Raw genomic sequence first — 55,605 nt, forward strand, 5'->3', positions numbered from 1 at the left:
TCTCGCACTCCACGAGCCAGTAGCCGGCCAGCACTTCCTTGGTCTCGCCGTAGGGCCCGTCGGTGATCACCGGCGCGCCGTCCTTGCCGGCGGCGACCAGCCGGGTCCGGGCCGGTTCGGCGAGCCCCTGGGCGTCGAGGAGTTCACCGGACTCGGAGAGGTCGTCGCTGACCGCGCCCATGTACGCGTACATGGCCTGGATCTCCTGCTCGCTCCAGGCCGGGGAAGTGTCGGAGGGCTTGCCCTGCATCGCCTCGTAGTCGGCCTGGGTGCCCTGCACCATCACCAGGTACTTCATGACTCGGCTCCTTCGTCTCCCGGTCCAGGCCGCCCGGGTGCGGGGCGGCTCTCACAGGGGACGTCGGGGCCGGGTCCGGTTTCTCGACACGGCCGCGCGCCTGTTTCTCAGGACGTGTCGGACACGGGCCGGGCCGGTGCCTCCCGGTGCCCCTCCTCGGACTCGCCGGAGTGCGACGCGCACTCCGGGTTCCGGCAGGGACCGGCCACCCAGGTGGGGACCCAGGCGCCCAGGGTCTTGTGGCGTTTGACGACCGTGGCGACCGGCTGCCCGCAGACGGAACAGACATGCTCTTCGGTGCCCATGCTTCAAGGGTAGGCCGAAAGGGGGACCCGCGCTCCTTGCCGTACGTCCCCGCCGCGAGGCCGTTCACGGGCGGGCGCGGGCCGGGTCGCCGCAGGCGAGTCCGGGGCCCTTCCGGTGGCCGTCAGCTCTGCGGATCCCGCCACATCGGCCACATGAGCGGGCCGTCCGGCAGCTCGACCGCGCGGCCGGTGAAGGCGAAGCCCAGCCGCTCGTAGAGCGCGCGGCTGCGGGCGCTGCTCGCCTCCAGATAGGCGGGCAGACCTTCCCGGTCGCAGCGGTCGAGGACCGGCTGCATCAGCGCGGAACCGAGGCCCTCGCCCTGCCGGCCCGGTTCCACGGCGATCATCCACAGGTACGCGTGGGCGCGGTCGGTGGGGTGCGCCGCGTTCGTCAGGCGGCCGACCAGTTCGACGCGTTCGTTGCCCGGGTCGACCGCCTCGCGCAGCAGTGCGGCGTCGTCGTCCTCGCCCTCGTGCCCCGCTCCGGCCGGCACCGACAGCCACAGCGCGCAGGCGGTGCCGTCCTCGGTGACGTCGACCCAGCCCTCGGCGAGCACGATGTCGAGGAAGGCCGCCATCAGCTTGGGATGCGTGCCGCGGCGGTACGTCTCGTCGGGGAAGATCCAGCCGCTCACCGGGTCGTCACGGAACGCCTCGTCGAGCAGCCGCACGATCAGTTCGCGGTCTCCCCTGCCGGCCGCCCTGATGGCCACGCCCATGTCCCGCCCCTTCGCCTCAACAGCCGTCCAGCGTACGGCGGTTCAGCCTAGTGGGTGGCAGTGCCCGGGCCTCGGGCACCCGGGTGCACGGGGTTCGCACCGGCCGGGATCCAGGCCGGCGGGTCTCGGTCTGGGCCCCGGGCCCGTACGGAGGTCAGGTGCCGTACGGGCCCGGAGGTTCTGGGGGGCCGGTCCCCGGGGCGCCGCCCGTCACGGCGGACGACGGTCCCGGGTGTCCGCCGCCGGGGCGGTGGACGACGGTCCCGGGTGTCCGCCACCGCGGCGGCGGACGGGCCCTCAGGTGGTGCGGCGGGTCACGAACTCGGCCAGGGCGAGCAGGCCGCCCGCCGCCTCCGGCTCCGGGACCGCCCGGGACAGCTCGTGCATCGCCCGGGCCATCCGGTCGGCCGCCTGGGCCTGCGCCCAGTCGCGGCCCCCGGCCCGCTCGACGGCCAGCACGGTGCGCTCCAGATCCCCTTCCGTGTAGGGAGCCGTGTACAGCTCGGCCAGTTCGGCCGCCGCCGGGGTGCCCGAGGCGAGCGCCGCGACCACGGGCAGGGACTTCTTGCGGGCGACGAGGTCCGCCCCGGCCGGCTTGCCGGTGCGGCCCGGGTCCCCCCAGATCCCGATGACGTCGTCGATCAGCTGGAAGGCGAGCCCGGCCTGCCGGCCGAACGCGTCCAGTGCCTCGACGTCCTCCTCGTCCGCGCCCGCGTACAGCCCGCCGAGTGCGCACGCGCAACCGAGCAGCGCGCCCGTCTTGGCCTCCGCCATGGCCAGGCACTCCTCCAAGGTGACCTCCCCCGGAGCGCGTCTCTCCATGGCCGTGTCGGTGTGCTGCCCCTCGCACAGTTCGATCACGCAGTCCGCGAGCCGGGTGGCGGCCGCCGAGGACGCCGGGTGCGGATCCTCGGCGAGCAGGCGCAGGGCGAGTGCCTGGAGCGCGTCCCCGGCGAGGATCGCGTCGGCGTCCCCGAACACCGTCCAGGCCGTCGGCCGGTGCCGGCGGGTCGTGTCCCGGTCCATGACGTCGTCGTGCAGTAGCGAGAAGTTGTGGACCAACTCCACCGCCGCGGCCGCCCGTACGGCCGCCGTGTCCCGCCCGCCGAGGGCCCGGGCCGCGGTCAGCACGAGCGCGGGCCGGATGGCCTTGCCCGCGTTGCCCGCGGCCGGGGTGCCGTCCGCGTGCTGCCAGCCGAAGTGGTAGAGCGCGGTCCTGCGCATCGCGCCGGGCAGCGACTCGACGGCCCGGCGCAGCTCGGGGTCGACGGACGTCCGGGCGCGCTCCAGGATCGCCGCCGCCTCCTGCCCGTCGGACGCACCCGGTGGGTGCTGCCTCCCGACGGAAGCGGTGGAGGGCGGCCCTTGCCTGTCGATGGGGCGGTGCCTTTCGAGTGTCTCGGTCGGACTCTGCTTCGTCTCCGTCATGAACTCACCCATGGGATCGCCTCGGAGAGCCGGCGGACGGTGGCTGTTCCGGCGCGCACTGGGCGCGTACCCCCGGGGTGTACCCGCCCGGCGGGGCGGGGACACGGCGTCCAGTGCGCTCCGGGGTCACCGCCAGCGGCCGATCTCGACGTTCTCCAGGATGCCGAGCGCGTCGGGCACGAGGACGGCCGCGGAGTAGTAGGCGGTCACCAGGTAGGAGATGATCGCCTGTTCGTTGATGCCCATGAAGCGCACCGACAGGCTCGGCTCGATCTCGTCCGGGATGCCCGACTGCTGGAGTCCGATGACGCCCTGTTCGGCCTCGCCGGTTCGCATGGCGATGATCGAGGTCGTACGGGCGTCGCTGACCGGGATCTTGTTGCACGGGAAGATCGGGACTCCGCGCCAGGTCGGGATGCGGTTGCCCGCCATCTCGACGGTCTCAGGGACGAGTCCGCGCTTGTTGAGTTCGCGGCCGATCGCGGAGATCGCGCGCGGGTGGGCGAGGAGCATCTTGGTGCCGCGCCGGCGGCTGAGCAGTTCGTCGAGGTCGTCGGGGCTGGGGACGCCGTCGTGCGGCTGGAGCCGCTGGTCGTACTCGCAGTTGTTGAGGAGGCCGAACTCGCGGTTGTTGATGAGCTCGTGCTCCTGGCGCTCCTTCAACGCCTCGACCGTGAGCCTGAGTTGCTGCTCGGTCTGGTTCATCGGCTGGTTGTAGAGGTCGGCGACGCGCGAGTGCAGGCGCAGCACGGTCTGGGCGATGCTGAGTTCGTACTCGCGGGGGGCGGACTCGTAGTCCACGAAGGTGCCCGGGATCTCCGGCTCCCCGGTGTGGCCGGCCGCGAGGTCGATCTCCTTCTCGCCGTACTTGTTCGTCCGCTGGTGGGGGATGGAGCGCATCTCCCGGAGGTGACCGCTCAGCGACTCGGAGCGCTCCGCGACCTGTTCGAGGTCCTGGCGGGGCAGGAAGAGCACGGTGCAGGCGGTGACCGCGCGCGCCGTGTACTCCCAGATGGCGTCCGGGTCGATCAGGGCCTGCTCGCCGAAGTACGCGCCGTCCGCGAGGTTCCCCAGGACGGCGTCGTCGCCGTACGGCCCGGTGCCGACCTTCTCGACCCGGCCGTGCGCGAGGAGGAAGACACCCTCGGCCGGACTGCCGAACTCGGTGAGGACCGCGCCCGGTTCGAACTCCCGCTGCCGGCAGCGGGCGGCGAGCTCACCGAGGACCTCCTCGTCCTCGAACGTCCGCAGGATCGGCAGCTCGCCGAGCTCCGCGGGGATGACCCGCACCTGGTCACCGGTCTTCACGAACGTCACGCGGCCGTCGCCCACCGAGTAGCTGAGCCGCCGGTTCACCCGGTACGTACCACCCTGCACGTTCACCCAGGGCAGCATGCGCAGCAGCCAGCGCGAGCTGATCTCCTGCATCTGCGGCGCGGACTTGGTCGTGGTGGCCAGGTTCCGCGCGGCCGTTGTGCCGAGACTCTGCTGCGGCCTGTCCTGACCCGCGCGGACCTCTTCGCCTACCGACATGAAAATTGCCCTCCTGGTCGTGCACTGATCTGCGAGGACAAGCCTTCCATCACGCAGCGTGTTGGTGCTATTACACGAATGAGCGGGAATGGACTCTGCGACGGCTGGGCATGGGGTGCGGCACGTGACCCGGGGAACTCCGAGATCCAGCCAACCGTTTGATCTCCCGACCACACCCTCGACGGACGACCAAGGACGGGAAAGGGCCATGGCGGGCTTTCTGGACCGCGCGAAGGAGCAGGCGCAGCGCGGCCTGACGCAGGGCAGGCAGAAGATCGACGACGTGCAGGCGCAGCGCGCGGGCGGCGATCTGCTGAAGAGACTGGGCGCCGCGTACTACGCGGAGCGGCGCGGCAGCGGTTCCCCCGAGGCGACGCGCCAGGCGCTCCAGGCGCTGGAGAGTCACATCGCGTCAAACGGGGACGCTTTCCTGCGTAGTTGATCGCCCGTCGATCGATCCGGGACAGGGTCGATCATCGCTGGTCATCGCCGTCGCGCCCCGCTGACCGGTTCGGCTCGCACGCTGTGCGAACGGCTGGTCCCGGCCATCTCGTCACGGGTACAAGCACCGTACGAGGCGGTCGCGACGGGCGGTCGTCGCGCAGCGAAGGGGGCAGTCGTGGCCCCACCCATGTCCGCCCGGCGTTTCCTGGACCGGCTCAGAGCGGAAGGCGTCACCGTCGTCGAGGTCGGCGACTGGGAGCACCACAACCGCAATCACAAGGGCCCCTGGGGGCCGGTGCACGGCGTCATGATCCATCACACCGTGACCTCGGGTGCCGCGCGCACGGTCGAGATGTGCCGCGTCGGCCACCCGGATCTGCCGGGGCCCCTGTGCCACGGCGTGATCACCAAGGACGGCGTCGTCCACCTCGTCGGCTACGGGCGCGCCAACCACGCAGGTCTCGGGGACGACGACGTCCTGCGCGCGGTGATCGCCGAGAAGGCGCTCCCGCCGGACAACGAGGCGAACACCGACGGCAACCGCCACTTCTACGGCTTCGAGTGCGAGAACCTGGGCGACGGCGAGGACCCGTGGCCGGCGGAGCAGCTCGACGCCGTCGAGCGGGTCTCGGCCGCCATCTGCCGTCACCACGGCTGGACCGAGCGCTCCGTCGTCGGTCATCTGGAGTGGCAGCCCGGCAAGGTGGATCCGCGGGGGTTCAAGATGGCCTCCCTGCGCGAGCGCGTCCGCGACCGCCTGAAGTGACCTGACCCGGTCGCCGGCGGCGGGGTCCGCCCGCGAGCCCGCTGCCGTACAGATGTCCGACAATGGCGGGGTGACCAGCTCCGACCGCCCCGAGGCGCTCTCCCCCGCCGGACTGCGCCCGCGGCTGCCGTCGCCGCTCCAGGAGGCCGCGGACGCGCGGCTGGCGCGGCACGGCGTGCGGCTGCTGCTCAAGCGGGACGACCTGATCCACCCGGAGCTGATCGGCAACAAGTGGCGCAAGCTCGTGCCGAACCTGACGGCGGCGGCGGGCCGCACGCTGCTCACCTTCGGCGGCGCGTACTCGAACCACCTGCGGGCGACGGCCGCGGCCGGCCGTCTCCTGGGCCTGCCCACCGTCGGTGTGGTCCGCGGCGACGAGCTGGCCGGACGTCCCCTCAACCCCTCGCTCGCCCGGTGTGCCGCGGACGGCATGCGGCTGCACTTCGTCGACAGGCCGACGTACCGCCGCAAGAGCGAGCCGGAGACGCTGGCCGCTCTCCTGCGCGCGGCCGGCGCCGAGGACGCGTACGTGGTGCCGGAGGGCGGCAGCAACTCCCTCGCCGTACGCGGCTGCCGGGCGCTCGGCGAGGAGCTGGACGCCCACGCCGACGTGGTCGCCGTCGCCTGCGGCACCGGCGGCACGCTGGCCGGCCTCGCCGCGGGGCTCGCGCCGGGCTGCCGCGCCCTGGGGATACCGGTCCTGAGAGGCGGCTTCCTCGGCGGTGACGTGCGGGCCCTCCAGCGGGAGGCCTTCGGCGGCCCCCGGGGCGACTGGTCCCTGGACGACCGCTTCCACTGCGGCGGCTACGCGCGTACGACTCCGGAACTCGACCGCTTCGCCGCGGACTTCGAGCAGCGCCACGGACTGGCCGTCGAGCGTCTCTATGTCGCCAAGACGCTCTACGGACTTGTCGCCCTGGCGGACGAGGGCGCCTTCCCGCGCGGGACGACGGTGGCCGCCGTGATCACCGGCACACCGCTCGCCTGAACCGCCCGCGCGGCACATCTCACTGCGTCTCCCGGAAGGCCGCCGCCTCCTCCAGGTCCAGCCGCCGCAGCAGGCTCCGCAGCATCTCGTCGTCGATGTAGCGCAGGTCGCGCAGCTTCACGAAGACCTCGCGCTCGGCGCTGATCATCTCCCGCGAGAGCCGGCGGTAGGTGTCGTCCTGGGTCTCCCCGGTGGTCGGGTTGACCGCCCCGAGCCGTTCCCAGACGGCGTTGCGGCGCCGCTCCAGGACGCTGCGCAGCCGGTCGGCGAGCGGTCCGGGGAGGGCGTTGCGCTCGTCGACGAGAAGTTCGTCGAGCCGCTTCTCGGCCGCCCGGGACGCCTGGGCCTGCGCGTTGGCCTCCGCGAGCGTCTCGGCCTGCTGGTCCCGGCCCGGGAGCTTCAGCAGCCGGATCAGCGGCGGCAGGGTGAGCCCCTGGACGACCAGCGTCCCGATGACCGTGGTGAAGGTCAGGAAGAGGATGAGGTTGCGCCCGGGGAACCCGCCGCCGTCGTGCATGGTCAGCGGGATCGAGAAGGCGATGGCGAGGGACACCACGCCCCGCATCCCGGCCCAGGAGATCACGAACGGCGCCTTCCAGGTGGGGTCCGCCTCACGGCCCCGGACGCGCGCGGAGATCATCCGGGGCACGTACGTCGCCGGGTACACCCACACGAACCTGGTGGCGACCACCACGAGGAACAGCGCCACCGCGTACCAGGCGGCCCGGCCCCCCTCGTACGCCCCGAGCCCCTTCAGCACCACGGGCAGCTGGAGTCCGATGAGGGCGAACACGGCCGACTCCAGGATGAAGGCGACCATCTTCCACACGGCCTCCTCCTGGAGGCGGGTGGCGAAGTCGACCTCCCAGGAGCGGTGGCCGAGGTACAGGGCGACGACGACCACGGCGAGCACCCCGGAGGCGTGCACCTGCTCGGCGACCCCGTACGCGACGAAGGGGATCAGCAGCGAGAGCGTGTTCTGGAGCAGCGCCTCCCCGAGGTGCGTGCGCAGCCAGTGCAGAGGCACCATCAGCACGAGTCCGACGACCACGCCGCCGACGGCTGCCACCAGGAACTCGCGCAGGCCGCCCGCCCAGGTCGCGCCCTCGCCGACCGCGGCCGCGAGGGCCACCTTGAAGGCGGTGATCGCGGTGGCGTCGTTCACCAGGGACTCGCCCTGAAGGATCGTGGTGATCCGCGACGGCAGCCCCACCCGGCGTGCCACCGCCGTCGCCGCGACGGCGTCCGGCGGCGCCACCACCGCGCCGAGCACCAGCGCGGCCGTCAGCGGCAGGCCCGGCACGATCAGGTACGCGGCGTACCCCACGACGACGGTCGCGAAGAGGACGTAGCCGACCGACAGCAGGGCGACCGGCCGCATCTGCGCCCGCAGGTCGAGATAGGAGCTGTCCGCCGCCGCCGTGTACAGGAGCGGCGGCAGCAGCAGCGGCAGCACCACGTCGGGTTCGAGCGTGTAGTCGGGCACCCCGGGGACGTAGGAGATCAGCAGTGCGGCCGCGACCAGCAGCAGCGGGGCGGGCACCGGCGTACGCCGGGCGGCCCCCGCGACCGCCGCACTGCCCGCCACCAGCATCAGCAGTGGCAAAACATCCATCGTCCTCAGCCCGCCCTCGGATTCCGCGCGGCTTCCCGCACACCCGTCGTAACCTGGCAATCATGAAACAGTGCACGCACTCCGACGCGCTGCCGCACCCCGAGCCCGCGGCCCTGAGCGAGACCTGTCTCGAGTGCCTGGCCGCCGGTACGCATCCGGTGCAGCTGCGCCAGTGCCTGAGCTGCGGCCATGTGGGCTGCTGCGACTCCTCGCCGCTCCGGCACGCCGACGGGCATTTCCAGGAGACCGGCCACCCGGTGATGCGTACGCTCGAACCCGGCGAGAGCTGGCGTTGGTGCTTCGTGGACCACGTACTCGTGTGACCCTGGACCGGAACGGTTCGACGGTCTGAGGCCTGGGTACGTCAACCCGGCGCGCGCTCTTCCTATTTGGGGCCGCAGACCCCTAGCCACTGTCCGTACTCATAGGCTTACTATGAGTGACAGCACGGGGGCGGGGTCCCCGGGACAAGGGACTTGGGAGCGCGATAGCGTCACCGCTGAACCACGTATCGGTCATCGCGTTACCCCGGGGGGTCACACCCTCGGCCCCTGAAAGAGCTTGTACCACCTTGGAGGTGAGGGTGTCCCAGATCGCAGGCGAGCCCGCGACCCAGGACTTCGTCGAAGTCCGGCTGCCGGCTGCGGGTGCCTACCTGTCGGTGCTGCGTACGGCCACGGCCGGACTCGCGGCGCGTTTGGACTTCACCCTCGACGAGATCGAGGACCTGCGCATCGCGGTCGACGAGGCCTGCGCGATCCTGCTGCAGCAGGCCGTCCCCGGCTCCGTGCTGAGCTGTGTCTTCCGACTCGTCGACGACTCACTGGAGGTCACCGTCTCGGCGCCGACCACGGACGGTCACGCCCCTTCGCGGGACACCTTCGCCTGGACCGTCCTCTCGGCCCTCGCGGGCCAGGTCGACTCCTCCGTCGCCGAAGACAAGACCGTTTCGATCAGTCTCTACAAGAAGCGCGGCGCGGGACCCGGGCCGGCGTGAGGAACGGGGACGGGCCGGTGCGGGACGACAAGCGCGGCACACGGGAACTTCCCGCCGAGGGCATCGGTGGCCCCGGCGGGCCGCGGCCTCTGGCGGCCGGCGTCGACGGCATCCCCGAGCAGGCCCGGCCGCATCCGGAGGACGACACCCTCCCGGCGGTGCCCCAGGCGTCCCGGCCCGGGGGGCCACCCGGCTCCGGCGCGGCCGCGACCTTGGGGGAAGAGCCGGGAGCTCGGGGAATGGTGACGGGCGGGACTATGAGCGAGCACGAGCGAGACGCGGAGCAGAGCGTGCAGGGCGCGCAGCACGGGCCGAGCGCCCAGCACACGCGGCACGACCCCCAGGACCGCAGCGGGGCGCGGCTGATGTTCATCGAGCTGCGCAAGCTGAGCGACAGCAGTGCCGAGTACGCGGAGCTGCGCAACCAACTGGTCCGCATGCATCTGCCGCTCGTCGAGCACCTGGCCCGCCGCTTCCGCAACCGCGGCGAGCCGCTGGACGACCTGACCCAGGTCGCCACGATCGGCCTGATCAAGTCGGTGGACCGCTTCGACCCCGAGCGCGGCGTCGAGTTCTCCACGTACGCGACACCGACGGTCGTGGGCGAGATCAAGCGCCACTTCCGCGACAAGGGCTGGGCGGTGCGGGTGCCGCGGCGCCTTCAGGAGCTGCGCCTCGCGCTGACCACGGCGACCGCGGAGCTCTCGCAGCAGCACGGCCGCTCCCCCACGGTGCACGAGCTGGCCGAGAAGCTGGCCATCTCGGAGGAGGAGGTCCTGGAGGGCCTGGAGTCCGCCAACGCGTACTCCACGCTGTCCCTGGACGTTCCCGACACGGACGACGAGTCCCCGGCCGTCGCGGACACGCTCGGCGCCGAGGACGAGGCGCTGGAGGGTGTGGAGTACCGCGAGTCCCTCAAGCCGCTGCTGGAGGACCTCCCGCCCCGGGAGAAGCGGATTCTGCTCCTCCGCTTCTTCGGCAACATGACCCAGTCCCAGATCGCGCAGGAGGTCGGCATCTCGCAGATGCACGTCTCGCGCCTGCTGGCCCGCACCCTGGCCCAGCTCCGGGAGAAGCTCCTCGTCGAGGAGTAGGCCGGTCCGCTCCGACAGGAGTGGACCGAGGAGCGGTGGGCGGGGCTCAGCGGCAGCCGGCCGGGGCGCTCACTTCTCGTCCCGCGAGCCGCCCGGCCCCCGGATGCCGAGCGCGCGGGTCGTCGCGGGGTTCAGCAGCAGCACCAGCGCCACGACCGCGACGACGGCGAGCACGATCCCGGCGGGGATGGCCATACTGTCGGCCTGGAGCAGGCTGTAGGCCACCGGCAGGGCCATGACCTGCGTGATCACCGCCGGGCCCCGGCTCCAGCCGCGGCGCAGCAGCAGACCGCGCGCGGCCAGCAGCGGCAGCAGCGCGAGGGCGATCAGGGTGATGCCGCCGGTGACGGCCTGTCGGCGGTCGTCCGTGTCCCCGGTGAGGCCCAGTACGACGATGTAGACGCCCCCCGCCACCAGGGCCAGACCCTCCAGAGCGGCCAGCGCCGCCGCGGCGGTCAGCCGTCCCGGACGGGGTTCGGCGGTGGAGAGGTCGGGGGCGGTGTTCTGCTCAGGACTCACCCCTGAAGAGTAGCCCGGGGCCACCGGCCGCCGAGGGGCCCGGGTGCCCGCTCCGCGCCCCGGCGCACGGCTCCCCTGGCCCGCCCCGGGTACACGCCGTCGTCCCGATCTTTCACCGGATCCGCACCTCGGTCTGGGTCGGGTACCACCCAGTAGGTACGCTGCATCGCATGCGTGCACTTCTCGTGGTCAATCCGGCGGCAACCACCACGAGTGCGCGTACGCGCGACGTGCTCATCCACGCACTGGCCAGTGAGATGAAGCTGGACGCGGTCACCACCGAGTACCGCGGGCACGCCCGGGACCTCGGGCGGCAGGCCGCGGAGAGCAAGGACATCGAGCTGGTCGTGGCCCTCGGCGGCGACGGCACGGTCAACGAGGTCGTGAACGGTCTGCTCCACCACGGCCCCGACCCGGACCGCCTCCCCCTCCTCGCGGTGGTCCCGGGCGGCTCCACCAACGTCTTCGCCCGCGCCCTCGGCCTGCCGAACGACGCGGTCGAGGCGACCGGAGCCCTGCTGGACGCCCTGCGGGAGAAACGGGAACGCACGGTCGGGCTCGGTCTGGCCGCCGGCACCCCGGGCACGGAGGACGAGGCGGCACCGGCGCGCTGGTTCACGTTCTGCGCGGGGCTCGGCTTCGACGCGGGTGTGGTCGGACGGGTCGAGCAGCAGCGCGAGCGCGGCAGGCGCTCCACTCATGCGCTGTATCTGCGCCAGGTGCTACGGCAATTTCTGGACGAACCTCACCGCAGACACGGGACGATCACACTGGAGCGCCCCGGGCAGGACCCGGTCACCGATCTGGTGCTGTCCATCATCTGCAACACCTCGCCGTGGACGTTTCTCGGCAATCGTCCGGTGTACGCGTCACCTAAGGCCTCGTTCGATACCGGTCTCGACGTACTGGGCCTCAGTCGCATGTCCACGGCCTCGGTTGCCCGGTATGCCACCCAGTTGCTCACTTCGTCCCCCGAGCGGGGCCCCCGCGGAAAGCACGCCGTGTCCCTGCACGACTTGACGGACTTCACCTTGCATTCGAAGGTGCCGTTGCCCCTGCAGATGGACGGTGACCACCTCGGGCTGCGAACGAGCGTGACGTTCACAGGCGTACGCCGTGCACTGCGTGTGATTGTGTGAGTGGAAGGGGCCAAAGTCCTTTCACTCGAACGTTTAGGCCAGGGTCCACCCCATGGAAGTACGGCTGTGACCTAGTCGACACCGAGGAATCAAAAAAAACTTTCCGGAAGGGGTTGTATCCGCCGCTGAGGTTTGCGAGTCTCTACGTGGCGCTCGGGGCGGCCCGCAACATCGGCCCCCACAGAGAGTCCGAACCCCTCCTCAACCCACAGGACCACGTCAGTCCGTCTGACGCTCGGCCCTTCACTTGTTGAGGGATTCGTGAAAGCGTTCACATTCACAAGCAATCCGCATGTAATACCAAGGAGAGGTAGCAGCCATGGACTGGCGTCACAACGCCGTTTGCCGCGAGGAAGACCCCGAGCTCTTCTTCCCCATCGGCAACACCGGTCCTGCGCTGCTGCAGATCGAAGAAGCCAAGGCCGTCTGCCGTCGCTGCCCGGTTATGGAGCAGTGCCTGCAGTGGGCGCTCGAGTCCGGCCAGGACTCCGGCGTCTGGGGTGGTCTCAGCGAGGACGAGCGCCGCGCGATGAAGCGCCGCGCCGCCCGCAACCGGGCCCGTCAGGCCTCCGCCTGACACCCACCCCCGCGACGAGCCTCAGCTTGGCGGCGCGTACAGCGAGTACGCATCTCCCGCTATCGAGCCGCAGCGCGCAGTACCCCCGATGCGCATAGCAACGAGCTTTAGCCCCGGACCGGTTCCACGGTCCGGGGCTCACTGCTGTTGCGGGCCCCTCCCCCGGGCCGGCTCCCCGGTATGCGGCCACCCAGGAGGCCGGCCGCCCGCGATCTGCTCGTACGACCCGTCGCACGGATGTGCTCTTCGCGTAAGCGACGGGTGAAGAGGTGGCACCGGCCGGGGCCGAAGAGGGGTCGCCCGCCTACTTGTTGGCCTGCACCGGGACGTCCAGGATCACCCGCGTGCCGCGCTCGGGAGCCGGGACCATGTCGAACGTGCCGCCCAACTCGCCCTCCACCAGCGTCCGTACGATCTGTAGGCCCAGGTTGCCCGAGCTGTGCGGGTCGAAGCCCTCCGGCAGACCGACCCCGTCGTCCTGGACGGTGACCAGGAGGCGGGCCTCCTTGCTGGTGCCGCCGCGGACCGCGGAGACCTCGACGGTGCCGCGGTCGCCCTCGCGGAAGCCGTGCTCCAGGGCGTTCTGGAGGATCTCGGTGAGGACCATGGACAGCGGCGTCGCGACCTCGGCGTCCAGGATGCCGAAGCGTCCGGTGCGCCGGCCGGTGACCTTTCCGGGCGAGATCTCGGCGACCATCGCCAGCACCCGGTCGGCGATCTCGTCGAACTCCACGCGCTCGTCCAGGTTCTGCGAGAGCGTCTCGTGCACGATCGCAATCGATCCGACCCGGCGGACGGCCTCTTCGAGCGCCTCGCGGCCCTCTTCGGAGCCGATCCGGCGGGCCTGGAGCCGCAGGAGTGCCGCCACCGTCTGCAGGTTGTTCTTCACCCGGTGGTGGATCTCACGGATCGTGGCGTCCTTGGTGATCAACTCGCGCTCGCGGCGGCGCAGTTCGGTGACGTCGCGGAGAAGGACGAGCGAACCGACGCGAGTGCCCTTCGGTTTGAGCGGGATCGCACGCAGCTGGATGACGCCGTCGCTGCTCTCGATCTCGAACTCGCGGGGCGCCCAGCCGCTCGCGACCTTGGCCAGCGCCTCGTCCACCGGGCCGCGGGACGGGGCGAGTTCGGCGGTCGTCACGCCGAGGTTGTGACCCACCAGGTCGGAGGCCAGGCCCAGCCGGTGGTACGCGGACAGGGCGTTCGGCGACGCGTACTGGACGATGCCGTCCGCGTCCAGGCGGATCAGACCGTCGCCCACCCGGGGCGAGGCGTCCATGTCGACCTGCTGGTCCGGGAACGGGAAGGAGCCGGCGGCGATCATCTGGGCGAGGTCGGAGGCGCTCTGCAGATACGTGAGCTCCAGCCGGCTCGGCGTGCGCACGGTGAGGAGGTTGGTGTTGCGGGCGATCACTCCCAGTACCCGGCCCTCCCGGCGCACGGGGATGGACTCCACCCGCACCGGGACCTCCTCGCGCCACTCGGGGTCGCCCTCGCGCACGATCCGGCCCTCGTCGAGGGCGGCGTCCAGCATGGGGCGGCGGCCGCGCGGCACCAGGTGGCCGACCATGTCGTCCTGGTACGAGGTGGGGCCGGTGTTGGGCCGCATCTGGGCGACGGAGACGTAGCGCGTGCCGTCGCGCGTGGGGACCCACAGCACGAGGTCGGCGAAGGAGAGGTCGGAGAGCAGCTGCCACTCCGAGACCAGCAGATGCAGCCACTCGAGGTCGGAGTCGTCGAGGGCCGTGTGCTGGCGTACGAGGTCGTTCATGGAGGGCACGTGTGCGAGCGTACCCGCCGTGTACGACGGGGCCCGAAAAGCGTATGCCCGTACGAGTCCGGTGGCGTCGCGCCCGGTGGCGGCCCGGAGCTCCCGGCCCCTAAGACACCCGCGGGCCGCGGCGCCTGGGAGGGACCCTCAACCCTCCCGGCACCGCAGCCCGGAGCAACAACGGCCACGGGGTGTGCGGTCCCGATCGGCCGAAGGAGAGGAGCCGGAGCAGTCAGGGCAGAGAGCGCCGGTTCCTCGGTCCGCCTTCCTGTGCGGGGAAGGCGGAGGCTGTGCGTTCACATGCTGTCACGTCGATGTCGGCATGCTCGACCTGTGCATTGTGGACTAGACCATATTCCTGCGTCCATGCGCCGCTGTCCATGCGTTGGCGGATGTTCGCCGCTGTCTGTTTATCCAACATCTCTCGATGACCTACACGCAGAGTAGCCCGCCGGGGTTCACCCGGGGGGCCGGATCTCAGGAGCTCGGCCAGATTGCCATGGCGAGTTCGGCGAGGGCTTCCAGCTCCTCGCGGGTCGCACCGTCGCGGGCCTGCTGGGACATGCCCTGGATCACCGCTCCGGTGTGCCGGGCGAGGGCGGCGGCGTCCGTGCCGGCGGGCAGCTCACCGGCCGCGATCCCCGCCCTTATCCGGCTCTCGAAGGCGGCGATGTTGGCGTTGCGCCGCTCCCGCAGCGACCCCTCGACCTCGGGCGAGGTGCAGTTGGTCGCCGCGTGGATCACCAGGCAGCCGTGCGGGCGGCCGGGGTCGGTGTACTCCGCCGCGGCCTCGCGCAGTATCCGCTCGACGGCGCCGCGGACGGTGGGCTCCTCGGCGAGGGCGCGCTCGGGGAACGACCCGTACCTCGTGCCGTACTCCTGGACGACCTCTTCGAACAGCGAGCGCTTGTCGCCGAAGGCCGCGTACAGGCTCGGGGCCCCGATCCCCATGACCCGGGTGAGGTCGGAGACGGACGTCCCCTCGTAGCCGTGCTCCCAGAACGCCAGGATCGCTTTCTCCAGCGCGGTCTCCCGGTCGAAGGAACGGGGGCGCCCCCGTTGCTTGGCCGGAGCGCTCCGCTCGATCCGGGGCTTCGCCGCCGTCGCGTCCTCGGGCCCGACCCGCGGCCCCGCCTGCTGCCTGCTCACCATGGAGTGGATTTTATAGCGCGTACTAGAGAAATGTCGGCGGGCTGTTGTACGGTTTTTTTCTGTAGCGACCGCTAGGTAAATGCGAAGGGGGTCCGGCATGGGCGCGCTCACGGGCAGGACGGCGTTGGTCACGGGCGGCGGGAGGGGTATCGGACGGGGCATCAGCGAGCGGCTCGCACGCGACGGCGCGCGCGTGGCCGTGCACTACGGCAGCAACGCGGCGGCGGCGCGGGAGACGGTGGCCGCGATCGAGGCGGCGGACGGGTCGGCGTTCGCCCTGGGGGTGGAGCTGGGCGTGCCGGGGGACGCGGAGGCGCTCTGGGACGCCTTCGACCGGCAGGCGGACGGCCTGGACATCCTGGTGAACAACGCCGGCATCGGCACGTCGAACGCCTTCGACCGGATCGAGGAGGCGGAGTACGACCGCCTCTTCGCGGTGAACGTGAAAGCGCCGCACTTCATCACCAGGCTGGGCCTCACCCGGCTGCGGGACGGAGGGCGGGTCGTCAACATCTCCTCGGGCCTGGCGCGGGCCGCGGTGATGCCGGACAAGATGGCGTACGCGATGACCAAGGCCGCCCTGGACGTCCTCACCCGCGACCTGTCCAAGCTGCTCGGCCCCCGCGGCATCACGGTCAACACGGTCGCCCCCGGGATCGTCGAGACCGACCACACGTCCGAGTGGCTGCGCTCCAGCGACGAGGCCCGGACAGAGGCCGCCTCGATATCGGCACTGGGCCGGGTGGGCGCCCCGGCGGACATAGCGGACGTGGTGGCGTTCCTGGCGTCACACGAGGGGCGCTGGGTGACGGGTCACTGGATGGATGCGACGGGGGGTTCGCTGACGTAGGGCGTCGGACGCGCGGTGGGGCGCGGGCTCGGAGGTTCGCTGGGGCCGAGGGCGGGCGGGCCTGGCGTGGGGCCGGTGTGGGCCTGGCCTGTGCGCGGGACGACTCCTCGGGGTGGCGGGCGACTGCGACGGAGAGGCGGGGTCCGGTGAGGGCACGGGGTGTCACCTCGGGCGGCCGGCGAGCGTGGCGTGGACGGGGTCCGGCGTGGGCGCGGGGTGCCGCTCTCCGGATGGACGGCGACCCTGGCGGTGGCCGGGTCCGGCGTGGGCGCGACATGTCCCCTCGGGGTGGCCGGTAACCGTGGCGGAGGGGCGGGGTCCGGCGGGGCGTGAAGAGCCCCTCGGGGCGGTTGGCGACCGCGCCGAAGCGGGGGCCAGGTGGCGGCGCGGGATGGCGCGTTCCGCGCGACTCGGGTTGGGAGGCTCTGCTAGATTGGTCTATACCACATGCGTCCCCCTTTCGGGTCCAGTTGAGTCCCCTCTCCAGATCGGCAGGCCCAGCGTGGAAGTTGTCATCGTCCAGGACGCCAAGGCGGGCGGCGAGCTCATCGCCGAGGCCATGGCGGAGCTGCTCCGGCGCAAGCCCGACGCCCTGCTCGGCGTGGCCACCGGCTCGACCCCGCTGCCCATCTACGAGGCGCTGGCGGCCAAGGTCGGCTCGGGCGCCGTGGATGCCTCGCGTGCGCGGATCGCCCAGCTCGACGAGTACGTGGGGCTGCCGCCCGAGCACCCCGAGTCCTACCGGTCGGTGCTGCGCCGCGAGGTCCTGGAGCCGCTCGGACTGGGCATGGACGCGTTCATGGGCCCCGACGGCACCGCCGAGGACGTGCAGGCCGCGTGCGAGGCGTACGACAAGGCACTGGCCTCGGTGGGCGGGGTCGACCTCCAGCTGCTCGGCATCGGCACGGACGGGCACATCGGGTTCAACGAGCCGTGCTCCTCGCTCGCCTCGCGGACCCGGATCAAGACGCTGACCGAGCAGACCCGCGTCGACAACGCCCGATTCTTCGAGGGCGACATCGAGCAGGTCCCGCACCACGTCATCACCCAGGGCATCGGCACGATCCTGGAGGCGCGGCACCTGGTGCTGCTCGCGACGGGCGAGGGCAAGGCGGACGCGGTCGCGGCGACGGTGGAGGGACCGGTAGCGGCGGTGTGCCCGGCGTCGGCGCTCCAGCTCCACCCGCACGCCACGGTCGTCGTGGACGAGGCGGCGGCCTCCAAGCTGAAGCTCGCGGACTACTTCCGCCACACCTTCGCGAACAAGCCGGACTGGCAGGGGATCTAGGCAGCCCACCGGCGCGACGGCGTCCACTGCTCACGCCACGCGGGTCGCGGACGGCGTGAGCCGGCACTCCCCACCCCGCAACCGAAAAGGCGCCGGAGTCCCCCGTCAGGGACCCCGGCGCCTTTCCGTGCCAGGAGCAGGATTGGCGTGGCCGTCGGCGGCCCGGGCTCACGTTCCCGCGATGACCTCCGCCGCGGCGCGGCCGCAGACCCTGGCCGCTCCGTGGGTCGCGATGTGCAGGGCGCCCCGGGGCGTGGCCTGGGGGACGCCCATCTCGACGACGACCGTGTCGGGGCGGGCGGCCAGGAGGGTGTCGAGCGCCGCGCCCATCCAGGGATGGCGGTGCTCGTCGCGGACGACGGCGACGACCCGGCGCGGTCCCGCAGCCGCGAGGGCGCTGGTGCCGGCCTCCTCCCCGGAGAAGCTGCCCGTCTCCGTACCGGGCAGCAGTCCGGCGAGTTCGGCGGCGACGCCCCACGGGGTCTCGTCCCCGACGGCGATGTTCGCGACCGGGGTCAGCGCGGCGACGTACGGCGGCTCGGTGAGCGGGGCGTACGTATCGGAGTGCGTCACCGTGAGTGCGCGCCGGGCGGCGACGAGGCCGATCTCGGTGCTCGCGCCGGACGCGCCCCCCGGGCGTCCGGTGCCGAGGTCGACGGAGTCGGCAGAGGCTGCGGAGGCTGCGGAGCCCGCCGGGTCCACGGGGTCCGGGGACGCCCCGGTCGCCGCGGCGGCGGTCCACCGTGCCAGCGCGCGGACGCGGGCCGCGGCGTCGGCGAGGCGCTCCTCGGCCAGTTCGCCGCTGCGGACGGCGGAGACCAGGGCGTCGCGCAGTCGCCGTACGGTCTCGTCGTCCGCCAGGCCGCCGCCCACGCAGATCGCGTCGGCGCCGGCCGCGATCGCGAGGACGCTGCCGCGTTCGATGCCGTAGGTGGCGGAGATGGCCTGCATCTCCATGCCGTCGGTGACGATGAGGCCGTCGTAGCCGAGTTCCTCGCGGAGCAGTCCGGTGAGGATGCGGCGGGAGAGCGTGGCCGGACGGTCGGGGTCGAGCGCCGGGACGAGGATGTGCGCGCTCATCACGGCCCGGCTGCCCGCGGCGATCGCGGCCCGGAACGGGACGAGTTCGCGGGCGTGGAGGACCGACAGGTCGGCGTCGATGCGCGGCAGCGCGTGGTGCGAGTCGACCGCCGTGTCCCCGTGTCCCGGGAAGTGCTTGGTGCAGGCGGCGACGCCCGCGGCCTGGAGGCCGGTGACGTACGCGGCGGTGTGCCGGGCGACCAGGTCGGTGTCGGCGCCGAAGGACCGTACGCCGATGACCGGGTTGCCGGGGTTGGAGTTCACGTCGGCGGACGGGGCCCAGTTGAGGTTGACGCCGCAGGCGGCCAGGCGGCGGCCGAGTGCGAGGGCCACCTCCCGGGTCAGCTCGACGTCGTCCACCGCGCCGAGGGCGTGGTTGCCGGGGTAGGAGGACCCGGTGCGCACCTCCAGACGGGTGACGTCGCCGCCCTCCTCGTCGATGGCGACGAGCACGTCGTCGCATTCGGCGCGCAACTGGGCGGTGAGTGCGGCGAGTTGAGCGGCGGAGGTGATGTTGCGGCCGAACAGGCCGACCGACGTGAGGCCTTCGCCGAGCCTGCGCAGCAGCCAGTCCGGCGCGCTGGTCCCGGTGAACCCGGGCTGCAGCACGGCGAGGGCGTCGCGCGTGAGCGTGTCGGTACCACTGGCGAGTGTCGTCATCGGGTGGCGTTATCCCTTCACGGCGCCCGCGGTCAGCCCCGCGGCCATCTTGCGCTGGACGATGAGGAAGAGGACGACGATCGGCACGGCCATCATCGTGGAACCGGCCATCATCGGGGCGTACTCGGTGCCGTGCTTGGTGGTGAAGTTGCCGAGCCAGACCGTGGCGGTCTGGTTCTTCTGGCTCATGAGCATCAGGGCGTAGAGGTACTCGTTCCAGGCCTGGATGAAGCCGTAGACCGAGGTGGCGACCATGCCCGGGGCCAGCAGCGGGAAGACGACGCGGACGAAGGCGCCCGTGCGGGAGCAGCCGTCGACCATCGCGGCCTCCTCCAGCTCCTTCGGGATGTTGACGATGAAGCCGCGCAGCGTCCACACCGTGAAGGGCAGGATGAAGGTCAGATAGGTGATGATCAGGCCGGTGAGCTTGTCGTACTGACCGAGGTCGTTCAGCAGCAGGAAGACCGGGATGATCATGGCGACGAGCGGCACCATCTGGACCGCGAGGATGCCGACGATCACGATCTTGCGGCCGCGGAAGGCGAACCGGGAGATGGCTAGGGCGGCCAGCATGCCGACCACGATGCCGATCAGCACCACGGCCAGCGAGACGACCAGGCTGCGGCCGACCGGGCCCCAGAAGTCGGCGATGTCGAGCGCCCGGCGGAAGTTGTCGAGCGTGACCGCCGTGGGCAGCAGGCTCGGGTCCGGGTCGATGGCGTCCTTCGCCGGCTTGAACGCCGTGTTGAGCATCCAGTAGACGGGGAAGCCCGCGGTGGCGAAGACGAACAGGCCGAGCAGGTTCCAGCCGAGCCGGGACCTGCGGGGCCGGGCGGCGGGGACGGCGGCCGTCTTGCGCGGCCCGGCGGCGGGAGGAGCGGTGGTCGTGGTCACTCGACCTCTCCGATCTTGAGCATCTGGCGCATGTAGACGGCGACCACACCGAGCAGCAGGAGCACGGTGAGCAGGGCGATCGCCGACCCCTGCGCGTAGTCGTTGACCACGAAGGCGCGGTCGTACGAGTACGTGGTGAGCAGCTGGAACTCGGCCTCCGGGTGGCCGCCGCGCATCACGAAGACCTGCGGGAAGACACCCATGTCCCAGATGACGGAGAGCGTCGTGAGCATCACGATGATCGGCTTCAGGATCGGCAGCGTGACGTACCGGAAGACGCCCCAGGCGCCCGCGCCGTCGAGGCGCGCCGCCTCCTCCAGTTCGGCGGGCACCTGGGTGAGTCCCGCGCTGAGCGTGATGACGACGAACGGCACCGCGCCCCAGACCACGAGCAGCATGATCACGGCGAGGCCCTGGGGGCCGCTGGCGAACCAGTTGTGGCCGATCATGTCGACGCCGGGGAGCCTGCTGAGCACCGCGTTGAAGACGCCGTAGTCGGAGTCGAAGAGCCACTTGAAGACGGTGGTGGCGACGATGATGGGCATGCCCCAACTGGCCACCAGCGCGATGTTGATGAGGGTCTTCACCCAGCCGGAGACCCGCTGCAGGAGCAGCGCGATCAGCATGCCGATGACCATCGTGAAGACGACGGAGCCCCCGGCGAAGACGATCGTGCGGACGACGACGGCCCAGAACTCGTCGTCCCCCAGCACCTTGCCGAAGTTGTCGAAGCCCACCGACTCGGCCGGCTTGAAGCCCCAGAGCTGGGACTGCCCGAACTCCTGGAAGGACAGGGTGACCAGGCGGACCAGGGGGTAGCCGAGCACCAGGACGAGGATCAGCAGGCAGGGCGCGAGCAGGGCCCACGGGACGGCCGTCCCGCCGGCGGTCCGCTTCCGGCGTGGTGGTGCCACGGGGGCGGGGGGTGGTGGCGACTGCCGCGTCGGCGGCACTTTGGCAGTGGTCGTATCAGCGGCACTCATCCGCGCGCTCCTCAGCGGTCCCTCGGGTCCACGGGTGGCAGGTCCCGTCCCCGACCGGGTCGTACAGGTCGTACGGGAGGCGGGCTCCCGCGCCCCGGCCGGCCCGTACGCGTCGTACGGGCGGCAGGCCGTCCGGCCCCGGCGTCTTCGTGCGGGGCGTGCGGGGGCGGGGAGCGGGCCCCGCCTCCCGGCAGGGTCGTACGGAAAGCAGGGCCCCGCCGACAACGGGGCCCTGCCTGACGGTCACTTGTTGTTGATGACCTTGTCGATCGCGGCGTCCGCGTCCTTCGCGGCTTCCTCGACCGACTTCTTTCCGGTGCCGATGCTCTGCAGCATGGTCTGCAGGACCTGGGCCTTCTCGACCTGCCCCCAGCCCGGCGCCATCGGGACGAACCAGTTGCTCTCGGCCGCGGTGGCCGGGACGGCCGTCTTCGGGTCGCTCTTCAGCGTCGCGAGGTCGGTCTTGTTGTTCGGCAGGTTGCCCTTGCCGATCAGGCCCTTCTGGCCCTCGGCGCCGGTGAGCGCGTTGATCCACTCGGCGGCGAGTTCCTGGGCGTCGGACTTCACCGGGACGGCGAGGTCGGAACCGCCGAGGAAGACGGGGAGGTTCTTGCCGGACGGGCCGGGGACCACGAAGTTCTCGAGGTTGCCCTTGAGCTTGCCGGTCTTGTCGTTCTTCGGGTCCTCGGAGGTCGCGCCCTCCCAGGCGGCACCGAAGATCATGCCGGACTTGCCCTGGCCGTAGACGATGTAGCGGTCGGACTCGTCCTTGGTCTTGTCGCCGTGCATGTACTTGTCGACGACCGACTTGAACGCCTTGAGGCCCTTGACGGACTCCGGCGAGGAGAGGTTGCCCTTCCACTGGCCGCCGGACTCCTCGGCGATGGAGCCGCCGGCGTCGTAGACGAAGGACATCGCGGCGTACCAGTCACGGGTCGGCTGGTACCAGGCGCTGAACTTGTCGCCCTGCTTCTTCTGGATCTTGTCCAGGGCGGTGGTGAGTTCCTTGTACGTCTTCGGCGTGGACTTGACGCCGGAGGCGGCGGCGATGTCCTTGCGCCAGTTGCCGACGCGGCCACCGGCGTAGTACGGCACGCCGTAGGTCTTGCCGTCGTAGGTGACGGACGCCTTGAGGCCGTCCAGCCACTGGTCCGCGTTGTCGAACTTCGACGCGTCGACGGGAGCGAAGGCGCCCTTGACCATGTAGCCGAGCATCTCGGTGTTGCCCATCTCGACGACGTCGGGGGCCTTGTCGGTGGCGAGGACCGCGTCGAGCTTGGCGTTCTTGTCCGGCCAGCCGTAGTACTCGTGATTGATCTTGACGCCGGGGTGCTTCTTCTTGACCGCCGCGTCGGCGGCCTTGACCAGCTCGGGCCAGTTGTTCTGCGCGTCCACCGTCAGCCAGACGGTGAGTTCCTTGGCCTCCGCGCCGCCCTTGCCGCCCCCGGAGTCCTTGTCACTGTCCCCGCACGCCGCGATGGAAACCATCATGCCCGCGATACCGATCGCGGCTATCAGCTTGCGCTTCACGCCACCCTCCTCAGGGATGCCATAAACCCCCCTGCCCACCGCGGTGACCTGTGACGAGTACTGCCCGTGGGGCCGGGACCTGGACCAATGGTGTAGACCAGTACGGGGAGCTTGGCCTAGACCTAGAGGGGTGTCAAGGGTGAAGAAGACCCTCCAGGTGAGCGTTACGGGACCGACATATGCAGGGACCTTTCATTGCTCAACCGACAGAAGGGACAGGGGTGTTCCGGTGGCACGAACAGGGCACCCCGGACCTCGGCGGCGACCCTCCGACGGACGCGATGGACTAGACCAACGGGGACCCCGACGGTATATAGAGGGGATCACGGAGCGTGCGGGGGACACTCGCGCGCGAAGCCGTGCCACGATGTGAGCCGTGGCCGATCGGGTATGTCGGTCGCTTCGGCATCCGGAGCCGGGAAGGCAGAGCATGAGCACCGACGTCAGCAGTGCGGAGAACGAGGGTGGGGCACCCATCCGTACCGCGCGCGTGCCCAAGTACTACCGCCTGAAGAAGCACCTGCTCGACATGACGGAGACGCAGTCGCCCGGCACCCCGGTGCCGCCCGAGCGCACCCTCGCCGCCGAGTTCGACACCTCCCGCACGACCGTGCGCCAGGCACTCCAGGAGCTGGTCGTCGAGGGCCGCCTCGAACGCATCCAGGGCAAGGGCACCTTCGTCGCCAAGCCGAAGGTCTCCCAGGCGCTCCAACTCACCTCGTACACCGAGGACATGCGCGCCCAGGGTCTCGAACCCACCTCGCAGCTGCTGGACATCGGCTACATCACCGCGGACGAGACGCTCGCGGACCTGCTCGACATCACCGCCGGCGGACGCGTGCTGCGCATCGAGCGGCTGCGGCTGGCGAGCGGCGAGCCGATGGCCATCGAGACGACCCACCTCTCCGCCAAGCGCTTCCCCGCCCTGCGCAGGTCGCTCGTCAAGTACACCTCTCTCTACACCGCGCTCGCCGAGGTCTACGACGTCCACCTCGCCGAGGCCGAGGAGACCATCGAGACCTCGCTGGCCACCCCGCGCGAGGCCGGCCTGCTCGGCACCGACGTCGGGCTGCCCATGCTGATGCTCTCCCGGCACTCGCTCGACAGGACCGGTCAGCCGGTGGAGTGGGTGCGCTCGGTGTACCGGGGCGACCGGTACAAGTTCGTGGCCCGCCTCAAGCGGCCGATGGACTAGATCGCCCGGGTCCCCGCATGAAGCGAGCCCTCATGAGTGCGGAAAACGCCGTCGTGGGGCATTCGCCGCCGCGGAGAATCCCCAGGTCGGGACCGATATGCGGACGGGGGGTTCCGTCTGCGTGACACCGTCGCCTACATTGCCTGCGCATTACACAGGTGATCAGCGAGGGGACGGAGCCGCGGAATGTCAGATGTGCCCGAAGTCAAGCCACCGGTGGTGACACCGGTCCGCGTGGTCATTGCCGTCTGCCTCGTCGCGCCGTTCGTGGCGATGCTGTGGGTCGGCTCCTACGCGAAGACCGACCCGACGTTCATCGGAATCCCGTTCTTCTACTGGTACCAGATGCTGTGGGTGCTCATCTCCACGCTGCTCACCATGACCGCGTACCAGCTCTGGCAGCGTGACCAGCGCGCCCGCGCGACGAAGGACGGGGGTGCGTCGAAGTGAACGACGGCGTGAACGGAGTCGCCCTCGGCGTCTTCATCTTCTTCTTCCTGGCCGTCACGGTCATGGGCTTCCTGGCCGCGCGCTGGCGCAAGGCCGAGAACGAGCACAGCCTCGACGAATGGGGCCTGGGCGGACGGTCGTTCGGCACCTGGGTCACCTGGTTCCTGCTCGGCGGCGACCTCTACACGGCGTACACGTTCGTCGCCGTCCCCGCGGCGATCTACGCGGCGGGCGCGGCGGGCTTCTTCGCGGTGCCGTACACCATCCTCGTCTACCCGCTGATCTTCACCTTCCTGCCGCGGCTGTGGTCGGTCTCGCACAAGCACGGCTATGTGACGACCTCCGACTTCGTGCGCGGGCGCTTCGGCTCCAAGGGGCTGTCGCTCGCGGTCGCCGTCACCGGCATCCTCGCCACGATGCCGTACATCGCCCTGCAACTGGTCGGCATCCAGGCGGTGCTGGACGTGATGGGCGTCGGCGGCGGCGAGAACACCAACTGGTTCGTGAAGGACCTGCCGCTGCTCATCGCGTTCGGCGTGCTGGCCGCGTACACCTACTCCTCGGGGCTGCGGGCGCCCGCCCTGATCGCGTTCGTGAAGGACACCCTGATCTACATCGTGATCGCGGTGGCCATCATCTACATCCCGATCAAGCTGGGCGGGTTCGACGAGATCTTCAAGGCGGCGGGCGAGAAGTACACGGCCGCCGGTGCGGGCGGGGTCGTGCCCGCCGAGGCCGGACAGTGGACCTACGCCACGCTCGCGCTCGGCTCGGCGCTCGCCCTGTTCATGTACCCGCACTCGATCACGGCGACGCTGTCCAGCCGCAGCCGTGACGTGATCCGGCGCAACACCACCATCCTGCCGCTGTACTCCCTCATGCTGGGCCTGCTCGCCCTGCTCGGGTTCATGGCGATCGCGGCCGGGGTGAAGGTGCAGAACGGGCAGCTGGCGATCCCGCAGCTGTTCGAGAACATGTTCCCGGACTGGTTCGCGGGCGTGGCCTTCGCGGCCATCGGCATCGGCGCGCTGGTGCCGGCGGCGATCATGTCGATCGCGGCGGCGAACCTCTTCACCCGCAACATCTACAAGGACTTCATCAAGCCGGACGCGACGCCGCAGCAGGAGACCAAGGTCTCCAAGCTGGTCTCGCTGCTGGTGAAGGTGGGCGCGCTGGCCTTCGTCCTCACCATGGACAAGACGGTCGCGATCAACTTCCAGCTGCTGGGCGGCATCTGGATCCTCCAGACCTTCCCGGCGCTGGTCGGCGGCCTGTTCACCCGCTGGTTCCACCGCTGGGCGCTGCTCGCCGGCTGGGCCGTCGGCATGGTCTACGGCACCTTCGCCGCGTACGGGGTCGCCTCCCCGACGCAGCGGCACTTCGGCGGTAGTTCGAAGGAGATTCCCGGCATCGGGGAGATCGGCTACATCGGGCTGACGGCCTTCGTGCTGAACCTGGCGGTCACGGTCGTGCTCACCTTCGTCCTGCGTGCCGTGAAGGCTCCCGACGGCCTGGACGAGACGTCGCCGGAGGACTACACGGCGGACGCCGGGGACCCGGGCGTCCAGGTGGAGCTGCCGCCGGCCACGGCGGGCACCTCGCATTGAAGTCCCTCTCGTACACACCATGTCGGGCCGCCGGAGGAAAACCGGCGGCCCGACGTCGTTCCCGTCCGGCAGACTCACCCGCATGGACATCATCGTCAGGCGGGCGCTGCCCGGGGAGTACGGGACGCTCGGGGAGATCACCGCACAGGCGTATCTCGGTGACGGTCTGCTCGACTTCGGGGAGGGCGACGGCTACCTGGTGCACCTGCGGGACGTCGCGCGGCGCGCCGCCGCGGCCGAGGTCCTGGTCGCCGTGGACCGGGACGCCACCGTGCTCGGCGGGGTGACGTACGTGCCGTCGGCCGGCAACGCCATGGCCGAGCTGGCCCGTCCCGGCGAGGCCGAGATCCGCATGCTGGCGGTCGCCCCGCAGGCGCGCGGAAGAGGAGCGGGCGAGGCCCTGGTGCGCGCCTGCGTCGACCGCGCGCGGGCCACGGAGGGCTGCGTCCGCGTCGTGCTGTCGACCCAGCGGACCATGCGCGCCGCGCACCGGATCTACGAGCGGCTCGGCTTCGTCCGGACCCCCGAGCGCGACTGGAATCCCGTCCCGGAGCTCGACGACATCCTGCTGCTGACCTACGAACTGACGCTCTGACAGCTGCGTCCACCGCGGCCGACTGACACCCTCCGGAGCCGACACGACACAACATGTGGGGGTGCGTCGACGGCCCGGCACAAGATGTATGCTCATGCTCGCTGTCGCCGCAGGGGAATCCGGTGCGAATCCGGAACTGTCCCGCAACGGTGTACTTGTGCGTGTTCGCGCACACGGTCAGTCCGAGGACCTGCCGACAGTGCGCCCGGCCCGTCCGGTCCGGGTGCCCAGACGTCCGGGCCTCGTGGAGTGGGCCGGTGGACGCACGCGTACCCGTGCCGGGGTGACGTGTGCCCCGCTGCCCTCCCTCCAGGCCCCGTGCCGAGCGAGGGAGAGCCCCACGTGACCATCGCGCCAGCCGATCCGGCCGCAGCGACACCGTCCGCGACAGCGGCGGAGACGGACGGTCCCGGTGCCGCGTTGCTGCGGACCCTGACCGACCTCACCGCAGACCTCCCCGGCGCCGACCCCGGCCGGGTCGCCGCCGCCGCCCTGCGCGGCCGGTCCGCGCGGGCGGACGGGGCGGAGCTGCGCGAGCTGGCCACCGAGGCCGCGGCGGGACTCATCTCCGAGGACCCCGTCTACTCGCGCCTCGCCGCCCGGCTGCTGACGATCGGCATCGCCGCCGAGGCCGCCTCCCAGGGAGTCACCTCCTTCTCCGCCTCGGTCGCCGTCGGCCACCGGGAGGGGCTGATCGCGGACCGCACCGCCGAGTTCGTCCGCCTGCACGCGGAGCGCCTGGACGCGCTCGTGGACACCGCCGGGGACGACCGCTTCGGCTACTTCGGCCTGCGCACGCTGCACAGCCGCTACCTCCTGCGGCACCCGATCACCCGGCAGGTGATCGAGACCCCGCAGCACTTCATGCTGCGCGTCGCCGCCGGCCTCGCCGAGGACGACACCCCGCGCGCCGTCGACGAAGTGGCCGCGCTCTACGGCCTGATGAGCCGGCTCGAGTACCTGCCGTCCTCCCCCACGCTCTTCAACTCCGGTACGCGGCACCCCCAGATGTCGTCCTGCTACCTCCTCGACTCGCCCCTGGACGAGCTGGACTCCCTCTACGACCGCTACCACCAGGTGGCCCGCCTCTCCAAGCACGCCGGCGGCATCGGCCTGTCCTACTCCCGCATCCGCTCCCGGGGTTCGCTGATCCGCGGCACGAACGGGCACTCCAACGGCATCGTCCCGTTCCTGAAGACCCTGGACGCCTCGGTCGCCGCCGTGAACCAGGGCGGCCGGCGCAAGGGCGCGGCGGCGGTGTACCTGGAGACCTGGCACTCCGACATCGAGGAGTTCCTGGAGCTGCGCGACAACACCGGCGAGGACGCCCGCCGTACGCACAACCTGAACCTCGCCCACTGGATCCCGGACGAGTTCATGCGCCGGGTCGACGCGAACGGCGTCTGGTCGCTGTTCTCACCGTCCGACGTGCCCGAGCTGGTCGACCTGTGGGGCGAGGAGTTCGACGCCGCGTACCGCGCGGCCGAGGAGGCCGGGCTCGCGCGGAAGACGATCCCGGCCCGGGACCTGTACGGCCGGATGATGCGCACGCTGGCGCAGACCGGCAACGGCTGGATGACCTTCAAGGACGCCGCCAACCGCACCGCCAACCAGACGGCGGAGCCCGGGCACACCGTGCACTCCTCGAACCTGTGCACCGAGATCCTGGAGGTCACGGACGACGGGGAGACCGCGGTCTGCAACCTGGGCTCGGTCAACCTCGGGGCGTTCGTGGTGGACGGGGACATCGACTGGGAGCGGCTGGACGAGACCGTCCGCACCGCGGTGACGTTCCTCGACCGGGTCGTGGACATCAACTTCTACCCGACCGAGCAGGCGGGCCGCTCCAACGCCCGCTGGCGCCCGGTGGGCCTCGGCGCGATGGGCCTCCAGGACGTCTTCTTCAAGCTGCGGCTGCCCTTCGACTCCCCGGAGGCGAAGCGGCTCTCCACCCGGATCGCCGAGCGCGTCATGCTGGCCGCCTACGAGGCGTCCGCGGACCTCGCCGAGCGCAACGGCCCGCTGCCCGCCTGGGAGAAGACCCGCACCGCCCGCGGTGTGCTGCACCCCGACCACTACGCGACCGAGCCGGCCTGGCCGGAGCGGTGGGCGGCCCTGCGCGAGCGGATCGCGGCCGTCGGCATGCGCAACTCGCTGCTGCTCGCCATCGCGCCGACCGCGACGATCGCCTCCATCGCCGGCGTGTACGAGTGCATCGAGCCGCAGGTGTCCAACCTGTTCAAGCGCGAGACGCTGTCCGGCGAGTTCCTCCAGGTCAACTCCTACCTGGTGGACGAGCTCAAGCGGCTCGGCGTGTGGGACGCGCAGACCCGGGAGGCGCTGCGCGAGTCGAACGGCTCGGTGCAGGGCTTCACCTGGGTGCCGCAGGAGGTGCGGGACCTGTACCGCACGGCCTGGGAGATCCCGCAGCGCGCGCTGATCGACATGGCCGCCGCCCGGACCCCGTACCTGGACCAGGCGCAGTCGCTGAACCTGTTCCTGGAGACGCCGACCATCGGCAAGCTCTCCTCGATGTACGCGTACGCCTGGAAGTCGGGCCTGAAGACGACGTACTACCTGCGCTCGCGTCCCGCGACCCGCATCGCCCGCGCCGCCCGGGCGCAGACCCCCGTCCCCGTGCAGGCGGCCCCGAACGCCGACGCCGACGCCGTCGCCTGCTCCCTTGAGAACCCCGAGTCCTGCGAGGCCTGCCAGTGATGTCCAGCGAGACCAAGAACCTGCTCGACCCGGGCTTCGAGCTGACGCTCCGCCCGATGCGCTACCCGGACTTCTACGAGCGCTACCGGGACGCGATCAAGAACACCTGGACCGTCGAGGAGGTCGACCTCCACTCGGACGTCGCCGACCTGGCGAAGCTGTCACAGGGCGAGCAGCACATGATCGGCCGGCTCGTCGCGTTCTTCGCGACCGGCGACTCGATCGTCGCGAACAACCTGGTGCTGACGCTCTACAAGCACATCAACTCCCCGGAGGCGCGGCTGTACCTGTCGCGCCAGCTGTTCGAGGAGGCCGTGCACGTCCAGTTCTATCTGACGCTGCTCGACACCTATCTGCCGGACCCGGAGGACCGCGCGGCGGCCTTCGACGCGGTCGAGAACATCCCGTCCATCCGGGAGAAGGCCGAGTTCTGCTTCCGCTGGATGGACTCGGTGGAGAAGCTGGACCGGCTGGAGTCGAAGTCCGACCGCCGCCGCTTCCTGCTGAACCTGATCTGCTTCGCGGCGTGCATCGAGGGGCTGTTCTTCTACGGCGCCTTCGCGTACGTCTACTGGTTCCGCAGCCGGGGTCTCCTGCACGGCCTGGCGACCGGCACCAACTGGGTGTTCCGCGACGAGACGATGCACATGTCGTTCGCGTTCGAGGTGGTCGACACGGTCCGCAAGGAGGAGCCCGACCTCTTCGACGAGCGGCTGGAGGAGCAGGTGACCGCCATGCTGCGGGAGGCCGTCGAGGCCGAGCTGCAGTTCGCGCGCGACCTGTGCGGTGACGGCCTCCCGGGGATGAACACGGACTCCATGCGGCAGTACCTGGAGTGCGTCGCCGACCAGCGCCTGACGCGCCTCGGCTTCGCCCCGGTGTACGGCTCGGAGAACCCGTTCTCCTTCATGGAGCTCCAGGGTGTTCAGGAGCTGACCAACTTCTTCGAGCGCCGTCCCTCGGCGTACCAGGTCGCGGTGGAGGGCTCAGTCGGCTTCGACGAGGACTTCTGAGCCGGGCGGGCGCTCCCCCGGGCGGCCCTGAGCTCGCGGTCGACGCGCCACTCGTGGCGCAGGCCGATCAGTGAGGGCAGGGCCAGGACCAGGAAGAGCGCGAGGACGGTGAGCAGGGCGACGGTGGTGTTCACGAGTGTCTCCATGAACACCACTGTCGCGCCGATCGCGCCCCGGGGTCAGTGGCAGTACTGCCGTAGACCCTCGAATTACTGCCACGTTCCAGGCACACTGGCGGCATGCTGAAAAACGTGGCCGTGGTCCTGCTGGACGGGGTGCACCCCTTCGAACTCGGCGTCGTCTGCGAGGTGTTCGGACTCGACCGCAGCGACGAGGGGCTCCCCGTGTACGACTTCGCCGTCGCCTCGGCGGGGCCGCGCACCCTGGGCACGCACGCGGGGTTCACGCTGACGGCCGAGCACGGCCTGGAGCGGCTGGAGGAGGCCGACCTCGTCGTGGTGCCGGCCGGCGACTCCTACGCCGACCGCGCGTACCCCGAGGAGTTGCTCGACGCGCTGCGCCGCACCGTCGAGCGGGGCGCCCGGGTGCTCAGCGTGTGCTCCGGTGTCTTCGTGCTGGGCGCGGCCGGGCTGCTGGACGGTCGGCGCTGCGCCGTGCACTGGCACCACGCGGACGCGCTGGCCCGGCAGTTCCCGCGGGCGGTCGTCGAGCCGGACGTGCTCTACGTCGACGAGGGCCCGGTGATCACCTCGGCGGGCACCGCCGCCGGCATCGACGCCTGCCTGCACCTCCTGCGCAAGGAGCACGGGCCCGAGGTCGCCAACGCCGTCGCCCGCCGCATGGTCGTGCCCCCGCACCGGGACGGCGGGCAGGCCCAGTACATCGAGCGGCCGCTGCCCCGTTCGCAGTGCGACACCGTCGGCGAGGTGCTCGTCTGGATGGAGCGCCACCTGGACCAGGAGGTGACGGTCGAGCAGCTCGCGGCCCGCGCCCACATGTCCCCGCGCACCTTCGCGCGCCGCTTCCAGCAGGAGACCGGCACCACGCCGTACCGCTGGCTGCTGCGCCAACGCGTGCTGCTGGCACAGGAGTTGCTGGAGGCCACGGACGAGACGATGGACGCGATCGCCGGCCGGACCGGCTTCGGCAACGCGGCCGCGCTGCGCCACCAGTTCATGCGCAGCCTCGGGACGACGCCGGGCGCCTACCGCCGCGCGTTCCGGGGTCCGCGGGCCGCCTGAGGCGCGGGGTGCGACCTCCCCCGAGGGCGCACCCCGCGGACCCGGCTCAGCGCGGCTCGGCCCTCAGCACCAGGTCGTGCGGGCGCAGGGTGATGCCGACGCGGGTCGCGTCGTTCGACCCGGCGACCTGCTCGAAGCGCCATCTGGCGGCCACCGTCGCCGTGATGAGCGTGAGCTGCGCCATCGAGAAGTGGTCGCTGGGGCACTTGCGGTTGCCCACGCTGAACGGGCGCATGGCGTACTTCGGCAGGTCCTTGGAGCGTTCCGGAAGCCAGCGGTCGGGATCGAAATCCAGGTGCCGCTCGTACGACCGGGGATCGCGCTGTATCGCGTACGGGCTGTAGACGATGTCGGCACCGGCCGGAATGCGATAGCCGCCCAGCTCGGTTTCGGTCACCGCCCGGCGCGTCAATATCCATACGGCGGGACGCAGTCGCATGGCTTCGACGACGACATTGTTGGTGTGCGTCAGCTTTCGGACGTCACCGAATGCGACAGGCCGGTCCCCTGCGACGGATTCGACCTCCGCACTCACCTTGGCCGCTTGTTCCGGGTGTGCCGTGAGGACGCCCAAGAGCCACATGATCGTGGACGCGATGGTTTCGCTTCCGGGGGTGAGTATCGCGACGACTTGGTCGTGGACCTCCTGCTCGGTGATGGGCTCCCCGTCGTCGTCCTTCGCCTCCAGCAATGCCGTCAGCAAATCGTCCGGCTTTTGACCAGATGCGCGGCGCTCGGCGATGATCTCGTCGACCAGAAGGTGCAAATCGGCCAATGCCCGGTCGAATTTGCGATTGGCCGGAAGCGGCAGCCGATAGAGCGGTCCCGCGGGGATGACCATGCGCTGGTACATACCGCGGAACACCGTCGTGAGCGCGATGCTCAGCCGTTCGGCGCGTTCGTCCATGAACTGGCCGCGCAGCAGGCAGCGGGCCGCGATCCGCACGGCCACCCGGAAGGACTCCGAGGTGCAGTCGACGGGCTTCCCCGACGCCCAGCGGTCGGCGAACGCGCGCGCCTCCTCCTCCATCACGGACGCGTACTCGTGGATGATGTCGGCCCGGAACGCGGGCTGGATGGTGCGGCGTTGGCGCCGGTGGAGGGGGCCGTTGGCGGTCGCGACCCCGTGCTTGCCGAGCAGCCCCTCCAGGGACTCCCACAGCGGGCCGCCGATCTCGTAGTCGGGGCTGAGCGCCAGCGCCCCGGTGAGGGCCGGCGTGGTGACCGCGTACACCGTCTTGGGGCCCAGCTTGAGTCGGACGACGTCACCGTGGTCGCGCAGCTGCGCCAGGAAGCCCAGCGGATCGCGGACGAGTTTCCAGCCGTGGCCGAGACCGGGGATACCGCCACCGGCCAAAGGCGGGATGGACGACTCCGGTGCCTCGGGTGCCGCGGGCCGTACGGACTCGACGGTCATTTCTCACCTGCCGCTTCGTTGTTGACGTACGGGGGTGTGGAACGGTCGTCCCAGCTGTCGACCATGTACCGGCCGGACTCGTGGTGGAACCAGTACACGGAGCTGAACCAGTTCCGCATATTGGAGAGACAGCCCTTCACGGCCACACTCAATTCCTTTCCCCGCACGGTCCCGTCCGCGAGGGTGTCGGCGAGCCGCACCACGTCCTTTTCGACGGCGAGGAATTCTGAAATGCATTCTTCGACGCGTCGGCGCACTTCTGTGACAGCCTCTTCGAGAGTCATCCCCTCGTGTTGGATGAGACTGATTCCGAGATTATGGACTTCGTCTCCCGCGATCTCTTTCGGGAGGGAGCAGAGATCGTTGTACCAGGCGGCGAATTCCTGACTGAGGAGGGCCGCCCGCAGATATGCCGGGTCCTCCCGGACGGCGGCGGGAATTTCGAGCCCCGCGCTCGGCTCCAGCAGATCCGTCCAGATCCAGTGGGCAAAGGTGAGCCGCCGGAGTTCGAGATACTCCTCGACCGTCGGCACCGTGCCCGACGTCCGATTGTGGAATTCCCGGTCGTACGCCTCGATCACCGCGTGGAAGTGCTCGGCGAACCGGGCGTTCCAGTCGGCGCCCAGGAACGAGTACAGCCGGACCATGCTGTCCGCGAACGCTGCCACCAGGGGATCCTGGTGGTGCAGGTGGTCCCGCGGCGAGTCGAGCGCCGCGTGCAGCTGGAACCTGAGCCTCCGCCAGGCGGCCGGGCGGCCGTGGACGATGTCGCGGTCGTGACGGTCGTCCCAAACGAAGAACCACGCGCTGTAGTCCGCTATCGCCTGGAGCACCTCGTCGGGCGCGCCTATGTAGAAGCCCGCCATGAGGTCCGTGTAGCACAGGCCGTCGGCATATTCCGCGACCTTGTCCGCAGGCATGAGGCGCTTTTCGAGGAGCCAGGCCCTGGTGTTCTCCTGCAGCCTGGGCCAATACGGGTGCAGTTGACGGGGAAACGCGGTCTCGATCACCGGAAGAGAGAGCGCCGGTGGCACCGCGACCGCGGTCGTCGTCGATGAAGTGCCGTGTGAGAAAGCATGCACGAACAAACCCCTCTCAGCCGCCTGTTGGCGCTACACCTCTCCCGCTGTGCCGGGCGTGCGCCGTTGCGTATCCCCGCACTTCCCATTCAGCACTACAACTGACCGTTCTGGGAACGGATTTGCCCCACTCACTACCCCAAGGTGCCGAGAATCTCCCCTCGCGTGACTGGTTTCGGATCGCCAGGGGAGCACAAGGGAGCGAACGTGCGACGCACACACGAACGGCGCCTGGTCGGGGAGGTCCCCGGCCAGGCGCCGTCCGACGGGACTCACGAGAGGTCGTGAGCCCCGGCTGTCATTTTCAGTCTCATTCGTTCACCGCGGTGTCCCGGCCACGGCCGCGCCGCCCCGGACCTCCCCGGACACGGTTCAGTCGTTCGCCACCACGGGGTAGCGGGGCTCGTTCTCGGCCATCTGCCGCAGCGCGTCCTTGCGCTCGCGCTTGGAGAGCCGGTCGATGTACAGGTATCCGTAGAGGTGATCCGTCTCGTGCTGGAGGCACCGGGCGAAGTAGCCCGTGCCGCGCACCCTGACCGCATGGCCCTTCTCGTCCTGCCCGGTGACCTCGGCGTAGTCCGGGCGGGCCAACGGCGCGTACGCGGTCGGCACCGAGAGGCAGCCCTCGTTGCTGTCGTCCAGCCGGCGCAGCTCGGCGGGCAGCTCCACGAGCACGGGGTTGCACACCACGCCCACGTGCCGCTTGCCCTCGTCGTCCATGCAGTCGTAGACGAAGACCTTCAGGTCCACGCCGATCTGGTTGGCGGCCAGGCCCACGCCCTCGGCGGTGCGCTGGCTGGCGAACATGTCGGCGACCAGCTGCTGGAGCTCGTCCCCGAACTCGGTGACGTCCTTGCACTCCTTGTGCAGCACCGGGTTGCCGACGACCGTGATCGGCCGCGAGGTGCCGCGCTCGCGGTAGGCCGCCTCGCGCTCCTCGCAGTCCTCGGTGTCGATGACGAAGCCCTCGTCGTCCACGGGGAGCACGCCCGCGTGCTGCTGATCGGTGTCCTGCTGCGCCATGACCGACGTACGCCTTCCTGCGACCTGGTGAGAATTTCTGCGGGTACAGCCTAAAGGGGCGCGTCGCAGACCTCGGCGCGAACGGCGTACCCGGGGCTAACAGACCTCTTCGAGGTCCCGCCAGTCCCGCGAGTCCGGGCTGTCCGCGACCCAGCCGTCGAGCAGGCCCCGGACCAGGGAGGCGGGCGCAGCGAGACCGCACTCGCGCTCGGGCACCCACAGCTGACCGTCGGTCCGGTGCCCGAGCGGCCCCGGATGCCCCGGTTCGCTGTGGTCGTGCGGGTCCAGGTGCTCGCCGTCCCCCTCGTCGGAGGGCATCCGCGACTCTGAGCACATCCGGCACAGCAGCCGCACGGACGACGACCAGTCCTCGGCCGCGAAGCCCGCGTCGGCGGCGAGCCGCTCCAGCGCGTCCCGGTCGTCCTCGGTGGCCGCCTCCAGCAGCACGACCCAGGTCGGCACCGGCGAGGGCGCCCACAGCTCGATCTCGTCGAAGACGGGGTAGGCGTGCCCGGCGGCCGTCGTCCGCTCGCCGTGCGGCACCCCGTCGTGCAGCACGACCTCGCCCCAGCGACGCCCGGAGGACGGCAGCGGGATCGACAGCACCTCGATCCGGGCGGGGTCCAGCCTGCGCCCCCACACCACCTCGGCCTCGCCCTCGGGCGACAGCCGTACGGCGGCACTGCCCAGGTCCATGCCGACCGGCTCGCCGGAGACGGCCGCGCCGCCGGGCACCCGCAGGCCGTACGCCTGCCAGGAGCGCCGAGCCAGCGGCCAGTCCTGGAGCGCGGTGGCCGCGATGCCCACGTTCCACCAGTCAGGTGCGCCCGCCTCGCGGTCGAGCAGTGCGACGGCCCGCAGACCGGCCGCCCGGGCCTGCTCCCAGTCGTGCCGGAACTTGTGCAGCAGCGCCAGGTTGAACCAGGACTCGGACAGCCAGGGCTCCAGGTCCGCGGCGCGCGTCAGCAGCGCTCCCGCGTCCTCGTACCGGCCGTCGCCGATCAGCGTGAACGCGCGGTCGGTGGCCTGCCGCCATGAGGCGGAGGGCCGGTGTCGTCCCTTGCCGAAGATCCTCACGATTCCCGCCTGCCAGTTCCTTGCGTGTCCCGCCTGCCGGTCGCTCGAAGAGTCCCTCGAGGACAGTGCGGCCCCGGGCTGGCCGGTGCCCCCGAACACCCTCTTCCTCGCATCCAACCACGTACCGTCGGACGGCCGCTCATTACCCATGGGTTACCCAGCCCGGGGCAAGGTCAGACCGGGTCGCGACAGGACCCGGGCCAGTGATTCCACGACCTCGGGCTGGTAGTCGCGGGCGGTGCCCAGACGCAGCTTCTCCAGGGCGGTCAGCGGCCCACCCGGCCCTGCTTCCCGCGCCATCTCCTCGTATGCGTTCACCGCCCGGACGATGCGCGCGGTGACCGGCTGCTCCCGGTAGGGGTCGGCCTGCCGCTCCACGACCACCGCCACCTCGGCGTCCACCCCGGTCTGGCGTACGACGGCGCCGCCGAGGAGCGCTATGCGCCGCTGCTGCTCGGCGGGCAGCACGGCGGTGGCCCCCGCGGGCACGGGGTCGACGAGGCTGAGCTGTCCGATGTCGTGCATGAGGGCCGCGTACTCCAGCACGGTCAGGTCCGGTTCGGAAAGGCCCAGCTCGCGTCCGACGGCGCGGCTGAGCGCGGCCACGCGGCGCGCGTGCCCGGCAGGTGTGTACCCGGCGATCTCGGTGGCACGCGCGAGCGAGGCGATCGTCTGCCGGTAGGTGGTCCGCACGGCCGCGTACCGCCGGAAGGACAGCTGGGTGAGCAGCAGCGGCAGGGAGAAGACCGGCAGGGCCCACAGGCCGACGACCGCCACGGCGAGGGACATCACGGCTCCGGTCGCGCAGACGGCCGAGCCGATGCCGAGCATGGCGCGCAGCTCGTCGCGCAACAGGGGTCCGAAGGGCCAGCGGGTGCGGGCGTGCGCCATGACCGCCGCGAGCACGGCGTCGCATAAGGCGGTGAGCACCAGCAGCGCGACCAGGAGCAGGGCGTAGGCGGGGCCGTCCCACTCGCGCAGCCTGCCCTCGTTGTAGAGCGGCTGGAAGCAGACGGCGGCGAAGCCGACGGTCAGCACCCGCCGGGTGAGGTGGTCGAGCGCCGGGCCCCTGCCGTGCGCCACGTGCGGTACGCAGCCGACGAGGGCGGCCGCCACGACGACGGCGACGATCTGGAGGGGGCCGTGGTGGGTGGGGGCGCCGCCGTTCTCGCCCAGCAGCGCGTACGCCAGGGCCCCGGCGGCCCCCAGCGGCGCGGACTCCCGTTCCTCGGCCCCGCTCCAGCGGGCCAGCTCCCCGACGGCGACGAGGACGCCGAAGGCCAGGGCGGCACCCCGCTCGTCGAGCCCCCGGTAGAGGGTGCCGGCGACGCAGACGACGGCGACCAGGGCGGCGCAGGCGTGTACGGACGTGAGGGCGAGCGGGGTCCGCAGCGGCTGCGGGGACCCCTCCCCCACGGCGCTCACGAGGTCCTCCCGCCGGCGGTGTCCCGGTGCCCCCGCGCGTCCTCGGGCGCGACCGGCCGGTCCCCGCCGCGCGGCACGGGGACGCCGGTGCCGGTGTCGTCGGCCGTGACCACGGGGTGCCAGCCGTGCCGGCCGAGCGCCCGCACCAGCGCGGTCACCATCCGCGGGTCGAACTGCGCCCCCGCGCAGTTCTCCAGCTCCTCCAGCGCCGCCGGCACGGGCCGGGCCCGCCGGTAGGACCGCGTGGACGTCATCGCGTCGAAGGCGTCGGCCACGGCGACCACCCGCGCGAACTCCGGGATCTGCCGGCCGGCCAGCCCGTACGGGTAGCCGCTGCCGTCGAGCCGCTCGTGGTGGTGCAGGATGGCCGACCGCGCCTCGCCGAGGAACCCGATCCCGCGCACCATCTCGTGCCCGTACTCGGGATGCAGCTCGATGATCCGGCGCTCCTGCGGGGTCAGCGGCCCGTCCTTGCGCAACAGGCGGGTGGGCACGCCGAGTTTGCCGACGTCGTGCAGGATCCCCGCCAAGCGCAGCCCCTCGACGCGCTCGTCGTCCATGCCGAGCTCGCGGGCGATCATCATGGACGCCTGTCCGACCCGCTCGCTGTGCCCGCGTGTGTAGCCGTCCTTGATGTCGACGGCCTGCACGAGCGCCCGGATGGTGGCCTGGTGGGCGGCCTGCTCGCGGTGGTACTGGGCGAACACCCAGCAGGAGATGTACATCGGCAGCAGGACGAGCAACGCGGCGACCGGGCCGTAGGGACTGCGCCAGAGCACCGCCATCATCAGTCCGGCCAGCCCGTGCACGGCGACCGGGGCGAGGGAGCGCAGGAAGAGGCCGCGCCAGGCGTTGCGCGCGGGCACCCGCTCGGCGGTGGCCAGGATCCCGCCGTCGAGGACGGTCAGGACCAGGCAGAACGCCAGGACCGCGGCCCCGGCGGGCACGAGCGCGTACGGGAAGTCGGACCCGACGACCGCGTCCCGTCCGCCGAGGGCCCAGTGCACCCGGGCCGCCGCCCAGATGCCGAGGGCGAGCTGGGCCGCCCGCCAGATCCGGCGCAGACCGCGCGGGCGCTGTTCGACCCGGGAGAGGAGGGCGCCGGGCAGCGCGACGACCGCCGCGGCCGGCGGCGGCAGCAGGAAGGCCCCGGCCAGCAGGACGGGGAAGAAGGTGCCCATGCCCTGGGGGGCGCGGTGGCCGACGATGCGGCAGCGGGTGAGCTGCTCGCAGCCGGCGTACAGCCCGGCGAGCAGCGCGACCGCCCACCACGGGGTGTGGACGTCCGGGAGCGGGGCGACGCAGAGCAGGGCACCGACGACGACACAGGCCACGTAGACCCGGGCCTGTCCCGGAATCGACCCCATCCCCTGTCCCCTCCCTGCTCAGGCTTGTGGAGCCTAGAGCGGAGGGATCGGCGCGCGGGCGCCAATGGCCGAATCCGCGGGCCGAGGGCCCGCGGATTAGCACGTTCGGGTGATGGACCGGCCTGCGCGGGCGTCCCGGCGGGGAGCGCGCGCGAGCGGGGTCAGGACTCCTGGGGCGCCGAGGTCACGTCGTGCTCGGGCACCGTCTGTCCGGAGCGGATCAGGTCGATGCGGCCCATGACCTTGGCCCGCAGGTCCGTCGGCACGTCGTCCTGGCCGCAGCACCGCTTGACCAGCTTCTTCACGGCCTGCTCCAGGCCGTACTTCTCCAGGCACGGGGAGCACTCCTCGAAGTGCACCTCGAACTTCGTGCAGTCCGCGTCCGGCATCTCGTGATCGAGGAACTCGTAGAGATGGTCGAGGACTTCACTGCAATCCGTCTCGTGCGGCTCTCCGCAGCTCATGAGCCCGAGCCTTTCGCTTCGTTCGACTCTCCGGCGCCGGCCGGGACCAGTCCGCGGTCACGCGCGTAGTCCTCGAGCATGCCGCGCAGTTGGCGACGTCCCCGGTGCAGCCGGGACATCACCGTTCCGATGGGTGTCCCCATGATGTCCGCGATCTCCTTGTACGCAAAGCCCTCGACGTCCGCGAGATAGACGGCGATGCGGAACTCCTCGGGGATCGCCTGCAGCGCCGACTTGACGTCCGAGTCCGGCAGGTGGTCCAGCGCCTGCGACTCGGCCGACCGCAGTCCGGTCGACATGTGCGACTCGGCGCGCGCCAGCTGCCAGTCCTCGATCTCCTCGGCCGCGCTGCGCTGGGGTTCGCGCTGCTTCTTGCGGTACGAGTTGATGAAGGTGTTGGTCAGGATGCGGTAGAGCCACGCCTTGAGGTTGGTGCCCTCGCGGAACTGGTGGAAGGACGCGTACGCCTTCGCGTACGTCTCCTGCACCAGGTCCTCCGCGTCGGCCGGGTTGCGCGTCATGCGCAGGGCCGCCGAGTACATCTGGTCGAGGAATTCGAGCGCGTCCCGCTCGAAGCGCGCGGTGCGCTCGGCGGACGATTCCGCCGTCGCGTCGCTCGTGCCCTGGCCCTCGGGCTGCTCCGCCTGGCCGTGTTCGGTCCCTGCGTCGGTCCCAGTGACCGGACCCACCTCCTCCAACGACGTGGCGGAACCGAAACCGGTCCCACTCGAATCGGAGGATAGACGACGATCCGGTCCGCCCGCCGCCCGAATAGGGGCGGTCTTCGCCGCGTGCAGAACCGACCACTCCAGGTCAGCGGCGCTGCTGCGGCTCGGGCAGATGGTCGAACCCATGCGGCGGACTTCCTCTCGTACGAACGGTCAGCACCTGCGTGTGCTGTCTGATCCGCACAACATCCGCCCATCGGCGGGCATTCCCGTGGGCGTGCCGCGTGCGTCACGCGGGTCACCGGAGTGACATGAGCCACTTCGCCGTCGCGTCGGTGATGATCCGCAGCGCCTCGTCCGGCTCGATCGGGGCGCGCTTGGGTACGGCGAGGCCGTGATCGCCGTAGGGCACCTCGACGAGCTCGTGGGGCCCTTCCGGGAACTCCGCGGGCCTGCCGAAGGGGTCGTTGCCGCCCTGCACGACGAGGGTGGGCACGCCCGCGTCGAGCAGTTCGGCGGCCCGGGACTTCTCGGGCCTGCCCGGCGGGTGGAGCGGGAAGCTGAGCGCCAGGACGGCGTGGGCGCCGAGCTCGCGCGCCGTCCGGCAGGCGACCCGGGCTCCGGCGCTGCGTCCGCCCGCGACCACCGGCAGCCCCGGTGCGCACAGGGCCGGCCACAGTCCCCGCCATCCGGCGTCCAGCGTCCCGGGCGCCGGCGCCAGCTTCTTCCCGGCCACCCGCCAGGGCTGCTCGACCAGGGCGACGCTCACCCCGTGGCCGGGCAGCGTCCGGGCCAGCGCCTGGAGGTCAGCGGCCCCGATACCGCCGCCCGCGCCGTGGCTCACGGCGAGGACGAGCCGGGCCCGCTCGGCGGGATGCCAGGTCACGCGGGCCGTGCCGGTGTCCGTCTCGACCGTCTGTGTCACGTGTGTCGCGTCTGTCACATCAGAAGAGTGTGCCCTCTTCGGGCCCCTCCAGTTCCTTCAGCAGCTCCGGGCCGTTGTTGCGCACGTTGCTGACGGCGGTGGAGACGGGGTAGGCGCGCATCAGCCCGGTGGGCGGCGGCGCGAGCAGTCCGCGGAGGTCGTCGGCGTCGGTGCGCGCCGGGTCGAGCCAGGCGTCCCAGCGGTCCGGGGTGAGCATGAGGGGCATCCGCGGGTGGATGTCGGCCAGCGCGCGCGGGCCTTCGTCGGGCGCTGCGGCGAGCGGCGCGGTCTCCGCCTCGGTGGTGATGACGGAGCACGTCACCCACCAGGCTCCGGGGTGGTCGTCGGGGAGCGTCCGGTCGCGCCAGAACTCGTACAGCCCGGCCATCGCGAAGACCGATCCGTCCGCGGGCGTCACGAAGTACGGCTGCTTGCGCGGCCGCTTCCGCCTGCCCTCGACCTCCAGCTCGCGCTCGGCGGACCCGGTCACCCACTCGTAATAGCCGTCCGCCGGGATGATGCAGCGCCGGGCGGCGAAGGCGCGGCGGAAGGAGGGCTTCTCGTGCACGGTCTCCGCGCGCGCGTTGATCATCCGGGCTCCGCCGTCGGGCGTGGTGGACCAGGACGGGACCAGCCCCCACTTGAGCCTGCGCAGCTGGCGGACCGGCTTCCCCGGCGCGGAGGAACTGGCGGACGCGGACCCGGCGTCCTTCACCGGGCGGTCGAGGACGACGTGGACCTCCTTGGTCGGGGCCACGTTGAAGTCGGGGGCCAGGGTCTCCTCGGGCTCCCACTTCTCGATCTCGAAGATTCCCGCGAGATCCTCGGGCCTGCGACTCGCTGCATACCGTCCGCACATACGTGCCAGACTGCCAGATTCCGCGACACCAGAGGGAGCCATCGCCGACCATGGACAGCACCGCATCCACCTCCGCGGCCCAGCTCTGGGACCAGATATTCGGCAGCCAGCCGGACCCGGATCTGTGGGTGGTGATCGCCACCGCGGCGGCCGCGCTGGCGGTGATCGTCCCGCACGGGCTGTGGCGCCTGTCGCGCAACGCGATCACCATCGCCCACGAGGGCGGGCACGGCCTGGTCGCCCTGCTCACCGGGCGCAGCCTCAGCGGCATACGCCTGCACTCCGACACCAGCGGCCTGACGGTCAGCCGCGGCAAGCCGACCGGCCTCGGCATGATCCTGACCGCGGCCGCCGGCTACACCGCGCCACCGCTCCTCGGGCTGGGCGGGGCCGCCCTGCTGGGCGCCGGGCACATCACCGCGCTGCTGTGGCTGGCCACCCTCCTGCTGGTGGCGATGCTGGTGATGATCCGCAACGCGTACGGCGCCCTGACCGTGCTGCTGACCGGCGGTACGTTCCTGCTTGTGTCCTGGCTCGCCGGACCGCAGGTGCAGGCGGCGTTCGCGTACGCCGTGGTGTGGTTCCTGCTGCTGGGCGGGGTCCGGCCGGCCTTCGAGCTCCAGGCCAAGCGCCACCGGGGCAACGCGGGCGACTCCGACGCGGACCAGCTGTCCCGGCTGACGCACGTGCCCGCCGGGCTGTGGCTGTTCCTCTTCCACGCGGTGTCCCTGTGCTCCCTGATCGGCGGCGGGCGCTGGCTGCTGGAGGTGTGAGCGGCGGCCGGCGGCGCGGACGCGGCCGGTTCTTACCACCGCTCTGTTTCGCTCGGATTTCGCCGCTTTTGATCAAGATCTCCGCCCATCGGCAACCACTAAAGTGGGGGCATGACCGTTAACCCCGCGCACACCGCCCTCTGGCCCGCCCCGCACGCAAGCGGAGCCGTCGACGCGACGGTCCACGTGCCGGGGTCGAAGTCGGTCACCAACCGGGCGCTCGTGCTCGCCGCCCTCGCCTCCGAGCCCGGCTGGCTGCGCCGCCCGCTGCGCTCGCGCGACACCCTGCTGATGGCCGGTGCGCTGCGCGCGATGGGGGTCGGCATCGAGGAGACGGTCTCCTCCAGCTCCACCGTCGCGGTCGGCTCCGACGGCACGGGCGAGGCCTGGCGGATCATCCCGTCCGGCCTGCACGGCCCGGCCACGGTCGACGTGGGCAACGCGGGCACGGTGATGCGCTTCCTGCCGCCGGTAGCCGCGCTGGCCGACGGCCCCATCCGCTTCGACGGCGACCCGCGGTCGTACGAGCGCCCGCTGCACGGCGTGATCGACGGGCTGCGCGCCCTAGGTGCCCGGATCGACGACGACGGCCGCGGCACGCTGCCGCTGACCGTCCACGGCGGTGGCGCCCTGGACGGCGGGCCGGTGGAGATCGACGCCTCGTCCTCGTCGCAGTTCGTCTCCGCCCTGTTGCTGTCGGGCCCGCGCTTCAACCAGGGCGTGGAGGTGCGGCACACCGGATCGCGGCTCCCCTCGATGCCGCACATCCGGATGACGGTCGACATGCTGCGCACGGTCGGCGCCCAGGTGGACACCCCGGAGTCGGGCGGCGAGCCGAACGTCTGGCGGGTCACGCCGGGCGCCCTGCTCGGCCGCGACCTGACCGTCGAGCCCGACCTCTCCAACGCCCAGCCGTTCCTGGCGGCCGCGCTGGTGACCGACGGCAAGATCCTCATCCCCGACTGGCCCGAGCACACCACCCAGCCCGGGGACCGGCTGCGGGAGATCTTCACCGAGATGGGCGGTTCCTGCGAACTGACCGACCGGGGTCTGGAATTCACCGGATCGGGTTCGATCCACGGTATCGACGTGGACCTCGGCGAGGTCGGCGAGCTGACCCCCGGCATCGCGGCGGTGGCCGCCCTCGCCGACTCCCCCTCGACCCTGCGCGGGGTGGCCCACCTGCGGCTGCACGAGACGGACCGGCTGGCCGCGCTCACCAAGGAGATCAACGAACTGGGCGGCGACGTCACGGAGACCGCCGACGGCCTCCACATCCGTCCGCGCCCGCTGCACGGGGGCGTCTTCCACACCTACGAGGACCACCGCATGGCCACCGCCGGCGCGATCATCGGCCTCGTCGTGGAGGGGGTCCGGATCGAGAACGTGGCGACGACGGCGAAGACCCTGCCGGACTTCCCCGATCTGTGGACCGGAATGCTCGGGAACTGACGGGCGGACACGGATCATGCGCCGTTACGGCAAGCACACCGACGAGGACGACATCCGCAGCCGCCCCAACCGCAAGGGCAACCGGCCGCGTACGAACATCCGGCCGAAGCACGAGGAAGCGGTCGAGGGCATGGTCGTCACGGTCGACCGGGGCCGGCTGACCTGTCTGGTCGAGGACCGCCTGGTCACCGCGATGAAGGCGCGCGAGCTGGGCCGCAAGGCCGCGGTCGTGGGCGACCGGGTGGCGATCGTGGGCGATCTGTCCGGCGAGAAGGACACCCTGGCCCGCATCGTGCGGATCGCGCCGCGCAGCTCCGTCCTGCGCCGCACCGCCGACGACGACGATCCCTACGAGCGCGTGGTCGTCGCCAACGCCGACCAGCTCGCCATCGTCACGGCCCTCGCCGACCCCGAGCCCCGCCCGCGGCTGATCGACCGCTGCCTGGTGGCGGCGTACGACGGCGGCCTGGAGCCCCTGCTGGTGCTGACGAAGTCCGACCTCGCGCCGCCGGACGAACTCCTGGAGCTGTACGGGACCCTGGGCGTGCCGTACGTCGTGACCAGCCGGGAGGAACTGGAGAGCGGCGAGGCCGTGGAGCGGGTGCGCAAGCAGCTGGACGGCAAGATCACGGCGTTCGTCGGGCACTCGGGCGTCGGCAAGACGACCCTGGTCAACGCCCTGGTCTCGCTGGACCGGCGGCGCAGCACCGGCGTCGTCAACTCCGTCACCGGGCGCGGCCGGCACACGACCACGTCGGCGCGCGCGATCCCGCTGCCCGGCACGGCCGGCTGGGTCGTCGACACCCCGGGCGTGCGGTCCTTCGGGCTGCACCACGTGGACCCGTCCCGCGTCATCAAGGCCTTCCCCGACCTGGAGCCCGGCACCGAGGGCTGCCCGCGCGCGTGCAGCCACGACGAGCCGGACTGCGCCCTGGACCAGTGGGTGGCCGACGGCCACGCGGACCCGGCCCGCCTCTACTCACTGCGCAGGCTGCTCGCCACCCGGGAACGGAACGAGGACGACTGACCGGCGCGCGGGAGGGGCGGGGGCCCTCCCGGGGAAGACGGCTGACCTCCGCGTTGTTTGCCTCCGCGGCATGTCGGTAAGGGCATAATCGCAGCGAGCCCGATCCGAGCCAGGCGAAGCAGTCGACGTGGTACGCGGGAGGACAAGACATGGCGTGGCTGCTGGTCGTTGTGGCGGGCTTCTTGGAGACCGGCTTCGCCGTCTGCCTGAAACTCTCGCACGGCTTCACCAGACTCTGGCCGACGGTCGCGTTCTGCATCTTCGCGCTCGGCAGCTTCGGTCTGCTGACCCTCTCCCTGAAGAAGCTCGACGTGGGGCCCGCGTACGCGGTGTGGACCGGCATCGGTGCCGCCGGCACCGCCATCTACGGGATGATCTTCCTCAACGACCTCGTCTCCACCCTGAAGATCGTCTCGATCAGCTTCGTGATCATCGGCGTGATCGGGCTCCAGCTGTCGGGCTCCACGCACTGACGTCGCCCTCCGCCGCGCACGCTCTCTCCAACAGGCTTGCAGCCATGGGTGATTGGCGGGTGCTCAGGACGCGGCTCCCAGGGTCCGGGGCGGCGCGGTGAGCGCGGACCGCACCAGCTCCGTGACCCCTCCGGTGCCCGGCGGAGCCGTCACGCAGGAGAGGGAGAGGCGTACGACGAGCTCGCAGGCGCGGGCCAGTTCGGCGGCGTCGGACCGGGTGGTGCCGGGTCCGGAGAGCGCCGAGACCGCCCGGTCGCGCACCAGACCCACGAAGTCGGAGGGCGAGGGCAGGGGCCCGTCCGCCCGCCGCTGCGCCGGCACCGCGGACGAGGACGGCACCGGCGAGAGCGTCGGCGAGGGCAGCCGCTCGCTCCAGCAGCCGGTGAGCATCGCCCGTACCAGCGCGTTGCCGCGGGCCGCCGACGCGGTCCACTCGGCGGCCGCGACCAGGCGCTCGCGCGGGTCGGCGGGGGCGGCCAGGGCCCGCTCGACGCCCGCGAGATAGCCGTCGGCCTCGCGGCGGACCAGGGCGCGGGCGAGCCCTTCCTTGCTGCCGAACTCGTTGTAGAGCGTCTGCCGGGACACACCGGCCACGGCGGCGACGTCCACCATGCGCACGGTGGACCACGGACGGCGTGCGAGCGCCGTGAAAGCGGCGTCCAGCAGGGATTCCCGCGCTGCAGGCATCTTCGCCTCCCAGGGGCGACCGGCTCCGCACCTCAGGTTTGACGGGCGGGAGGGCACTGTCAAGGGTTCGCGGCGGCGCCGAGGGGGCGTGCACCGGACACCGCACGCGGCCCGCTCCGCCGGCCCGGCGGCTCGGCACCGGCCGCGCGCCGGGGTGTGGACGAGGATCACCGACCTCCCCGCCCTGCGGCGTCCGGCCCGTCGGCCGGTCGTGGTGATACGGGCGAGGTGCTGTGGCGATCCCGGGCCGGGCCCCCGTATCGGGCCGGGCCCGTGTGGCCCTGCGGCGAGGCGGACAGATACGGTTCTGTCATGCCCGACTATCGCGATGACCTGCGCCTCGCCCATGTCCTGGCGGACGCCGCCGACGCGGCGACCATGGGCCGGTTCAAGGCACTCGACCTCAAGGTGGAGACCAAGCCGGACATGACGCCGGTGAGCGAGGCGGACAAGGCCGCCGAGGAGCTCATCCGCGGCCAGCTCCAGCGGGCCCGGCCGCGCGACGCGATCCTCGGCGAGGAGTACGGCGTCGAGGGCACCGGCCCCCGCCGTTGGGTGATCGACCCGATCGACGGCACGAAGAACTACGTACGCGGCGTGCCCGTCTGGGCCACGCTGATCTCCCTGATGGAGGCGGGCGAGGGCGGCTACCAGCCGGTCGTCGGCGTCGTCTCCGCGCCCGCGCTCGGCCGGCGCTGGTGGGCCGCGAAGGGCCACGGCGCGTTCTCGGGCCGCAGCCTGTCCGCCGCCACCCGGCTGCACGTCTCGGGCGTCTCCCGCATGGCCGACGCCTCCTTCGCGTACTCCTCGCTGACGGGCTGGGAGGACCAGGGGCGCCTCGACGGCTTCCTGGACCTCACCAAGGCGGTCTGGCGCACGCGCGGCTACGGCGACTTCTGGCCGTACATGATGGTCGCCGAGGGCTCGGTCGACATCTGCGCCGAACCCGAGCTCTCCCTCTGGGACATGGCCGCCAACGCGATCGTCGTCACCGAGGCGGGCGGTTCCTTCACCGGCCTCGACGGACGCCCGGGCCCGCACGGCGGCAACGCCGCCGCGTCGAACGGCATCCTGCACGACGAGATGCTCGGTTACCTCAACCAGCGTTACTGACGGCCCGTCCGCACCCGCGTCACCCGAGTGTCCACGGCGGTCTCCTGCGGTTCCTGAGCGCCTCCGTGACCCGTGTGCGCCCCTGAACTCGCCTCCCGCGCCCTCTTGTTGACCCTCCCTTTAACTGCGACTCTGAGAGTCCCCCCACTTGTGAACTTGTGAACCGCTTCTCGTCGGCGTTTCACCAAGGAGGTGGCTCCATCCCATGCTCGTCCGCGACGCCATGAGCACGGTGGTCCTCACCATCGGCCCGGCACACACCCTCCGCCAGGCGGCCCGGCTGATGTCGGCGCGCCGCGTCGGCGCGGCCGTCGTCCTCGACGAGGAGGCCGGAAACCTCGGAATCCTGACCGAACGCGACATCCTCAACTCGGTGGCCCTCGGACAGGACCCGGACACCGAGACCGCAGGCACCCACACCACCAACGACGTCGTCTTCGCCACCCCCGCCTGGACCCTGGAGGACGCCGCGGCGGCCATGTCGCACGGCGGCTTCCGCCATCTGATCGTGCTCGACGCCGCAGCCCCGGTCGGGATCGTCTCGGTCCGCGACATCATCCGCTGCTGGGCACCGGCCCGGCAGCACGCCACCGCCTGACCCGGCCCTCGTACGCGCGAGCGGGCCGGACCCCCGGTACAGGGGATCCGGCCCGCTCCCTACGGCAAGCGATCCAGTGCCGGCATCAGCCGCGGAGGGCCTGGACCGCGGCCTCCAGCCGCTTGCCGAAGTCTCCGTCGGCCTGACGGAAGTTGTTGATCGCGCGCTCGGCGATGTCGTCGCGCGAGACCTTGGCGATGAAGCCCGCCAGGTTGTCGACCAGACGGCCCTTCTCGTCCTCGGACATCAGGCGGTAGAGGTTGCCCGCCTGTACGAAGTCGTTGTCCTCGGCGTGGACGGGCGCCTCGCTGTTGCCCGTGACCCCGGTGACCGGCACGCCCTGCCACAGCGGGCGGTCGCTCTGGAACGGGCCGCCGAAGCTGTTCGGCTCGTAGTTCTTCGCGCCCTTGTGACGGCCGTCGTACAGGAAGCCGTCACGGGAGTGGGTGCGCGCCTCGGTGGCGTGCGGGCGGTTCACCGGCAGGTGGTCGGCGTTGATGCCGACGCGGTAGCGGTGGGCGTCGCCGTACGCGAAGAGGCGGCCCTGGAGCATCTTGTCCGGCGAGGGACCGATGCCCGGCACGAAGTGCGCGGGGCTGAAGATGCTCTGCTCGACCTCGGCGAAGACGTTCTCCGGGTTGCGGTTGAGCTCCAGCTTGCCGATCTCGACCGGCGGGTAGTCCGCGTGCGGCCACACCTTGGTGAGGTCGAACGGGTTGAAGCGGTACGTCGCCGCCTCGGCCGCCGGCATGATCTGCACCTGCACGGTCCAGGTCGGGAACTCGCCGCGCTCGATCGCCTCACGCAGGTCCCGCTGGTGCGAGTCGGGGTCGAGACCGGAGACCTTGACGGCCTCCTCGGTGGTCAGGTTCTTGATGCCCTGGTCGGTCTTGAAGTGGTACTTGACCCAGAAGACCTCGCCGGCCTCGTTGTTCCACTGGTAGGTGTGCGAGCCGAAGCCGTCCATGTGGCGGTACGAGGCGGGGATGCCCCGGTCGCCGAACAGCCAGGTCACCTGGTGGGTGGACTCGGGCGACAGACCCCAGAAGTCCCAGACGTTGTCCGCCTCCTGCGAGCCCGTGTACGGGTCGCGCTTCTGGGTGTGGATGAAGTCGGGGAACTTGATGGCGTCCTTGATGAAGAACACCGGGGTGTTGTTGCCGACGAGGTCGTAGTTGCCCTCTTCGGTGTAGAACTTCAGCGCCCAGCCGCGGGGGTCGCGCACCGCGTCGGCGGAGCCGAGGTTGCCTGCGACGGTGGAGAAGCGCAGGAAGGTCTCGGTCTGCTTGCCGACCTCGGAGAGGAACGCGGCCCGGGTCCACTGCGAGACGTCACGCGTGAGCGTGAAGGTGCCGTAGGCCCCGGCGCCACGGGCGTGCACGACACGCTCCGGGATGCGCTCACGGTTGAAGTGGGCGAGCTTCTCCAGGAGCAGCTGGTCCTGTACGAGGACGGGGCCGCCGACGCCCGCGGTCTCGCTGTTCTGGTTGTCGGCGACCGGCGCGCCGGCCTCCGTCGTAAGCGGTCCCTGCGTCACGTGCGCCTCCTGCGTCATACCCGTCTTGTCCTGTCCCTTGGCCAATGCCGAACTCGATCCTACGATAGACTTTGTCTAAGTCAAGTGAACTTCCAAAGTCACACCTGTTCGGGATCTGGTCCCCCTGCTGTTAGGCTGGTGCGCATGAGTGACCTGTTGGAACGACTGCGCGGACGCGGCTGGCGCATGACCGCGCAGCGACGTGTCGTCGCCGAGGTCCTCGACGGCGACCACGTCCATCTGACGGCCGACGAGGTGCATGCCCGGGCCGTCGCGAAGCTGCCCGAGATCTCCCGGGCCACCGTGTACAACACGCTGGGTGAGCTGGTCTCGCTCGGCGAGGTGCTGGAGGTGGCCACGGACAAGCGCGCGAAGCGGTACGACCCGAACGCCCACCGGCCCCACCACCACCTGGTGTGCGCGCGGTGCGGCGCGATCAAGGACGTCCACCCGGGCGGCAACCCGCTCGCCGACCTCCCCGACTCCGAGCGCTTCGGCTTCACGGTCTCGGACGTCGAGGTGACGTATCGCGGCGTCTGCCCGAACTGCGCGAGCGCCTGACCCACACGCACCACCCGAAAGCCCCCGGCTCCGATGGACGCCGGGGGCTTTTCGCATCCGCGCCCGCCCGGCGGCCGGTGGACGCACGCGAAAACACCGAAGGCCCGGAACCATTGGTTCCGGGCCTTCGGCCTTCAGTAGCGGGGACAGGATTTGAACCTGCGACCTCTGGGTTATGAGCCCAGCGAGCTACCGAGCTGCTCCACCCCGCGTCGGTGAAATGAACACTACGTCAACCGGGTGGACAGGCGCAAATCACTTGGACGTCAGACAGATCACGCACCCGGCTCACGCCGGTGCGCGCCGGCCGCGGCGACCCCCGTGCGAGTCGCCGGCGGGCGCGGGCAGGGCGGCCGGTCAGGCCGTCAGCTCCTGCCGCAGGGCGTCCCGCAACCGGGCCGCCCGCTCGGCCACCTCGGCCGGCCCGAGGGACACGGCCCGGTCGGCCCACCGGGACCCCTCGGCGAGCTCGCCACGACGCGCGTAGACGAGCGCGAGCCGCAGCGCCGCACGCCCGTGCCCCGCGTCGGCCGCCCGCGTCCACCAGAGGGCGGCCTCGGGCTCGCTACCCTCCCGGGCCAGCAGCAGCCCGAGATTGAAGGCCCCGTTGCGCGACCCGGCCTCCGCGGCCTCGCGGTACCAGCGCGCCGCCTCCACGACATCGCCGCGCGCGGCGGCGAGCATGCCGACCCGCACCTGTGCACGCCGGTGCCCCTGCGCGGCCGCCCGCTCGTACCACTCCTCGCACTCCGTCTTCTCGTGCGCGGGCTCCCCCAGCTCGTGGGCGGGCGCCGGCGGCCGCCGGGCGTCGAGCACGGCGGCGAGCCGGTACGCGGCCTCCGCGCTGCCCCCGCCCGCGGCGCACCGCAGATGGCGCTCGGCGGCGGGCTCGTCCCCCTCGCGCAGCCGCGCGATGGCGACCTGGAGCGCCGCCTCGGTGTGCCCGGCGGCGGCCGCCCGCTCGTACCACCGCAGCGCGGCGGCCTCGTCCTCCTCGCCACCGCGCCCGGCGTGCAGGATGCCGAGGTTGAACGCGGCGTCCACGCTCCCCGCCTCGGCCGCCTTGGAGAACCACGGCTCGGCCCCGGCGGCGTCGCCGACCTGGAGCAGCAGGACGGCCAGCGCGTTCGCGGCCTCCCGGTGCCCGGCGTAGGCGGCGCGCCGGTACCACTGCTCGGCCTGTGCGGTGCGCCCCTGCTCGGCGCAGAGCAGCCCCAGGTTGTACGCGCCGTTCACGTCGCCCGCGTCCATGGCGGCGCGGTACCACCGCTCGGCGGTCTGGTGCTCGCCGCGCTCGGCGTGCAGCGCGCCCAGGGCGTTGGCGGCGTTGCCGTCGCCGTCCTGGGCGGCCCGCAGCCACCACACGGCGGCGCTCTCGGTGTCGCCCGCGTCCCGCAGCAGGAAGCCGAGCGCGCACGCGGCCCTCGCCTCGCCGTCCTTGGCGGACGTCAGGTACCAGCGCCCGGCCTCCTTGAGATGGCCGCGCTTCTCCAGGATCGCCCCGAGGTGGAGCGCGGCCCGCCGGTGCCCGCGGGCGGCGGCCTGCCGGTAATACTGGGCGGCCTCCTCGCCGCCCGCCCCGATGACACCGTTGTCAGCGCCGACCTCGCCCGCGTCGGCCGCCTTGCGGTCAAGGGTGCGCGCCAGCCGGTACGCCGCCTCGCGGTGCCCGCGCTCGGCTGCGGCGCGCATCCAGCGCTCGGCGCCGGGGTCACCGCGGTGCTCCAGCAGGTCCGCGAGCGCGTACGCGCCGAGGGCGTGCCCCTGCTCGGCGGCCTGGCGCAGCCAGTACTCGGCGGCGGGCTCGTCCCCGCGCTCGCGGTGGTGCCGTCCGAGGGCGTGCGCGGCGGCCGCGGAGCCCGCGACGGCGGCGATCCGCCACCAGCCGGCGGCCTCCTCGGCGTACCCGCGCTGATGCAGGAGGACGCCCAGGTTGTTGGCGGCTGCGCGGTCACCGGCGGCGGTGGCGGCACGCAGCTGAGGCTCGGCTCCGTCGAGATCACCGCGGCGCAGCAGCATGGCTCCGAGGACACTCATCGCCTCGGCGTCGCCGGCTTCCGCGGCGAGCCGTTGACGTGCCTCCTCGGCGGCCTCGCCGGTTTCGTCCCGGTCGGAAGGCTGCACAAAACGCCCTGTCTCCAACAGAGTTGCCTTGTCCCCCATAACGTCCATCGTCGCACCACCTGCAACCCGGGTACACCTGGTATACCGCAGTCAGTGAGGTCACTTCAGCGTTTTGTCGACATGCCCACAGAGAGACAAGTCAAACACAGATCTGCCAACTCGCCCCGCAGGCAGCGCCCTTCAGGCGCGTCGGCGCCCAACTCCGCACGCACGTACACACCTTCCGTACGCGCGTCCACGCGGCGCCCGCACAGCCCCTCGGCGCCCGTCCACACGTCCGGACGGACCCGCCCCGTCGCGCGTCCCGGACCGCGCGCTCGCCCCCGGCAGGACACGCCCGCTCCCCCGCTTCCCGTGCCCACGCACACATGACGAAGGCCCGGATCCATAGGATCCGGGCCTTCGCCTTTCAGTAGCGGGGACAGGATTTGAACCTGCGACCTCTGGGTTATGAGCCCAGCGAGCTACCGAGCTGCTCCACCCCGCGCCGTTGTGTTGCAACCGTACCACGGCGCGGGGCGGGCCCCAGGTCAGCCCCCGTCAGCGCTCTTGTCGCTGCTCTTGTCGGTCTTCCCGTCACCGCTCTTGTCGGCGCTCTTGTCCGCGTTCTTGCCGCCGGCGGCCTTGTCGGCCTTGGCCTGAGCGTCCTCGGCCCGCTGGAGCGCGTCCTCGAGGTCCTTCTGCGCCTTGCCGTACGCCTCCCAGTCGCCCTTCTTGAGGGCCGCCTGGCCGTCCTCGAAGGCCTTCTGGGCGTCGTCGAGCGCTTCCTGCACCGTCGGGTCCTGGGACGTCGGCGGCTTGGTCTGCTCACCCTCGTCCGGTGGCTCCTGGGTCGCCCCCTCGGCTCCGAAGACCTTGTTGAGCGCCTCGCCCAGGGTGTCCTCGAAGGCCGTGGCGCCGCCGTAGGTCACCAACACCTTCCGCAGCAGCGGGTACTTGAGGCCACCACCGCGTACGTAGACCGGCTCCACGTAGAGCAGTCCTCCGTCCAGCGGCACCGTCAGCAGGTTGCCGTACTCGACTTCCGAGTCACCACCTCTGAGGAGCCTGATGGACTCGGCGATGGACGGTTCGGAGTTGAACTGGCTCTGCACCCGTTTCGGTCCGTCGACCGTTCTGCCCGTGGGCAGTTTCAGGATGCTGATCTTGCCGTAACCGCCCGTGCCCGCCTCGGCGTTGACCGACATGAAGGCGCTCAGGTTGTCCCGGCCGTTCGGCGTGAGCGTCGTCGTCAGCGAGAACGCCTGGGAGGTCTCCCCGGGCAGCTTCATGCTCAGGTAGTACGGCGGCACCGCGTTGCCCGACTTGTTCGTCGGGTCGTCCGGGACCTGCCACACCTCGCTGCCGCTGAGGAACGTCTGCGCGTCCTTCACGTGGTAGCGGGTCAGCAGCTCGCGCTGGACCTTGAACAGGTCCTGCGGGTAGCGGAGATGGTCCATGAGGGACTGCGGGATGTCGTTCCGCGACTTCACGGTCCCGGGGAAGGCCTTCTTCCAGGTCTTCAGCACCGGGTCCTTGGTGTCCCACTCGTAGAGCGTGACCTTGCCGGTGTACGCGTCGACGGTCGCCTTCACCGAGTTGCGGATGTAGTTGACCTGGTTCTGCTGGGCGACCACCGCGCGCTGGTTGTTGGCGGCGGTCAGCGAGTCGGCCGTCGTGTCGCCCAGGGTGGTGCGGGAGGCGTACGGATAGCCGTTGGTCGTCGTGTAGGCGTCGACGATCCACTCGATCCTGCCGTCGACGACCGCCGGGTAGGCGTCACCGTCGATGGTGAGCCACGGCGCGACCGCCTCCACGCGCTCCTTGGGAGTGCGGTTGTACAGGATCCGCGAGCCCTCGCCGATGGCGCCCGAGTACAGGATCTGCGGCTCGCTGAACGCCACCGCGTACGCGGCCCTGTTGACCGGGCTGGAGAGGTTGACGCCGCTGTCGCCCTTGTAGCTGGTCGTCTTCTCGCCGCTGTCGTCGGAGTAGTCGATCTCCTTCTGCGGTCCGCCGACGATGGAGTACTGCGTGGTCTTCTCGCCGTAGTAGACCCGCTGCTGGTACTCCCCGAGGTTGCCCTTGGACGGCAGGTCGTACTCGGTGAACTCCGGGCGGCCCTCGGCGTCGGCCGTGGTGCCCTTGGCCGCGACCACGCCGTAGCCGTGGGTGTAGCGGAAGTGGTCGTTGATCCAGTTGTTCTTCGGGATGCCCTGGAGGTTCAGCTCGCGCAGACCGATGACGGTGTCCTGGTCCTTGCCGTCCTTGCTGTAGCGGTCGACGTCCAGGTTCGACGGGAACGCGTAGTAGTTGCGCACCTGCTGGAGCTGCTGGAACGTCGGCGAGACCACGTTCGGGTCGAGCAGGCGGATGCTGGCCGCCCCGTCGGCGTCCTTGCGCAGCTTGCTCTTGTCCTCGGTGTCGCTGCGGCCCGCGTACTCCGTCACCTCGGCGCCGTCGATGCCGTAGGCCTCGCGCGTCGCCTCCAGGTTCTTCTCGACGTACGGCGCTTCCTTGGCCTGCTCGTTCGGCTGGACCTGGAACTTCTGGACGATCGCCGGGTACAGGCCGCCGATGAGGATGGCGGAGAGCACCATCAGGCCGAAGCCGATGACGGGCAGCTGCCAGGTGCGCCGCCACAGGGTGGCGAAGAACAGCACCGCGCAGATGACGGCGATGCAGAACAGGATCGTCTTGGCCGGCAGGTACGCGTTCGCGTCGACGTACCTGAGGCCCGTCCAGTTGCCCGTCGCCTTGAAGTCACTGGACTTCACCGCCAGCCCGTACCGGTCGAGCCAGTAAGCGACCGCCTTGAGCGCGACGAAGATGCCGAGGAGCACCGAGAGGTGCCCGGTGGCCGCGGCCGTGGCGCGCGCGCCGGGGCTGGTGATCCGCAGCCCTCCGTAGAGGTAGTGCGTGAGCGCGGCGGCGATCAACGAGAGCACCGCGGCGGCGAAGCCGAAGCCCAGCAGGAAGCGGTACCACGGCAGATCGAAGGCGTAGAAGGACACGTCGAGGTGGAACTGGGGGTCCTTCTGGTGGAAGGGCACCCCGTTCACCCACATCAGCCACGTGCGCCACTGGCCGGCGGCGGACGCGCCCGCGATCAGCCCGACGAGAGAGGTCACCCCGAGGAGCAGCCACTTCTTGTACGGCGCGATGCCCATGCGGTACCGGTCGAGGCTCTGCTGCTCCATCGACATGGCGCTCAGCGGCGGGCGCAGCCGGTGGGCCAGCCACACGTTCACCCCGACCGCGGCCGCCATGAGCAGGCCGAAGACGAAGAAGAGTCCGATCTTGGTCCACAGCGTGGTCGTGAAGACGGACGAGTAGTTGACCGACCGGTACCAGAGCCAGTCCGTCCAGAATCCCGCGAACATCGTGAACGCCATGGCCAGCACGGCCAGGACGCCCAGTGTCATCAGCAGGGTCCGGACACGCCGGGACGGGCGGCCCACTCTGATCCGTGGCCCCGTCGGGCCTCCGCCGCGGTCCGGCATCTGGAAAGCCAAGGTGCGCACCTCGAAGTTCGCTGTTGATCCGTCAGGCCCCCGTGATCGTGGA

At 71.2% G+C, this 55,605-nt stretch carries 52 protein-coding genes, 2 tRNA genes and 1 riboswitch (1 of these 55 only partly in view); of the genes, 24 read left to right on the forward strand and 30 right to left on the reverse strand.

Annotation, left to right across the window (positions count from 1 at the left end; genetic code table 11):
* The 5 genes from ACZ4VA_RS29095 to ACZ4VA_RS29115 form a co-directional block, all read right to left on the reverse strand.
* Positions 1-298 carry the 5' portion of a YciI family protein gene (locus tag ACZ4VA_RS29095; RefSeq protein ID WP_355794040.1) on the reverse strand. Its footprint begins 116 nt before the window's first position, so only the first 298 of its 414 coding nucleotides appear in the window; its start codon is at positions 296-298; its stop codon lies off the left edge, out of view.
* A gap of 107 nt (positions 299-405) precedes the next feature.
* A complete protein-coding gene (locus ACZ4VA_RS29100) occupies positions 406-603 on the reverse strand; it encodes a hypothetical protein (protein ID WP_355794039.1) in 198 nt (65 codons plus the stop codon).
* Between the two features lie 122 nt (positions 604-725).
* On the reverse strand, positions 726-1,322 hold the full coding sequence (locus ACZ4VA_RS29105) for a GNAT family N-acetyltransferase (protein ID WP_355794038.1): 597 nt from the start codon (positions 1,320-1,322) through the stop codon (positions 726-728).
* Positions 1,323-1,619: 297 nt separating this feature from the next.
* Positions 1,620-2,750 (reverse strand): family 2 encapsulin nanocompartment cargo protein polyprenyl transferase, encoded by a 1,131-nt coding sequence (locus tag ACZ4VA_RS29110; protein ID WP_388904159.1) that lies wholly within the window; start codon positions 2,748-2,750, stop codon positions 1,620-1,622.
* Positions 2,751-2,876: 126 nt separating this feature from the next.
* Complete coding sequence (locus ACZ4VA_RS29115) at positions 2,877-4,283, reverse strand: family 2B encapsulin nanocompartment shell protein (RefSeq protein WP_355782920.1); 1,407 nt, start codon at positions 4,281-4,283, stop codon at positions 2,877-2,879.
* A gap of 208 nt (positions 4,284-4,491) precedes the next feature.
* Here ACZ4VA_RS29115 and ACZ4VA_RS29120 point away from each other — a divergent pair, with 208 nt between their 5' ends.
* The 3 genes from ACZ4VA_RS29120 (at position 4,492) to ACZ4VA_RS29130 (ending at position 6,481) form a co-directional block, all read left to right on the forward strand.
* Positions 4,492-4,725 (forward strand): hypothetical protein, encoded by a 234-nt coding sequence (locus tag ACZ4VA_RS29120; RefSeq protein ID WP_355782923.1) that lies wholly within the window; start codon positions 4,492-4,494, stop codon positions 4,723-4,725.
* Between the two features lie 177 nt (positions 4,726-4,902).
* The gene (locus tag ACZ4VA_RS29125) at positions 4,903-5,493 is read left to right on the forward strand and encodes an N-acetylmuramoyl-L-alanine amidase (protein WP_355782926.1); all 591 of its coding nucleotides are present in this window, start codon (positions 4,903-4,905) and stop codon (positions 5,491-5,493) included.
* A 52-nt stretch (positions 5,494-5,545) separates the two neighbouring features.
* Entirely contained in the window at positions 5,546-6,481 is a 936-nt protein-coding gene (locus ACZ4VA_RS29130) for a 1-aminocyclopropane-1-carboxylate deaminase/D-cysteine desulfhydrase (protein WP_355782929.1), read from the forward strand.
* Positions 6,482-6,500: 19 nt separating this feature from the next.
* Here the strand turns inward: ACZ4VA_RS29130 and ACZ4VA_RS29135 are convergent, their stop codons facing one another.
* Positions 6,501-8,096, reverse strand: coding sequence for a Na+/H+ antiporter (locus tag ACZ4VA_RS29135; RefSeq protein WP_355782932.1), 1,596 nt, complete (start codon positions 8,094-8,096; stop codon positions 6,501-6,503).
* A gap of 62 nt (positions 8,097-8,158) precedes the next feature.
* Between ACZ4VA_RS29135 and ACZ4VA_RS29140 the strand changes: the two genes are divergently transcribed.
* The 3 genes from ACZ4VA_RS29140 to ACZ4VA_RS29150 all read left to right on the forward strand — a co-directional run bounded on the left by ACZ4VA_RS29140 (position 8,159) and on the right by ACZ4VA_RS29150 (position 10,187).
* The gene (locus ACZ4VA_RS29140) at positions 8,159-8,419 is read left to right on the forward strand and encodes a UBP-type zinc finger domain-containing protein (RefSeq protein ID WP_355782935.1); all 261 of its coding nucleotides are present in this window, start codon (positions 8,159-8,161) and stop codon (positions 8,417-8,419) included.
* Positions 8,420-8,679: 260 nt separating this feature from the next.
* Positions 8,680-9,093, forward strand: coding sequence for an ATP-binding protein (locus ACZ4VA_RS29145; RefSeq protein WP_121405906.1), 414 nt, complete (start codon positions 8,680-8,682; stop codon positions 9,091-9,093).
* Positions 9,090-10,187, forward strand: a complete 1,098-nt coding sequence (locus ACZ4VA_RS29150) for an RNA polymerase sigma factor SigF (RefSeq protein WP_356168569.1) — start codon at positions 9,090-9,092, stop codon at positions 10,185-10,187. The genes ACZ4VA_RS29145 and ACZ4VA_RS29150 overlap by 4 nt, the downstream gene beginning before the upstream one ends.
* Positions 10,188-10,256: 69 nt before the next feature.
* Here the strand turns inward: ACZ4VA_RS29150 and ACZ4VA_RS29155 are convergent, their stop codons facing one another.
* Complete coding sequence (locus ACZ4VA_RS29155) at positions 10,257-10,706, reverse strand: hypothetical protein (protein ID WP_356168566.1); 450 nt, start codon at positions 10,704-10,706, stop codon at positions 10,257-10,259.
* A 170-nt stretch (positions 10,707-10,876) separates the two neighbouring features.
* Between ACZ4VA_RS29155 and ACZ4VA_RS29160 the strand changes: the two genes are divergently transcribed.
* Positions 10,877-11,845, forward strand: a complete 969-nt coding sequence (locus tag ACZ4VA_RS29160) for a diacylglycerol/lipid kinase family protein (protein WP_355782980.1) — start codon at positions 10,877-10,879, stop codon at positions 11,843-11,845.
* Between the two features lie 319 nt (positions 11,846-12,164).
* Positions 12,165-12,422 carry a WhiB family transcriptional regulator gene (locus tag ACZ4VA_RS29165; RefSeq protein WP_016639615.1) on the forward strand — a complete coding sequence of 86 codons (258 nt, stop codon included), beginning with the start codon at positions 12,165-12,167 and terminating at the stop codon, positions 12,420-12,422.
* 304 nt (positions 12,423-12,726) lie between these two features.
* On the opposite strand, the gene ACZ4VA_RS29170 is transcribed toward ACZ4VA_RS29165, so the two are convergent.
* Positions 12,727-14,193: a sensor histidine kinase gene (locus tag ACZ4VA_RS29170; protein WP_355782983.1), complete on the reverse strand. Its 1,467-nt coding sequence runs from the start codon at positions 14,191-14,193 to the stop codon at positions 12,727-12,729.
* 477 nt (positions 14,194-14,670) lie between these two features.
* Positions 14,671-15,354, reverse strand: a complete 684-nt coding sequence (locus ACZ4VA_RS29175) for a TetR/AcrR family transcriptional regulator (RefSeq protein WP_388904393.1) — start codon at positions 15,352-15,354, stop codon at positions 14,671-14,673.
* 88 nt (positions 15,355-15,442) lie between these two features.
* Between ACZ4VA_RS29175 and ACZ4VA_RS29180 the strand changes: the two genes are divergently transcribed.
* Positions 15,443-16,195, forward strand: coding sequence for an SDR family oxidoreductase (locus ACZ4VA_RS29180; RefSeq protein ID WP_356168560.1), 753 nt, complete (start codon positions 15,443-15,445; stop codon positions 16,193-16,195).
* A gap of 502 nt (positions 16,196-16,697) precedes the next feature.
* Entirely contained in the window at positions 16,698-17,483 is a 786-nt protein-coding gene (nagB, locus tag ACZ4VA_RS29185) for a glucosamine-6-phosphate deaminase (protein ID WP_468083049.1), read from the forward strand.
* Between the two features lie 168 nt (positions 17,484-17,651).
* Here nagB and ACZ4VA_RS29190 read toward each other — a convergent pair whose 3' ends face one another.
* The 4 genes from ACZ4VA_RS29190 to ACZ4VA_RS29205 all read right to left on the reverse strand — a co-directional run bounded on the left by ACZ4VA_RS29190 (position 17,652) and on the right by ACZ4VA_RS29205 (position 22,630).
* Positions 17,652-19,223 carry a glycoside hydrolase family 3 protein gene (locus ACZ4VA_RS29190; protein ID WP_468083051.1) on the reverse strand — a complete coding sequence of 524 codons (1,572 nt, stop codon included), beginning with the start codon at positions 19,221-19,223 and terminating at the stop codon, positions 17,652-17,654.
* 9 nt (positions 19,224-19,232) lie between these two features.
* Complete coding sequence (locus ACZ4VA_RS29195) at positions 19,233-20,024, reverse strand: carbohydrate ABC transporter permease (RefSeq protein ID WP_355793536.1); 792 nt, start codon at positions 20,022-20,024, stop codon at positions 19,233-19,235.
* A gap of 89 nt (positions 20,025-20,113) precedes the next feature.
* Positions 20,114-21,100: a carbohydrate ABC transporter permease gene (locus ACZ4VA_RS29200; protein ID WP_355793534.1), complete on the reverse strand. Its 987-nt coding sequence runs from the start codon at positions 21,098-21,100 to the stop codon at positions 20,114-20,116.
* A gap of 243 nt (positions 21,101-21,343) precedes the next feature.
* Complete coding sequence (locus ACZ4VA_RS29205) at positions 21,344-22,630, reverse strand: extracellular solute-binding protein (RefSeq protein ID WP_355787692.1); 1,287 nt, start codon at positions 22,628-22,630, stop codon at positions 21,344-21,346.
* A 430-nt stretch (positions 22,631-23,060) separates the two neighbouring features.
* Here ACZ4VA_RS29205 and ACZ4VA_RS29210 point away from each other — a divergent pair, with 430 nt between their 5' ends.
* The 6 genes from ACZ4VA_RS29210 to ACZ4VA_RS29235 all read left to right on the forward strand — a co-directional run bounded on the left by ACZ4VA_RS29210 (position 23,061) and on the right by ACZ4VA_RS29235 (position 30,208).
* On the forward strand, positions 23,061-23,825 hold the full coding sequence (locus tag ACZ4VA_RS29210; protein WP_355787689.1) for a GntR family transcriptional regulator: 765 nt from the start codon (positions 23,061-23,063) through the stop codon (positions 23,823-23,825).
* A gap of 186 nt (positions 23,826-24,011) precedes the next feature.
* Positions 24,012-24,275 (forward strand): DUF3311 domain-containing protein, encoded by a 264-nt coding sequence (locus ACZ4VA_RS29215; RefSeq protein ID WP_356168547.1) that lies wholly within the window; start codon positions 24,012-24,014, stop codon positions 24,273-24,275.
* Positions 24,272-25,882 carry a monocarboxylate uptake permease MctP gene (gene mctP, locus ACZ4VA_RS29220; RefSeq protein ID WP_356168544.1) on the forward strand — a complete coding sequence of 537 codons (1,611 nt, stop codon included), beginning with the start codon at positions 24,272-24,274 and terminating at the stop codon, positions 25,880-25,882. The genes ACZ4VA_RS29215 and mctP overlap by 4 nt, the downstream gene beginning before the upstream one ends.
* A gap of 82 nt (positions 25,883-25,964) precedes the next feature.
* The gene (locus ACZ4VA_RS29225) at positions 25,965-26,477 is read left to right on the forward strand and encodes a GNAT family N-acetyltransferase (protein ID WP_356168541.1); all 513 of its coding nucleotides are present in this window, start codon (positions 25,965-25,967) and stop codon (positions 26,475-26,477) included.
* Between the two features lie 53 nt (positions 26,478-26,530).
* Positions 26,531-26,689: riboswitch (cobalamin riboswitch) on the forward strand.
* Positions 26,690-26,819: 130 nt separating this feature from the next.
* Positions 26,820-29,195: a ribonucleoside-diphosphate reductase subunit alpha gene (locus tag ACZ4VA_RS29230; protein WP_389390486.1), complete on the forward strand. Its 2,376-nt coding sequence runs from the start codon at positions 26,820-26,822 to the stop codon at positions 29,193-29,195.
* Complete coding sequence (locus tag ACZ4VA_RS29235; protein WP_355783016.1) at positions 29,195-30,208, forward strand: ribonucleotide-diphosphate reductase subunit beta; 1,014 nt, start codon at positions 29,195-29,197, stop codon at positions 30,206-30,208. The genes ACZ4VA_RS29230 and ACZ4VA_RS29235 overlap by 1 nt, the downstream gene beginning before the upstream one ends.
* Here ACZ4VA_RS29235 and ACZ4VA_RS29240 read toward each other — a convergent pair.
* The gene (locus ACZ4VA_RS29240; protein WP_355783013.1) at positions 30,121-30,354 is read right to left on the reverse strand and encodes a hypothetical protein; all 234 of its coding nucleotides are present in this window, start codon (positions 30,352-30,354) and stop codon (positions 30,121-30,123) included. The genes ACZ4VA_RS29235 and ACZ4VA_RS29240 overlap by 88 nt on opposite strands.
* A gap of 93 nt (positions 30,355-30,447) precedes the next feature.
* Between ACZ4VA_RS29240 and ACZ4VA_RS29245 the strand changes: the two genes are divergently transcribed.
* Positions 30,448-31,410 carry a GlxA family transcriptional regulator gene (locus ACZ4VA_RS29245; protein ID WP_356168534.1) on the forward strand — a complete coding sequence of 321 codons (963 nt, stop codon included), beginning with the start codon at positions 30,448-30,450 and terminating at the stop codon, positions 31,408-31,410.
* Positions 31,411-31,456: 46 nt separating this feature from the next.
* On the opposite strand, the gene ACZ4VA_RS29250 is transcribed toward ACZ4VA_RS29245, so the two are convergent.
* The 10 genes from ACZ4VA_RS29250 to ACZ4VA_RS29295 form a co-directional block, all read right to left on the reverse strand.
* Positions 31,457-32,827 carry a bifunctional albaflavenone monooxygenase/terpene synthase gene (locus tag ACZ4VA_RS29250; protein ID WP_468083056.1) on the reverse strand — a complete coding sequence of 457 codons (1,371 nt, stop codon included), beginning with the start codon at positions 32,825-32,827 and terminating at the stop codon, positions 31,457-31,459.
* On the reverse strand, positions 32,824-33,909 hold the full coding sequence (gene cyc1 / locus ACZ4VA_RS29255; RefSeq protein ID WP_389390488.1) for an epi-isozizaene synthase: 1,086 nt from the start codon (positions 33,907-33,909) through the stop codon (positions 32,824-32,826). Before cyc1 ends, ACZ4VA_RS29250 begins: the two co-directional genes overlap by 4 nt.
* Before the next feature lie 369 nt (positions 33,910-34,278).
* Positions 34,279-34,929: a peptide deformylase gene (gene def, locus ACZ4VA_RS29260; RefSeq protein ID WP_355794734.1), complete on the reverse strand. Its 651-nt coding sequence runs from the start codon at positions 34,927-34,929 to the stop codon at positions 34,279-34,281.
* Positions 34,930-35,025: 96 nt separating this feature from the next.
* Positions 35,026-36,006 carry a tetratricopeptide repeat protein gene (locus tag ACZ4VA_RS29265; protein WP_356168525.1) on the reverse strand — a complete coding sequence of 327 codons (981 nt, stop codon included), beginning with the start codon at positions 36,004-36,006 and terminating at the stop codon, positions 35,026-35,028.
* A 153-nt stretch (positions 36,007-36,159) separates the two neighbouring features.
* Complete coding sequence (locus tag ACZ4VA_RS29270) at positions 36,160-37,431, reverse strand: HD-GYP domain-containing protein (RefSeq protein WP_356238245.1); 1,272 nt, start codon at positions 37,429-37,431, stop codon at positions 36,160-36,162.
* On the reverse strand, positions 37,428-38,798 hold the full coding sequence (locus ACZ4VA_RS29275; RefSeq protein ID WP_356168519.1) for an HD-GYP domain-containing protein: 1,371 nt from the start codon (positions 38,796-38,798) through the stop codon (positions 37,428-37,430). Before ACZ4VA_RS29275 ends, ACZ4VA_RS29270 begins: the two co-directional genes overlap by 4 nt.
* Before the next feature lie 161 nt (positions 38,799-38,959).
* Entirely contained in the window at positions 38,960-39,262 is a 303-nt protein-coding gene (gene rsrA / locus ACZ4VA_RS29280) for a mycothiol system anti-sigma-R factor (RefSeq protein ID WP_355784437.1), read from the reverse strand.
* Positions 39,259-39,951, reverse strand: a complete 693-nt coding sequence (gene sigR / locus ACZ4VA_RS29285; RefSeq protein WP_355784440.1) for an RNA polymerase sigma factor SigR — start codon at positions 39,949-39,951, stop codon at positions 39,259-39,261. The genes rsrA and sigR overlap by 4 nt, the downstream gene beginning before the upstream one ends.
* A 277-nt stretch (positions 39,952-40,228) precedes the next feature.
* A complete protein-coding gene (locus tag ACZ4VA_RS29290; RefSeq protein WP_356238242.1) occupies positions 40,229-40,873 on the reverse strand; it encodes an alpha/beta hydrolase family protein in 645 nt (214 codons plus the stop codon).
* A 1-nt stretch (position 40,874) separates the two neighbouring features.
* Positions 40,875-41,714 (reverse strand): SOS response-associated peptidase, encoded by an 840-nt coding sequence (locus ACZ4VA_RS29295; RefSeq protein WP_356168512.1) that lies wholly within the window; start codon positions 41,712-41,714, stop codon positions 40,875-40,877.
* A 50-nt stretch (positions 41,715-41,764) separates the two neighbouring features.
* Here ACZ4VA_RS29295 and ACZ4VA_RS29300 point away from each other — a divergent pair, with 50 nt between their 5' ends.
* The 4 genes from ACZ4VA_RS29300 to ACZ4VA_RS29315 all read left to right on the forward strand — a co-directional run bounded on the left by ACZ4VA_RS29300 (position 41,765) and on the right by ACZ4VA_RS29315 (position 45,439).
* Positions 41,765-42,487: a M50 family metallopeptidase gene (locus tag ACZ4VA_RS29300; protein ID WP_355784242.1), complete on the forward strand. Its 723-nt coding sequence runs from the start codon at positions 41,765-41,767 to the stop codon at positions 42,485-42,487.
* A 111-nt stretch (positions 42,488-42,598) separates the two neighbouring features.
* The gene (gene aroA, locus ACZ4VA_RS29305) at positions 42,599-43,939 is read left to right on the forward strand and encodes a 3-phosphoshikimate 1-carboxyvinyltransferase (protein ID WP_468083062.1); all 1,341 of its coding nucleotides are present in this window, start codon (positions 42,599-42,601) and stop codon (positions 43,937-43,939) included.
* 16 nt (positions 43,940-43,955) lie between these two features.
* Positions 43,956-44,966 carry a ribosome small subunit-dependent GTPase A gene (gene rsgA, locus ACZ4VA_RS29310; RefSeq protein ID WP_355784248.1) on the forward strand — a complete coding sequence of 337 codons (1,011 nt, stop codon included), beginning with the start codon at positions 43,956-43,958 and terminating at the stop codon, positions 44,964-44,966.
* 149 nt (positions 44,967-45,115) lie between these two features.
* On the forward strand, positions 45,116-45,439 hold the full coding sequence (locus tag ACZ4VA_RS29315; RefSeq protein WP_355784251.1) for a DMT family transporter: 324 nt from the start codon (positions 45,116-45,118) through the stop codon (positions 45,437-45,439).
* A gap of 63 nt (positions 45,440-45,502) precedes the next feature.
* Here ACZ4VA_RS29315 and ACZ4VA_RS29320 read toward each other — a convergent pair whose 3' ends face one another.
* Positions 45,503-46,126, reverse strand: a complete 624-nt coding sequence (locus ACZ4VA_RS29320) for a TetR/AcrR family transcriptional regulator (RefSeq protein WP_356168505.1) — start codon at positions 46,124-46,126, stop codon at positions 45,503-45,505.
* A gap of 312 nt (positions 46,127-46,438) precedes the next feature.
* Between ACZ4VA_RS29320 and hisN the strand changes: the two genes are divergently transcribed.
* Complete coding sequence (gene hisN / locus ACZ4VA_RS29325; protein WP_468083065.1) at positions 46,439-47,239, forward strand: histidinol-phosphatase; 801 nt, start codon at positions 46,439-46,441, stop codon at positions 47,237-47,239.
* 205 nt (positions 47,240-47,444) lie between these two features.
* A complete protein-coding gene (locus ACZ4VA_RS29330) occupies positions 47,445-47,837 on the forward strand; it encodes a CBS domain-containing protein (protein WP_356168501.1) in 393 nt (130 codons plus the stop codon).
* A gap of 85 nt (positions 47,838-47,922) precedes the next feature.
* Here the strand turns inward: ACZ4VA_RS29330 and ACZ4VA_RS29335 are convergent, their stop codons facing one another.
* On the reverse strand, positions 47,923-49,392 hold the full coding sequence (locus tag ACZ4VA_RS29335) for a catalase (RefSeq protein WP_355784261.1): 1,470 nt from the start codon (positions 49,390-49,392) through the stop codon (positions 47,923-47,925).
* A 126-nt stretch (positions 49,393-49,518) separates the two neighbouring features.
* Between ACZ4VA_RS29335 and ACZ4VA_RS29340 the strand changes: the two genes are divergently transcribed.
* Positions 49,519-49,935, forward strand: a complete 417-nt coding sequence (locus ACZ4VA_RS29340; RefSeq protein WP_355784264.1) for a Fur family transcriptional regulator — start codon at positions 49,519-49,521, stop codon at positions 49,933-49,935.
* A gap of 138 nt (positions 49,936-50,073) precedes the next feature.
* Here ACZ4VA_RS29340 and ACZ4VA_RS29345 read toward each other — a convergent pair.
* The 4 genes from ACZ4VA_RS29345 to ACZ4VA_RS29360 all read right to left on the reverse strand — a co-directional run bounded on the left by ACZ4VA_RS29345 (position 50,074) and on the right by ACZ4VA_RS29360 (position 55,541).
* Positions 50,074-50,147, reverse strand: a tRNA-Met gene (locus ACZ4VA_RS29345).
* Between the two features lie 145 nt (positions 50,148-50,292).
* Positions 50,293-52,107: a tetratricopeptide repeat protein gene (locus tag ACZ4VA_RS29350; protein ID WP_356168498.1), complete on the reverse strand. Its 1,815-nt coding sequence runs from the start codon at positions 52,105-52,107 to the stop codon at positions 50,293-50,295.
* Positions 52,108-52,472: 365 nt separating this feature from the next.
* A tRNA-Met gene (locus ACZ4VA_RS29355) sits at positions 52,473-52,546 on the reverse strand.
* A 43-nt stretch (positions 52,547-52,589) separates the two neighbouring features.
* Positions 52,590-55,541, reverse strand: a complete 2,952-nt coding sequence (locus ACZ4VA_RS29360; protein ID WP_356168669.1) for a UPF0182 family membrane protein — start codon at positions 55,539-55,541, stop codon at positions 52,590-52,592.
* Positions 55,542-55,605 lie beyond the last annotated feature (64 nt).

Source organism: Streptomyces sp. NPDC028308 (genome assembly GCF_055565855.1).

Excerpts from the sequence above, each read along its gene's own strand:
- ACZ4VA_RS29100 (WP_355794039.1), bottom strand. The coding sequence starts at position 603 with ATGGGCACCGAAGAGCATGTCTGTTCCGTCTGCGGGCAGCCGGTCGCC.
- ACZ4VA_RS29105 (WP_355794038.1), bottom strand. The coding sequence starts at position 1,322 with ATGGGCGTGGCCATCAGGGCGGCCGGCAGGGGAGACCGCGAACTGATC.
- ACZ4VA_RS29110 (WP_388904159.1), bottom strand. The coding sequence starts at position 2,750 with ATGACGGAGACGAAGCAGAGTCCGACCGAGACACTCGAAAGGCACCGC.
- ACZ4VA_RS29115 (WP_355782920.1), bottom strand. The coding sequence starts at position 4,283 with ATGTCGGTAGGCGAAGAGGTCCGCGCGGGTCAGGACAGGCCGCAGCAG.
- ACZ4VA_RS29120 (WP_355782923.1), top strand. The coding sequence starts at position 4,492 with ATGGCGGGCTTTCTGGACCGCGCGAAGGAGCAGGCGCAGCGCGGCCTG.
- ACZ4VA_RS29130 (WP_355782929.1), top strand. The coding sequence starts at position 5,546 with ATGTCCGACAATGGCGGGGTGACCAGCTCCGACCGCCCCGAGGCGCTC.
- ACZ4VA_RS29135 (WP_355782932.1), bottom strand. The coding sequence starts at position 8,096 with ATGGATGTTTTGCCACTGCTGATGCTGGTGGCGGGCAGTGCGGCGGTC.
- ACZ4VA_RS29140 (WP_355782935.1), top strand. The coding sequence starts at position 8,159 with ATGAAACAGTGCACGCACTCCGACGCGCTGCCGCACCCCGAGCCCGCG.
- ACZ4VA_RS29160 (WP_355782980.1), top strand. The coding sequence starts at position 10,877 with ATGCGTGCACTTCTCGTGGTCAATCCGGCGGCAACCACCACGAGTGCG.
- ACZ4VA_RS29165 (WP_016639615.1), top strand. The coding sequence starts at position 12,165 with ATGGACTGGCGTCACAACGCCGTTTGCCGCGAGGAAGACCCCGAGCTC.
- ACZ4VA_RS29170 (WP_355782983.1), bottom strand. The coding sequence starts at position 14,193 with ATGAACGACCTCGTACGCCAGCACACGGCCCTCGACGACTCCGACCTC.
- ACZ4VA_RS29180 (WP_356168560.1), top strand. The coding sequence starts at position 15,443 with ATGGGCGCGCTCACGGGCAGGACGGCGTTGGTCACGGGCGGCGGGAGG.
- ACZ4VA_RS29190 (WP_468083051.1), bottom strand. The coding sequence starts at position 19,223 with ATGACGACACTCGCCAGTGGTACCGACACGCTCACGCGCGACGCCCTC.
- ACZ4VA_RS29200 (WP_355793534.1), bottom strand. The coding sequence starts at position 21,100 with ATGAGTGCCGCTGATACGACCACTGCCAAAGTGCCGCCGACGCGGCAG.
- ACZ4VA_RS29210 (WP_355787689.1), top strand. The coding sequence starts at position 23,061 with ATGAGCACCGACGTCAGCAGTGCGGAGAACGAGGGTGGGGCACCCATC.
- ACZ4VA_RS29215 (WP_356168547.1), top strand. The coding sequence starts at position 24,012 with ATGTCAGATGTGCCCGAAGTCAAGCCACCGGTGGTGACACCGGTCCGC.
- ACZ4VA_RS29225 (WP_356168541.1), top strand. The coding sequence starts at position 25,965 with ATGGACATCATCGTCAGGCGGGCGCTGCCCGGGGAGTACGGGACGCTC.
- ACZ4VA_RS29235 (WP_355783016.1), top strand. The coding sequence starts at position 29,195 with ATGTCCAGCGAGACCAAGAACCTGCTCGACCCGGGCTTCGAGCTGACG.
- ACZ4VA_RS29240 (WP_355783013.1), bottom strand. The coding sequence starts at position 30,354 with ATGGAGACACTCGTGAACACCACCGTCGCCCTGCTCACCGTCCTCGCG.
- ACZ4VA_RS29245 (WP_356168534.1), top strand. The coding sequence starts at position 30,448 with ATGCTGAAAAACGTGGCCGTGGTCCTGCTGGACGGGGTGCACCCCTTC.
- ACZ4VA_RS29250 (WP_468083056.1), bottom strand. The coding sequence starts at position 32,827 with ATGACCGTCGAGTCCGTACGGCCCGCGGCACCCGAGGCACCGGAGTCG.
- def (WP_355794734.1), bottom strand. The coding sequence starts at position 34,929 with ATGGCGCAGCAGGACACCGATCAGCAGCACGCGGGCGTGCTCCCCGTG.
- ACZ4VA_RS29275 (WP_356168519.1), bottom strand. The coding sequence starts at position 38,798 with ATGGGGTCGATTCCGGGACAGGCCCGGGTCTACGTGGCCTGTGTCGTC.
- rsrA (WP_355784437.1), bottom strand. The coding sequence starts at position 39,262 with ATGAGCTGCGGAGAGCCGCACGAGACGGATTGCAGTGAAGTCCTCGAC.
- ACZ4VA_RS29295 (WP_356168512.1), bottom strand. The coding sequence starts at position 41,714 with ATGTGCGGACGGTATGCAGCGAGTCGCAGGCCCGAGGATCTCGCGGGA.
- ACZ4VA_RS29300 (WP_355784242.1), top strand. The coding sequence starts at position 41,765 with ATGGACAGCACCGCATCCACCTCCGCGGCCCAGCTCTGGGACCAGATA.
- aroA (WP_468083062.1), top strand. The coding sequence starts at position 42,599 with ATGACCGTTAACCCCGCGCACACCGCCCTCTGGCCCGCCCCGCACGCA.
- rsgA (WP_355784248.1), top strand. The coding sequence starts at position 43,956 with ATGCGCCGTTACGGCAAGCACACCGACGAGGACGACATCCGCAGCCGC.
- ACZ4VA_RS29315 (WP_355784251.1), top strand. The coding sequence starts at position 45,116 with ATGGCGTGGCTGCTGGTCGTTGTGGCGGGCTTCTTGGAGACCGGCTTC.
- ACZ4VA_RS29320 (WP_356168505.1), bottom strand. The coding sequence starts at position 46,126 with ATGCCTGCAGCGCGGGAATCCCTGCTGGACGCCGCTTTCACGGCGCTC.
- hisN (WP_468083065.1), top strand. The coding sequence starts at position 46,439 with ATGCCCGACTATCGCGATGACCTGCGCCTCGCCCATGTCCTGGCGGAC.
- ACZ4VA_RS29330 (WP_356168501.1), top strand. The coding sequence starts at position 47,445 with ATGCTCGTCCGCGACGCCATGAGCACGGTGGTCCTCACCATCGGCCCG.
- ACZ4VA_RS29335 (WP_355784261.1), bottom strand. The coding sequence starts at position 49,392 with ATGACGCAGGAGGCGCACGTGACGCAGGGACCGCTTACGACGGAGGCC.
- ACZ4VA_RS29340 (WP_355784264.1), top strand. The coding sequence starts at position 49,519 with ATGAGTGACCTGTTGGAACGACTGCGCGGACGCGGCTGGCGCATGACC.
- ACZ4VA_RS29350 (WP_356168498.1), bottom strand. The coding sequence starts at position 52,107 with ATGGACGTTATGGGGGACAAGGCAACTCTGTTGGAGACAGGGCGTTTT.
- ACZ4VA_RS29360 (WP_356168669.1), bottom strand. The coding sequence starts at position 55,541 with ATGCCGGACCGCGGCGGAGGCCCGACGGGGCCACGGATCAGAGTGGGC.